54 protein-coding genes and 1 pseudogene (2 of these 55 only partly in view) are annotated in these 55,926 nt (G+C 71.6%); 24 read left to right on the forward strand and 31 right to left on the reverse strand.

The window, feature by feature from the left end; genetic code table 11:
- Positions 1 to 863, reverse strand: partial view of a winged helix-turn-helix domain-containing protein gene (locus Voc01_RS34520; protein WP_203931836.1) — the 5' portion only. 376 nt of this gene lie to the left of the window's left edge; 863 of the gene's 1,239 nt are visible here — the first part of the coding sequence; the start codon lies at positions 861 to 863; its stop codon lies off the left edge, out of view.
- A 10-nt stretch (positions 864 to 873) separates the two neighbouring features.
- Entirely contained in the window at positions 874 to 2,061 is a 1,188-nt protein-coding gene (dinB, locus tag Voc01_RS34525; protein ID WP_239160678.1) for a DNA polymerase IV, read from the reverse strand.
- 209 nt (positions 2,062 to 2,270) lie between these two features.
- Here dinB and Voc01_RS34530 point away from each other — a divergent pair, with 209 nt between their 5' ends.
- Genes Voc01_RS34530 through Voc01_RS34540 form a run of 3 tightly spaced genes read left to right on the forward strand, consistent with a single transcriptional unit; the run spans position 2,271 to position 4,755 of the window.
- Positions 2,271 to 3,278 (forward strand): pectate lyase family protein, encoded by a 1,008-nt coding sequence (locus Voc01_RS34530; protein ID WP_239160679.1) that lies wholly within the window; start codon positions 2,271 to 2,273, stop codon positions 3,276 to 3,278.
- Between the two features lies 1 nt (position 3,279).
- Positions 3,280 to 4,242, forward strand: coding sequence for a pectate lyase family protein (locus tag Voc01_RS34535; protein WP_203931838.1), 963 nt, complete (start codon positions 3,280 to 3,282; stop codon positions 4,240 to 4,242).
- A gap of 30 nt (positions 4,243 to 4,272) precedes the next feature.
- A complete protein-coding gene (locus Voc01_RS34540) occupies positions 4,273 to 4,755 on the forward strand; it encodes a GNAT family N-acetyltransferase (protein WP_203931839.1) in 483 nt (160 codons plus the stop codon).
- Between the two features lie 43 nt (positions 4,756 to 4,798).
- Here the strand turns inward: Voc01_RS34540 and Voc01_RS34545 are convergent, their stop codons facing one another.
- Positions 4,799 to 6,364 carry a pectate lyase family protein gene (locus Voc01_RS34545; protein ID WP_203931840.1) on the reverse strand — a complete coding sequence of 522 codons (1,566 nt, stop codon included), beginning with the start codon at positions 6,362 to 6,364 and terminating at the stop codon, positions 4,799 to 4,801.
- A 209-nt stretch (positions 6,365 to 6,573) separates the two neighbouring features.
- Here Voc01_RS34545 and Voc01_RS34550 point away from each other — a divergent pair, with 209 nt between their 5' ends.
- Positions 6,574 to 7,542 carry a pectate lyase family protein gene (locus tag Voc01_RS34550; protein ID WP_203931841.1) on the forward strand — a complete coding sequence of 323 codons (969 nt, stop codon included), beginning with the start codon at positions 6,574 to 6,576 and terminating at the stop codon, positions 7,540 to 7,542.
- Here the strand turns inward: Voc01_RS34550 and Voc01_RS34555 are convergent.
- Both Voc01_RS34555 and Voc01_RS34560 read right to left on the reverse strand, forming a co-directional pair.
- The gene (locus Voc01_RS34555; RefSeq protein ID WP_203931842.1) at positions 7,498 to 9,321 is read right to left on the reverse strand and encodes a bifunctional sugar phosphate isomerase/epimerase/4-hydroxyphenylpyruvate dioxygenase family protein; all 1,824 of its coding nucleotides are present in this window, start codon (positions 9,319 to 9,321) and stop codon (positions 7,498 to 7,500) included. The genes Voc01_RS34550 and Voc01_RS34555 overlap by 45 nt on opposite strands.
- Positions 9,318 to 9,986, reverse strand: coding sequence for a TetR/AcrR family transcriptional regulator (locus Voc01_RS34560; RefSeq protein ID WP_239160680.1), 669 nt, complete (start codon positions 9,984 to 9,986; stop codon positions 9,318 to 9,320). The genes Voc01_RS34555 and Voc01_RS34560 overlap by 4 nt, the downstream gene beginning before the upstream one ends.
- Positions 9,987 to 10,079: 93 nt before the next feature.
- On the opposite strand from Voc01_RS34560, the gene Voc01_RS34565 reads away from it, so the two are divergent.
- Together Voc01_RS34565 and Voc01_RS34570 are read left to right on the forward strand one after the other, a co-directional pair.
- Positions 10,080 to 10,958, forward strand: a complete 879-nt coding sequence (locus Voc01_RS34565) for a shikimate dehydrogenase (protein WP_203931843.1) — start codon at positions 10,080 to 10,082, stop codon at positions 10,956 to 10,958.
- Entirely contained in the window at positions 10,918 to 12,318 is a 1,401-nt protein-coding gene (locus Voc01_RS34570; RefSeq protein ID WP_203931844.1) for an Nramp family divalent metal transporter, read from the forward strand. Before Voc01_RS34565 ends, Voc01_RS34570 begins: the two co-directional genes overlap by 41 nt.
- Before the next feature lie 419 nt (positions 12,319 to 12,737).
- Here the strand turns inward: Voc01_RS34570 and Voc01_RS34575 are convergent, their stop codons facing one another.
- The 3 genes from Voc01_RS34575 to Voc01_RS34585 are packed head-to-tail and all read right to left on the reverse strand — an operon-like array spanning position 12,738 to position 16,109.
- Positions 12,738 to 14,957, reverse strand: coding sequence for a heavy metal translocating P-type ATPase (locus Voc01_RS34575; RefSeq protein WP_203931845.1), 2,220 nt, complete (start codon positions 14,955 to 14,957; stop codon positions 12,738 to 12,740).
- A gap of 10 nt (positions 14,958 to 14,967) precedes the next feature.
- Positions 14,968 to 15,903: a DUF8832 domain-containing protein gene (locus Voc01_RS34580; RefSeq protein WP_203931846.1), complete on the reverse strand. Its 936-nt coding sequence runs from the start codon at positions 15,901 to 15,903 to the stop codon at positions 14,968 to 14,970.
- A complete protein-coding gene (locus tag Voc01_RS34585) occupies positions 15,900 to 16,109 on the reverse strand; it encodes a heavy-metal-associated domain-containing protein (protein WP_203931847.1) in 210 nt (69 codons plus the stop codon). Before Voc01_RS34585 ends, Voc01_RS34580 begins: the two co-directional genes overlap by 4 nt.
- A gap of 123 nt (positions 16,110 to 16,232) precedes the next feature.
- Between Voc01_RS34585 and Voc01_RS34590 the strand changes: the two genes are divergently transcribed.
- The gene (locus Voc01_RS34590) at positions 16,233 to 16,523 is read left to right on the forward strand and encodes a metal-sensitive transcriptional regulator (RefSeq protein ID WP_203931848.1); all 291 of its coding nucleotides are present in this window, start codon (positions 16,233 to 16,235) and stop codon (positions 16,521 to 16,523) included.
- Here the strand turns inward: Voc01_RS34590 and Voc01_RS34595 are convergent.
- Both Voc01_RS34595 and Voc01_RS34600 read right to left on the reverse strand, forming a co-directional pair.
- Positions 16,507 to 17,511, reverse strand: a complete 1,005-nt coding sequence (locus Voc01_RS34595; protein ID WP_239160681.1) for a lysylphosphatidylglycerol synthase transmembrane domain-containing protein — start codon at positions 17,509 to 17,511, stop codon at positions 16,507 to 16,509. The genes Voc01_RS34590 and Voc01_RS34595 overlap by 17 nt on opposite strands.
- 44 nt (positions 17,512 to 17,555) lie before the next feature.
- Entirely contained in the window at positions 17,556 to 18,335 is a 780-nt protein-coding gene (locus Voc01_RS34600; protein WP_203931850.1) for an endonuclease/exonuclease/phosphatase family protein, read from the reverse strand.
- Between the two features lie 25 nt (positions 18,336 to 18,360).
- On the opposite strand from Voc01_RS34600, the gene Voc01_RS34605 reads away from it, so the two are divergent.
- Positions 18,361 to 19,089 carry a tyrosine-protein phosphatase gene (locus Voc01_RS34605; protein ID WP_203931851.1) on the forward strand — a complete coding sequence of 243 codons (729 nt, stop codon included), beginning with the start codon at positions 18,361 to 18,363 and terminating at the stop codon, positions 19,087 to 19,089.
- An 82-nt stretch (positions 19,090 to 19,171) separates the two neighbouring features.
- The gene (locus Voc01_RS34610) at positions 19,172 to 20,770 is read left to right on the forward strand and encodes a cellulase family glycosylhydrolase (protein WP_203931852.1); all 1,599 of its coding nucleotides are present in this window, start codon (positions 19,172 to 19,174) and stop codon (positions 20,768 to 20,770) included.
- Between the two features lie 54 nt (positions 20,771 to 20,824).
- On the opposite strand, the gene Voc01_RS34615 is transcribed toward Voc01_RS34610, so the two are convergent.
- Positions 20,825 to 21,097, reverse strand: a complete 273-nt coding sequence (locus Voc01_RS34615; RefSeq protein WP_203931853.1) for a hypothetical protein — start codon at positions 21,095 to 21,097, stop codon at positions 20,825 to 20,827.
- A 142-nt stretch (positions 21,098 to 21,239) separates the two neighbouring features.
- Between Voc01_RS34615 and Voc01_RS34620 the strand changes: the two genes are divergently transcribed.
- The 3 genes from Voc01_RS34620 to Voc01_RS34630 all read left to right on the forward strand — a co-directional run bounded on the left by Voc01_RS34620 (position 21,240) and on the right by Voc01_RS34630 (position 26,500).
- Complete coding sequence (locus Voc01_RS34620; protein ID WP_203931854.1) at positions 21,240 to 23,768, forward strand: tetratricopeptide repeat protein; 2,529 nt, start codon at positions 21,240 to 21,242, stop codon at positions 23,766 to 23,768.
- Positions 23,769 to 23,820: 52 nt separating this feature from the next.
- Complete coding sequence (gene lysS, locus Voc01_RS34625; RefSeq protein ID WP_203931855.1) at positions 23,821 to 25,509, forward strand: lysine--tRNA ligase; 1,689 nt, start codon at positions 23,821 to 23,823, stop codon at positions 25,507 to 25,509.
- A gap of 85 nt (positions 25,510 to 25,594) precedes the next feature.
- Entirely contained in the window at positions 25,595 to 26,500 is a 906-nt protein-coding gene (locus Voc01_RS34630) for a hypothetical protein (RefSeq protein ID WP_203931856.1), read from the forward strand.
- Between the two features lie 11 nt (positions 26,501 to 26,511).
- On the opposite strand, the gene Voc01_RS34635 is transcribed toward Voc01_RS34630, so the two are convergent.
- From Voc01_RS34635 to Voc01_RS34660, 6 genes are all read right to left on the reverse strand, one after another.
- Positions 26,512 to 26,895 (reverse strand): PPOX class F420-dependent oxidoreductase, encoded by a 384-nt coding sequence (locus Voc01_RS34635; protein ID WP_203931857.1) that lies wholly within the window; start codon positions 26,893 to 26,895, stop codon positions 26,512 to 26,514.
- 4 nt (positions 26,896 to 26,899) lie between these two features.
- Positions 26,900 to 27,655: a DUF4352 domain-containing protein gene (locus tag Voc01_RS34640; protein ID WP_203931858.1), complete on the reverse strand. Its 756-nt coding sequence runs from the start codon at positions 27,653 to 27,655 to the stop codon at positions 26,900 to 26,902.
- A 120-nt stretch (positions 27,656 to 27,775) separates the two neighbouring features.
- Entirely contained in the window at positions 27,776 to 29,011 is a 1,236-nt protein-coding gene (locus Voc01_RS34645) for a DUF1501 domain-containing protein (RefSeq protein ID WP_203931859.1), read from the reverse strand.
- Positions 29,012 to 29,013: 2 nt separating this feature from the next.
- Positions 29,014 to 30,582 carry a DUF1800 domain-containing protein gene (locus Voc01_RS34650; protein ID WP_203931860.1) on the reverse strand — a complete coding sequence of 523 codons (1,569 nt, stop codon included), beginning with the start codon at positions 30,580 to 30,582 and terminating at the stop codon, positions 29,014 to 29,016.
- A gap of 76 nt (positions 30,583 to 30,658) precedes the next feature.
- Entirely contained in the window at positions 30,659 to 30,904 is a 246-nt protein-coding gene (locus Voc01_RS34655) for a DUF2630 family protein (protein ID WP_203931861.1), read from the reverse strand.
- Between the two features lie 10 nt (positions 30,905 to 30,914).
- The gene (locus Voc01_RS34660) at positions 30,915 to 31,589 is read right to left on the reverse strand and encodes a MarR family winged helix-turn-helix transcriptional regulator (protein WP_239160682.1); all 675 of its coding nucleotides are present in this window, start codon (positions 31,587 to 31,589) and stop codon (positions 30,915 to 30,917) included.
- A gap of 71 nt (positions 31,590 to 31,660) precedes the next feature.
- Between Voc01_RS34660 and Voc01_RS34665 the strand changes: the two genes are divergently transcribed.
- Positions 31,661 to 32,134 carry a hypothetical protein gene (locus Voc01_RS34665; RefSeq protein ID WP_203931862.1) on the forward strand — a complete coding sequence of 158 codons (474 nt, stop codon included), beginning with the start codon at positions 31,661 to 31,663 and terminating at the stop codon, positions 32,132 to 32,134.
- Positions 32,135 to 32,188: 54 nt separating this feature from the next.
- On the opposite strand, the gene acnA is transcribed toward Voc01_RS34665, so the two are convergent.
- The gene (acnA, locus tag Voc01_RS34670) at positions 32,189 to 34,966 is read right to left on the reverse strand and encodes an aconitate hydratase AcnA (RefSeq protein WP_203931863.1); all 2,778 of its coding nucleotides are present in this window, start codon (positions 34,964 to 34,966) and stop codon (positions 32,189 to 32,191) included.
- A 162-nt stretch (positions 34,967 to 35,128) separates the two neighbouring features.
- Between acnA and Voc01_RS34675 the strand changes: the two genes are divergently transcribed.
- The gene (locus Voc01_RS34675; protein WP_203931864.1) at positions 35,129 to 36,343 is read left to right on the forward strand and encodes a hypothetical protein; all 1,215 of its coding nucleotides are present in this window, start codon (positions 35,129 to 35,131) and stop codon (positions 36,341 to 36,343) included.
- Positions 36,344 to 36,362: 19 nt separating this feature from the next.
- On the opposite strand, the gene Voc01_RS34680 is transcribed toward Voc01_RS34675, so the two are convergent.
- Complete coding sequence (locus tag Voc01_RS34680) at positions 36,363 to 36,833, reverse strand: YbaK/EbsC family protein (protein ID WP_239160683.1); 471 nt, start codon at positions 36,831 to 36,833, stop codon at positions 36,363 to 36,365.
- A gap of 1 nt (position 36,834) precedes the next feature.
- Positions 36,835 to 37,137, reverse strand: a complete 303-nt coding sequence (locus Voc01_RS34685) for an ArsR/SmtB family transcription factor (RefSeq protein WP_203931865.1) — start codon at positions 37,135 to 37,137, stop codon at positions 36,835 to 36,837.
- Between the two features lie 98 nt (positions 37,138 to 37,235).
- Here Voc01_RS34685 and Voc01_RS34690 point away from each other — a divergent pair, with 98 nt between their 5' ends.
- Both Voc01_RS34690 and Voc01_RS34695 read left to right on the forward strand, forming a co-directional pair.
- On the forward strand, positions 37,236 to 38,012 hold the full coding sequence (locus tag Voc01_RS34690; RefSeq protein WP_203931866.1) for a metallophosphoesterase family protein: 777 nt from the start codon (positions 37,236 to 37,238) through the stop codon (positions 38,010 to 38,012).
- The gene (locus Voc01_RS34695; RefSeq protein ID WP_203931867.1) at positions 38,009 to 38,338 is read left to right on the forward strand and encodes a hypothetical protein; all 330 of its coding nucleotides are present in this window, start codon (positions 38,009 to 38,011) and stop codon (positions 38,336 to 38,338) included. The genes Voc01_RS34690 and Voc01_RS34695 overlap by 4 nt, the downstream gene beginning before the upstream one ends.
- Here the strand turns inward: Voc01_RS34695 and mug are convergent.
- The 4 genes from mug to Voc01_RS34715 form a co-directional block, all read right to left on the reverse strand.
- A complete protein-coding gene (gene mug, locus Voc01_RS34700; RefSeq protein WP_239160684.1) occupies positions 38,335 to 38,907 on the reverse strand; it encodes a G/U mismatch-specific DNA glycosylase in 573 nt (190 codons plus the stop codon). The two genes, Voc01_RS34695 and mug, sit on opposite strands and share 4 nt — an antisense overlap.
- 2 nt (positions 38,908 to 38,909) lie before the next feature.
- Positions 38,910 to 39,716 carry a class I SAM-dependent methyltransferase gene (locus Voc01_RS34705; protein WP_203931868.1) on the reverse strand — a complete coding sequence of 269 codons (807 nt, stop codon included), beginning with the start codon at positions 39,714 to 39,716 and terminating at the stop codon, positions 38,910 to 38,912.
- 140 nt (positions 39,717 to 39,856) lie between these two features.
- The gene (locus Voc01_RS34710; RefSeq protein WP_203931869.1) at positions 39,857 to 40,339 is read right to left on the reverse strand and encodes a hypothetical protein; all 483 of its coding nucleotides are present in this window, start codon (positions 40,337 to 40,339) and stop codon (positions 39,857 to 39,859) included.
- Between the two features lie 143 nt (positions 40,340 to 40,482).
- Positions 40,483 to 41,922, reverse strand: coding sequence for an aminopeptidase P family protein (locus Voc01_RS34715; protein WP_203931870.1), 1,440 nt, complete (start codon positions 41,920 to 41,922; stop codon positions 40,483 to 40,485).
- On the opposite strand from Voc01_RS34715, the gene Voc01_RS34720 reads away from it, so the two are divergent.
- The gene (locus tag Voc01_RS34720) at positions 41,921 to 42,949 is read left to right on the forward strand and encodes a carbohydrate kinase family protein (RefSeq protein WP_307781601.1); all 1,029 of its coding nucleotides are present in this window, start codon (positions 41,921 to 41,923) and stop codon (positions 42,947 to 42,949) included. The two genes, Voc01_RS34715 and Voc01_RS34720, sit on opposite strands and share 2 nt — an antisense overlap.
- Before the next feature lie 10 nt (positions 42,950 to 42,959).
- On the opposite strand, the gene Voc01_RS34725 is transcribed toward Voc01_RS34720, so the two are convergent.
- Positions 42,960 to 43,763, reverse strand: a complete 804-nt coding sequence (locus Voc01_RS34725; protein WP_203931871.1) for an MBL fold metallo-hydrolase — start codon at positions 43,761 to 43,763, stop codon at positions 42,960 to 42,962.
- Complete coding sequence (locus tag Voc01_RS34730; RefSeq protein ID WP_203931872.1) at positions 43,760 to 44,149, reverse strand: thioesterase family protein; 390 nt, start codon at positions 44,147 to 44,149, stop codon at positions 43,760 to 43,762. Before Voc01_RS34730 ends, Voc01_RS34725 begins: the two co-directional genes overlap by 4 nt.
- 14 nt (positions 44,150 to 44,163) lie before the next feature.
- Between Voc01_RS34730 and Voc01_RS34735 the strand changes: the two genes are divergently transcribed.
- Together Voc01_RS34735 and Voc01_RS53400 are read left to right on the forward strand one after the other, a co-directional pair.
- Positions 44,164 to 44,934 (forward strand): SIR2 family NAD-dependent protein deacylase, encoded by a 771-nt coding sequence (locus tag Voc01_RS34735; protein ID WP_203931873.1) that lies wholly within the window; start codon positions 44,164 to 44,166, stop codon positions 44,932 to 44,934.
- Positions 44,935 to 44,945: 11 nt separating this feature from the next.
- A complete protein-coding gene (locus Voc01_RS53400) occupies positions 44,946 to 46,013 on the forward strand; it encodes a phosphatase PAP2 family protein (protein ID WP_239160685.1) in 1,068 nt (355 codons plus the stop codon).
- 20 nt (positions 46,014 to 46,033) lie between these two features.
- Here the strand turns inward: Voc01_RS53400 and Voc01_RS34740 are convergent.
- From Voc01_RS34740 to Voc01_RS34750, 3 genes and pseudogenes are all read right to left on the reverse strand, one after another.
- Positions 46,034 to 47,191: pseudogene (locus Voc01_RS34740) on the reverse strand (PH domain-containing protein); the annotation flags it as partial.
- A 158-nt stretch (positions 47,192 to 47,349) separates the two neighbouring features.
- Entirely contained in the window at positions 47,350 to 47,862 is a 513-nt protein-coding gene (locus tag Voc01_RS34745) for a PH domain-containing protein (RefSeq protein WP_203931875.1), read from the reverse strand.
- Between the two features lie 9 nt (positions 47,863 to 47,871).
- Entirely contained in the window at positions 47,872 to 48,078 is a 207-nt protein-coding gene (locus Voc01_RS34750; protein ID WP_203931876.1) for a hypothetical protein, read from the reverse strand.
- A gap of 762 nt (positions 48,079 to 48,840) precedes the next feature.
- On the opposite strand from Voc01_RS34750, the gene Voc01_RS34755 reads away from it, so the two are divergent.
- The 5 genes from Voc01_RS34755 to fabI all read left to right on the forward strand — a co-directional run bounded on the left by Voc01_RS34755 (position 48,841) and on the right by fabI (position 53,699).
- Entirely contained in the window at positions 48,841 to 49,920 is a 1,080-nt protein-coding gene (locus Voc01_RS34755) for an AAA family ATPase (protein WP_203931904.1), read from the forward strand.
- A 100-nt stretch (positions 49,921 to 50,020) separates the two neighbouring features.
- Positions 50,021 to 50,899, forward strand: coding sequence for a DUF58 domain-containing protein (locus Voc01_RS34760; RefSeq protein WP_203931905.1), 879 nt, complete (start codon positions 50,021 to 50,023; stop codon positions 50,897 to 50,899).
- Positions 50,896 to 51,846 carry a VWA domain-containing protein gene (locus Voc01_RS34765; RefSeq protein ID WP_203931877.1) on the forward strand — a complete coding sequence of 317 codons (951 nt, stop codon included), beginning with the start codon at positions 50,896 to 50,898 and terminating at the stop codon, positions 51,844 to 51,846. Before Voc01_RS34760 ends, Voc01_RS34765 begins: the two co-directional genes overlap by 4 nt.
- Before the next feature lie 365 nt (positions 51,847 to 52,211).
- Positions 52,212 to 52,916 carry a 3-oxoacyl-ACP reductase FabG gene (gene fabG, locus Voc01_RS34770; protein ID WP_203931878.1) on the forward strand — a complete coding sequence of 235 codons (705 nt, stop codon included), beginning with the start codon at positions 52,212 to 52,214 and terminating at the stop codon, positions 52,914 to 52,916.
- 15 nt (positions 52,917 to 52,931) lie between these two features.
- Positions 52,932 to 53,699, forward strand: a complete 768-nt coding sequence (gene fabI, locus Voc01_RS34775) for an enoyl-ACP reductase FabI (RefSeq protein ID WP_203931879.1) — start codon at positions 52,932 to 52,934, stop codon at positions 53,697 to 53,699.
- Positions 53,700 to 53,719: 20 nt separating this feature from the next.
- Here the strand turns inward: fabI and Voc01_RS34780 are convergent, their stop codons facing one another.
- Both Voc01_RS34780 and Voc01_RS34785 read right to left on the reverse strand, forming a co-directional pair.
- A complete protein-coding gene (locus Voc01_RS34780) occupies positions 53,720 to 54,079 on the reverse strand; it encodes an antitoxin Xre/MbcA/ParS toxin-binding domain-containing protein (protein ID WP_203931880.1) in 360 nt (119 codons plus the stop codon).
- Between the two features lie 41 nt (positions 54,080 to 54,120).
- On the reverse strand, positions 54,121 to 55,926 hold the 3' portion of the coding sequence (locus Voc01_RS34785) for an SIR2 family protein (protein ID WP_203931881.1). It continues 198 nt past the right edge of the window; the window shows 1,806 of its 2,004 coding nt (coding positions 199-2,004); its start codon lies beyond the right edge, outside the window; it ends in the stop codon at positions 54,121 to 54,123.

The raw sequence follows: 55,926 nt of genomic DNA on the forward strand, positions 1-55,926 counted from the left end.
GGCACGCCGGCCGTCGGCACGTAGGCCTGGTCGCGCCAGCCCTCCACGCGCACGGGTTCCAGCGAACCGGCCTCGACCAGTTCGGCGATGCGGGCACGGATCACCGGCGCCCGCACGTGGGTGATCACCGTGGAGACGAAGAAGTAGTAGCCGATCTCCTTGGCGGTCGCCACCCCGAGGGCGGTGGCCGCGTGCAGGACCATCGCCCGCTGCGCCTCCTCCTCGGTAGGGGTCGGCAGGGCCAGGACGTCGGCCGGGATCACGCGTTCGGTGAGGTCGTACTGGCGCTGGCTGTTCTTCCGGCCGGCTGCGGCCAGCCGCCCGCAGTTGAAGAGGCCGTCGAGGGCTGACTTGCCGTCGGACAGGCTGTCCCACAGCACCGTCGACTCCGCGTACCGGCTGAGGTCGCGTTCGCGGCGGGCGGGGTCGGCGAGTTCGGTGAAGGTCAGCGGGCCGCGGTGGTCCACTTCCGATTGGACCGCGTGCAGGTAGCCCGGTCGCTCCCGGTCCAGCCGCTCGACGAGACCCAGCCACCACTTGCTCTTCTCGTACCGGTCCATCTGCCAGCGCACCAGCGGGTGGAACTCGATCGGCAGGATCGACGCCGCGTGTCCGAAGTACTCGAACGCCTCATGGCGTTTGTACATCAGGTCGTCGAGCAGGCGCGTGGGGTACGGGCCGAGCCGCGAGTACAGCGTCAGGTACTGCGCGCGCACGAGCACGGTGACCGCGTCGATCTGCACCGCGCCCAGCCGGCGCACCACGTCCCGTAGATGTCTCGACGTCGGCCTGGCCGGCCGCGCCCTGCCGAAACCCTGCGCGTGCAACGCGATCCTGCGCGCCTGCGGCCCCGAGATGTCCATCCCACGCAGGCTAGTCCGGCAGCAGCGGCACCGCAGGGGCAAGGTCGCGGCCCACCATCGCCGCCCGGGTGACCGCGCGCGAGCCGAACCGGTCACGGACCGCGTCGACCGCGGCGTCGAGGCTCGTGCCGGCGTGGGCGTCGAGGGGCAGGGCCAACTGGACCGCGCTGTCGTCGTCGAGGTTGCTCACCGCGACGCCGACGAGCGTGATGCCGTGCTCCTCGATGAGCGGACGGGCGGCCACCAGGAGGCGGCGGGCAGCGTCGAGCACCGTCGGCGTGTGCGAGGTCGCCTGCACGAGCGTGTGCGACCGCGTGACCCGCGTGCGGTAGTCGTGGAAGCGCAGCCGGATGGTGACCGTGTGCCCCACCCGGTGGGCGGCCCGCATCCGCCGGGTCACCCGGTCGACCAGCGCGGCCAGGATCGCCTCCAGTTCGGCCTGCGAGCGCGGACGTCGTCCGATCGCCGCCTGCGCACCCATCGACCGCCGACGGCGGCCGACCTCGACGCGGCGCGGGTCCTTCCCGGTGGCCAGCGCGTGCAGGTGCCGGCCCGTGTGCGCGCCCAGCATCGAGACCAGCGCCGCCAGCCCCACGTTGGCGACCCGGCCGACCGTGACGATGCCCCGCTCGCGCAGCTTGCCGGCCGTGACCGGCCCGACGCCCCACAGCCGCTCGACCGGCAACGGGTGCAGGAACTCGAGCTCGCCGTCGGGCGGCACGAGGAGCAGCCCGTCGGGCTTCGCGACGCCGCTGGCCACCTTGGCCAGGAACTTGGTGCGGGCCACCCCGACCGTGATGGGCAGACCGACCCGCTCACGCACGTCTCGCCGCAGCTTCTCGGCGATCCCGACGGGCGGCCCGGCGATGCGACGCAGCCCGCCCACGTCGAGGAACGCCTCGTCGATCGACAGGCCCTCGACCATCGGCGTGGTGTCGCGGAACACCTCGAACACCGCCCTGCTGGCCGCGGAGTAGGCCGACATGCGCGGCGGCACCACGACCGCGTGCGGGCACAGGGCCATCGCCTGCCGCCCGCCCATCGCCGTGCGGACCCCGCGCGCCTTCGCCTCGTAGCTGCAGGCGAGCACGACCCCGCCGCCGACGATGACCGGCCGGCCGCGCAGACGCGGATCGTCGCGCTGCTCGACGGACGCATAGAAGGCGTCGAGGTCGGCATGCAGGATCGACGCGTCCACGACGCAGATGATCGCACACCTGTTCTAATTCGTCACGAAGATCTGCAACATTCCTGCACGTCGATGTTTATTGACTTGTCGGACACGCGTTCCTAATGTCCGAGGAAAGGCCTTTCCTCAGGCATTTCACCTCATCGAGCAGCCCATTGAGCAGCCTGGAACCCGCCTGTTCCAGCGCTTCCGCTTGCGTGCCCCCGAGGAGGACACCCGTGAGACGAACCATCGCCGCGTCCGCCGCTCTCGCGCTCGTCGCGGCGGGCCTCGCCCTCCACCCGCCCGCCGCGGCCGCGGCCGACTCCGCGCCGACCGGCTTCGCCGCCGTGAACGCGTTGGGGCAGAACGGAACCACCGGCGGCGCCGGTGGACCGACGGTCACCGTCACCAACGCCACCGACTTCATCGCCGCGATCGTCGCCACCGGGCCGCGCGTCGTGCGGGTACAGGGGACCATCACGCTGCCGACCGGCACCAGCGACGGCATGTACAACGTGTCGTCCGACAAGACCATCATCGGGGTCGGTGCCACGGCCCGGATCCAGGGCGGCGGGCTGACCATCGGCCCGCCCGTGAACGACAACGTGACCTCGCCACCGGCGAACGCGGTCCACAACATCATCATCCGGAACCTGTCGTTCTCCGGCGCGACCGACGACGCCATCAACGTGCAGATGTTCTCGCACCACATCTGGATCGACCACAACGACCTGTGCTGCGGCGACGACGGCCTGGTCGACATCAAGCGCGGCTCCGACTTCGTCACCGTGAGCTGGAACCGCACCCACGACCACGACAAGACGTACCTGCTCGGCCACGACGACGACAACGCCGCCCAGGACGTCGGCCGGCTGCGCGTCACCTACCACCACAACTTCATGGACGGCTCCGACCAACGCAACCCGCGCGTGCGCTTCGGCGAACCAGTACACGTCTACAACAACTACTGCCGCAACGCGAGCTACTGCGTCGCGTCGGCGATGGACGCCGGCCTCGTGGTCGAGAACAACGTCTTCGAGAACGTGAACAACCCCGGCCGCGTCGACTTCAGCGGTGACCTCGGCCGGCTCGTCGCCCGCGGCAACATCCTCATCGACACCAACCACGAGATCGAGACCCGGGGAACGGTCGTCGAGCCGCGGACCTACTACGCCTACACCCTCGACGCGGCGTCCGCCGTGCCGACCATCGTGCCGGCCGGTGCCGGAGTGGGGAAGATCTGACATGGAGCGTAGGACCCTCGGAAAGCTCGCGGCGCTGTCGGCCGTGGCCGGCTCCCCGCTGCTCGCGGCCACGCCGGCCGCCGCCGCCGAGACCAGCCCGCGCGGATTCGCGTCGCTGAACACGTTGGGGCAGAACGGAACCACGGGTGGTGCCGGCGGCCGCACGGTCACCGTGTCGACCACCGACCAGCTGCTCGACGCCATCGACAGCACCGAGCGGCTCGTCATCCAGGTGCAGGGCCGCATCCGGATCGAGAGCAAGAAGGGCGTCCGTCCGAACAAGACGGTCATCGGGCTGCCCGGTGCCGAGATCACCGGCGGCGGCCTGGACTTCTACCGGTCGTACAACGTGATCGTGCGGAACATCCTGTTCACCGACGCCGAGGACGACGCCATCAACGTCGGCCAGAACTCGCACCACATCTGGATCGACCACAACACGTTCCGCGGCGCTGTGGACGGCTCGGTCGACATCGTCCGGGGCGCCGACTACGTCACCGTCAGCTGGAACCACTTCGACCGCTCCGACAAGAGCATGCTGATCAGCCACTCCGACGGCGCCGCCGGCACCGACGTGGGTCACCTGAAGGTGACCATCCACCACAACTTCTTCGACCACAGCCGCCAGCGGCACCCGCGTGTGCGCTTCGGCGAGCCCGTGCACGTCCTCAACAACTACTTCCTCGGCAACGACCTCTACGCGGTGGCGTCGACGGAGAACGCGGGCGTGCTCGTCGAAGGCAACTACTTCGAGGACGTGCCGTACACGGTGTACTCGGCGAGCGGCTACGCCGACAGCGGCCCGGGCCGGGCCGTCGCGCGGAACAACATCTTCGTGCGGTCGGGCACGCCGGAGCTCGCGGGCTCGGTGGTCGAGCCGCGGACCTACTACCCGTACACAGTGGACAGTCCGGCCGGCATCCCGGCGGCGGTCCGCGCCGGCGCCGGCGTCGGCCGTATCTAGTCGGTCCACCACCGGGGGTACCTTCCATCCATGGGAGGTACCCCCGTTCTCGCTGAGCTGACCGACGGTGTCGTGCTGCGCCGGGCGCACGTCGACGACCTGCCGACCCTGGTGCGGCTGCTGGTCGCCGACCAGCTCGGCGCGCGGCGCGACAGCGCCGACGACCTCGCGCCGTACGAGCGGGCCTTCGCGGCCATCGACGCCGACCCGGCACAGCTCCTCGTCGTGGCTGCGACCGGCGACCGGGTCGTCGGCATGTTCCAGCTGACTGTCATCCCCGGCCTCGCGCGTCGCGGCGCGCGCCGGGCCCAGATCGAGGCGGTGCGGGTCGCGGAGGACCTGCGGAGCCGGGGCCTCGGTGCGGCGATGATGCGATGGGCGGTCGACGAGGCACGCCGCCGGGGCTGCGCGCTCGTGCAGCTGACGTCGGACCGCACGCGCCTCGACGCGCACCGCTTCTACGAGCGGCTCGGGTTCGTGCGCTCGCACGAGGGGTTCAAGCTGACGCTGTGAGGAGGGCCGGAACGTTACCGGCCCTCCTCACACGTGAACGAGCTCAGATGTGACCGGTACCGGCACCGGCGAGCACCGAGGCCCGCACAGTGTCGGCGCTCTCGGGGGTGTAGGAGTAGTAGGTCGACGGCTCCTGCACCGTGCCGCCGATCGTGCCCGGCGCGCTCTCACCGATGAACACGTTGCCGCGCGCCACGATCCGGCCGCGCGGGCCGGCGTAGTCGATCGCGTACGCCTCCTCGGTGTTCTCGAAGACGTTGTTCTCGATGACGCAGCCCGCGTTTGCCTGGCACGCCACGCCGATGTCGGTGTTGTAGACGAAGTAGTTGTTGAAGACGTGCACGGGCTCGCCGAAGCGCACGCGCGGGTTGCGCTGCGGGGTCCGGTCGAAGAAGTTGTGGTGGTAGGTCACCTTCAGGTTGCCGGTGTCCTGCGCGCCGTTGCTGTCGTCGTGACCCAGCAGCATGTTCTTGGTGTGGTCGTGGGTGTGGTTCCACGACACGGTGATGTAGCTCGACCCGCGCTTGATGTCGATGAGGCCGTCGTAGCCGTTGGACAGGTCGTTGTGGTCGATCCAGACGTGGTGCGAGAACATCTGCACGTTGATCGCGTCGTCGGGGGTGTTCCGGAAGTTGAGGTTCCGGATGATGACGTTGTGCACCGCGTTCGCGGGCACGCTCGTCACCTCGCTCACGGGCAGGCCCACGTTGAGCCCGCCGCCGGTGAGGCCGGACCCCGCGCCGACACCGACGATGGTCTTGTCGGAGGTGACGTCGTGCATCGGACCAGGCAGCGCGATCATCCCGTTGACCTGGATGATGAGCGCGCCCGGCCGGGCGATCGCGGCGAGGAACGACGACGCGTCGGAGACCGTGACGACCGGGCCGCCGCAGCCACCCGTGGTGCCGTTCTGGCCCCACGCGTTCACCGAGGCGAAGCCGACGATCCGCGGCGGAACCGTACAGTCGACCGGCGGCGGCTCCGAGGTCGGCGGCTGCGAGCTCGGCGGCGTCGCCACCACGGTCTCGGCGGTGACGTCGTCGAACGACGCGCTCGCCGACGTGGCGAGCACGCCGAGCCGGCCGCTGGTGAACGTGCTGTCGGCGCCCGATACCACGAGCGACCCGTTCACGAAGCCGCGCAGGGTGCTGCCCGCGGCCTCCAACCGCAGCGTCGCCCAGGCGTTGGCCGGAACCGACACCGCGCCGGTGGCGATCGTGGTGACGGTTCCGTTGACGCGCTTGAGCAGCCGGCCCTGGGAGCCGTTGACGCTGAAGCCGTAGTAGTTGGTGCTGCTGCTCGCCCGGGCGATGACGCCCACGGCGTTTCCGTTGTACGCCAACGGCTTCACGCGGGCCTGCGCCGCGTAGTCGGTCCACGAGCCCTGGCCGGCGAGCGCGCGGGCGTCGCTGCTGGTGCTCGACTGGCGGAACACGCGGGAGCCGTCGGTGACGACCGACCAGCTGCCGCCGGAGCGGGTCCAGCCGGTGGTGTTGCCGTCTTCGAAGTCGTCGGTGAACAGGGGTGCGGCGCTCGCGGTACCGGTGATGAGGATCGCGGCCGCGGCGGCGGTGACGGCCGCCAGGCCGGCAAGATGTCTTGGTCGCACGGGGGTGCCTCCGGTGCACGGTGGATTGCTGAAATGCCCCGGGAAAGGCCTTTCCTACGCTAGGAGGGCCGATCGAACGGTGTCAACGGCGGGTCGTGTGCAGGTTTGTTGCAGGAATCCCCATGTCGATTGACGTCGATCTGTGGCCGCTCGTAGAGTCCGGACAAGCCCCGGGAAGGCCCCCACCGCCGCACATTCCTGGAGTCTTCATGCGCCATCGCGCCTTCACCGCCGCGATCATCGCCGTGGTCGTATCGATATCCACGCTCGTCGCAGTGAAAGCGGCCGGAGCCGCAGTCGCCACCGCCGACGGGTTCGCCTCGGTCGACGCCCTGGGCCAGAACGGCACCACCGGGGGAGCGGCCGGACCGACCGTCACCGTCACCACCGCCGCCCAGCTCGCGGACTACGCCGGCCGGAACACGCCGTTCACGATCCTGGTGCAGGGTCGGATCACGTTCGACGACATGATCACGGTGGTGGCCAACAAGAGCATCATCGGCGTCGGCTCGACCGCCACGATCGACGGCGGTGGGCTGCAACTGGGGTCCACCACCCGGCCGGGCAACAACGTCATCATCCGCAACCTCACGTTCGTCAACGCGTCGGACGACTCGATCAGCGTCACCAACGCCGCACATCACGTGTGGATCGACCACAACGACCTGTCCAACGGCTACGACGGGCTGCTCGACATCAAGCGGAAGTCGACGTTCGTGACCGTGTCGTGGAACCACTTCCACCACCACAGCAAGTCGACGCTGGTGGGCCACAGCGACAGCTGGACCCAGGACGTCGGCTACCTGAAGGTGACCTACCACCACAACTACTTCGACGGCACCGACCAGCGGCACCCGCGCGTGCGGTTCGGTGACCCCGTGCACGTCTACAACAACTACTACCGGGACAACCCGCTGTACGGGATCGCGTCGACGGAGAACGCCGGCGTTCTGGTGGAGGCCAACTACTTCCGCAACGTCGCCCACCCGATCCACGTCGGTTATGACAGGAGCGGCCCGGGCCGCGTGGTCGAGCGCGGCAACATCTACGAGAACTCCGGCGCACCGCAGACCGCGGGCACGGTCGCCGATCCGCGCCAGTGGTACTCCTACACGCTGGACAACCCGGCCACGTTACCGACGACGGTTCCCGCCGGCGCCGGGGTGGGGAAGATCTAGGCGGTTGTGGCGATGGGCGGCCATCCGTACGGGCGCGTTCGCGTCGCCGAACCCGTCGTAGCCGCCCCGCCGCTGCACCACCTCGAAGAAGACGCGCCCGCCGTGGATGGGCGTGTACAGCTGGAACAGCTCGCCGCCGGAGGCGTCGCGGTCGTAGAGGATGCCGTGGCGCCGAAGGCGGTCGACGAGGTCGTCGGTGAGCGCGAAGCGTGCCGCGAGGTCGTCGTAGTAGTTGTCGGGCACCGGAAGCATCGGAGTGCCGATGGCCGCCGCGGTCGCGAAGATGTCGCGCGTGGCGAACGCGACGTGCTGCGGCTCGGCCACCGCCGGCGCCCACTCGCCACGCCGCAGCAGCGCGACCGTCAAAGCGAGGCGCACGCGGCGCGCCGCGTCGGCGTACGCGCGTGACCGCATGAGCCCGAACGGCGCGGCGTACTCCTCGGTCGTCACCCGGTCGAGCCCGAGCACGCCGCGGTAGAACAGGCCGGCCTCGTCGAAATGGTCGAACGGCTGCGTCAGTCCGACGTGGTCGACGGCGAGCAGCCCCGCACCGTCACCCGCACTGTCCCCTGTGGACAGAAAGTCGTCGCGCCACGCGTCGCCACGCGAGGTGAAGAAGACCGACGTGCCGTCGGGCGCGGCCACCGCCGTGAGGTCGGCCTCGCGCGGCCCGTGCTCGCGCGGCAGCGCCGGCGCCTTCAGCGCCGCGGCGCGCGCGGTCGAGCGTCGGGGATCGTCCGAGGTGACCGCGACAGCGCTCAACGTCGCATGTGGACGGACGACGGCGCTGTTCAGCACGACCCGGCAGCCACCCTCCTCCCACAGCTGTACGGGCTTGGACCGGTGCTGCCCGACCAGCGTGAAACCCAGCCCCGCCAGCGCTTTCGCCAGGTCGGACCCGGCCGGCCCGTCGACGCCGAACTCCGTGAACGCGTAGCCCGCCAGGTCCGGTGCGGCGGGCAGGCGCTCACCGCGTCCCATGAGATCCTCCAACGCCACCAGGGACCGCATCGCGTCGACGGCCGTGCGGTCGGGATCCGCCTGACGGAACACGTCGTTGAACACCTCGAGCGAGAGCGGACCGGTGTACCCGGCGTCGAGCACGCGCCCGACGAACCCGGGCAGGTCGAACGAGCCCTGCCCGGGGAAGAGCCGGTGGTGGCGGCTCCACTGCAGGACATCCATGCGCATGCGGGGTGCGTCGGCCAGCTGCAGGAAGAAGATCCGGCCGGGCGTGATGTCGGCGATGCCGTCGACGGGCGTGGAACGCGACAGGACGTGGAACGAGTCGAGGCACAGCCCGAGCGCGGGATGGTCGGCCTGCCGCACGATCCGCCACGAGTGGTCCCAGGTGGACACGTGCCGTCCCCAGGCGAGCGCCTCGTACGCGATCCGCATCCCGCGGTCGGCGGCACGCGTCGCCAGCAGGCGGAGATGCGACGCGGCAAGCCCGTCGTCGTCGACGGCGTCCGGGGAGACCGACGAGCACACCAGCATCAGGTCGACGCCGAGCCCGGCCATCACGTCGAACTTCCGGGACGCCCGCGCGAGGTTCGCGTCGAGGCGGGCGGGAACCGCCTCGAAGTCGCGGAACGGCTGGTACAGGTCGATGGTCAGGCCGAGGTCGGCGCACCGCGACCGGACCTCGGCCGGCGACCACGGCGACACCACGAGGTCGTTCTCGAACAGCTCGATGCCGTCGAAGCCGGCCGCGGCCGCCGCGGCGAGCTTGTCGTCGAGCGTGCCCGACAGGCACACCGTCGCGATCGACCGTCTCATGTGGACTGCCGGAGGTAGCCGACCACCATCTCGCCGAGCATCGTGCGGTAGCGCTCGCGGGTCGCCGGGTCGAGCAGGTCGCGGTCGAACAACGCGCCGAACGTGTGCCGGTTGGCCACCCGGAAGAAGCAGAACGCGCTGATCATCATGTGGACGTCGAGCGCGTCGACGTCGCCGCGGAACGTCCCGTCGCGTTGCCCGCGGCCCAACGCCTGCGACAGCAGGTCGACCGCCGAGCTGTTGAGGTCGACGAGCCGGGCCACGTGCGACATGTGCTGCGCCTGCTGGGCGTTCTCGACGCCGACGAGCTTGATGAAGGCCGGATGCGCCTCGTGGTGGTCGAAGGTGACCTCGGCGAGCCGCCGGATCGCGGCCACCGGGTCGAGGTGGTCGACGTCGACCGTGCGTTCGGCGGCCCGGATCTCGGCGTAGGCGCGCTCGAGGACGGCGAGGTACAGCTGCTCCTTGCCGCCGAAGTAGTAGTAGATCATCCGCTTGGTGGTGCGGGTGCGGGCCGCGATCTCGTCGACGCGGGCGCCGCTGTAGCCGTTGTCGGCGAACTCCTCGGTGGCCACCTCGAGGATGTCGGCGCGGGTGCGCTCCGCGTCCCGTTGCCGTTCCGGAGCCGAGACGGTCATCGACCCGTCCTTCCGCGTGCGCGCCATCGGACCAGTGTGCCGGGGGAGGGCCTTGACACGCCCGGGCACCCCGACGGATAACTAACGTACCAGTTCGTACATTAACCGGGAGGAGGCCGGATGCGGTGCGGCCTGATCGGCGCGGGCATCGAAACGTCGCTCTCGCCCGCACTGCACGAGCAGGAGGGCCGTAGCCACGGGCTGGACCTGACCTACACCCTCATCGACGCCGACACGGGCCTCGCCGCGCTCCTCGAGCGGGCGGAGGCGGACGGCTTCGTCGGCGTCAACATCACCCACCCGTTCAAGCAGCGTGCCGTCGCGCTCGTCGACGACCTGTCGCCGCAGGCGCGGGAGATCGGCGCCGTCAACACGGTCGTCTTCGACGACGGACGCCGCACCGGGCACAACACCGACGTCCACGGCTTCGCCGAGTCGTTCCGGCTGAACCTCCCCGGCGCCGCCCGCGACCGGGTCGTTCTGCTGGGTGCCGGCGGAGCCGGTGCCGCCTGCGCCTTCGCGCTGCTCGGGCTCGGCGTCGGGCACCTGACCGTGGTCGACCCCGACCCCGACCGGAGGGGCGCCCTCGGCGAGGCGCTCGCCGCCCGGTTCGACGCCGACCGCATCGCCCTGTCGGCACCCGACCGCCTCGACCCGGCCCTGCGGGCCGCCGACGGGCTCGTCAACGCCAGCCCGGTGGGCATGGCGTCCCATCCGGGCCTTCCCCTGCCGGTGGACCTGCTTCACCGGAGCCTGTGGGTCAACGACGTCATCTACATGCCGGTGGACACCGACCTCCTGGTCGCCGCGCGGGCCCGCGGACTGCGGGCCGTCGGCGGCGCGGCGATGTGCGTCTTCCAGGCCGCCGCCGCGTTCGAGCTGTTCACCGGACGCACCCCCGACACCCCCCGCATGCTGCGCCACGCCGAGGCGCTGCTCAGCACCCCTGGAGTTCGTGATGAGCCAACAGACCGTCGATCGTGCCGCCATATCGCGTGACCTGCCGGAGCCGATGCCGTTACGCCGCATGGTCGGCCCGGGCGTGGTCGCCGTCGGCATCGGCATGGCGGCCGGCGAGATCATCCTGTGGCCGTACCTGACCGCGATCGGCGGGCTCGGCCTGCTGTGGCTGGCGATCGCCACGCTGGCCGTGCAGTTCGTCATCAACATGGAGATCGAGCGCTACACGTTGGCCACCGGGCAGACCGTCGTCGCCGGGTTCTCCCGCTGGTGGAAGGGCTGGGGCATCCTCATCTGCCTCGCCGGCGCGTTCCAGTACGTCTGGCCGGGCTGGGCCACCAGCGGATCGGTCACCCTCACCTACCTCGTCGGCGGCGGCGATCCGGTCTGGATCACCGTCGGGGTCCTGGCCGCCCTCGGCCTCCTGCTGACACTTTCCAAGGTCGTCTACCGGACGGTGGAAGTGGCCGAAGCGATCAAGGTCGGGCTGACCCTGTTCTTCCTGGCCGTGGCCGTCATCTTCGTGATCTCGCTGTCGACCTGGGGTGAGGGCGCCTCCGCCGCCGTGACGGAGTTCGGCCGGATCCCGGCCGGCATCACGTTCACGTTGCTGCTCAGCGCGATCGGTGCCGCGGGCGCCGGGGGCGTGCACAACCTGGTGCTGAGCAACTGGATCCGCGACAAGCGTTACGGAATGGGCGCGCACGTGCCGCGGCTCATCTCGCCGATCACCGGCCGCGAGGAGGCGGCCGGCGCCGACCGCTACACGTTCCCGACCGACGAGGCGAACCTGGGCCGCTGGCGGGTGTGGTGGAAGCGGGCCAACGCCGAGCATCTGGCCACGTTCGTGCTGGTGTGCTTCGTGACGATCACGGTCATGTGCCTGCTCGCCTACGAGACCCTGTTCGGCCGCGACGACCTGAAGAACGACCCGTCGTTCCTGCGCATCGAGGCCGGCGTCCTGGCCGCGCAGGTGGGGGACTGGCTGAAGGTGCTGTTCCTGTCGATCGCCACGGTGTCGCTGTGGGCCGCCGCGATGGGCCTGCTCGACGTGATCGGCCGGGTCGCGTCCGACTTCCTGCGCCGCAACTACCTCGCCGGCTCCGCCCGCTGGACCGAGGCCCGCCTGTACCTGGCCGTGGTGTGGACCGAGATCGTGCTCGGGTCGCTGATCCTGCTGGCCGGGTTCACCCAGCCGCTGGGCCTGCTGATCGTCTCCACCTGTGCCGCCTCGGTGGTGACGCTGCTGTACTCGGTCCTGCTGGTGCGCCTGAACACCGCCGACCTGCCGGCCGCCATCCGGCTCGGGGGGTGGCGGCTCGGCGGCATGATCGTCGCGATCGGCTTCTACGGTTTCTTCGCGGTGGCCATGGTGGTGACCCAGCTCCAGCGGCTCTGACAGACGACGCTCGATCCAGTGTGGTCCGCCCCCGCGGGACCGCACTGGATAGAGCGTCGTTGTTCGAGGAACGAACGTGGAGCCCCTCGTCCGGGCGACCCGGCATCGGTGATCAACTTCTCTGGAACGAACGTGAAGTCACGCTGCACTTTTCTTCCAGAGAAGTTGATCATCCCGGAGTATCAGGTCGTTGAATCCGACCGAACCGGACGCCGATGTTCCGGCGAACCGGCTGCGGCGAGCACCGGGGGTAACGCTGCGCGACAGCCGCGTGCGCACCCGCGAGCCGTGGCGCGCGCCGTCGCCGTGGCGTCCGCCGCCGTCGTGGCGCGCGCCGATCTTGCACTTGTGGCCGCCACTATTAGCGGAAATGTCGCGTTTTGGGGGAGGCCACAAGTGCAAGATCGGCGGGGAAGGGGCTAGTGGAAGCGGCGGAGGCGGAGGCTGTTGGTGACCACGAAGACCGACGACAGGGCCATGGCCGCACCGGCGATCATCGGGTTCAGCAGGCCCGCCGCGGCCAACGGGAGGGCGGCCACGTTGTAGGCGAAGGCCCAGAACAGGTTGCCCTTGATCACCCGGAGGGTCCGGCGGGACAGCCGGATGGCGTCGGCGGCCGCGGTCAGGTCGCCGCGCACGAGGGTCAGGTCGCTGGCCTCGATCGCCACGTCGGTGCCGGTGCCCATGGCCAGGCCGAGGTCGGCCTGCGCCAGCGCGGCGGCGTCGTTCACGCCGTCGCCGACCATGGCGACCACGTGGCCCTCGTCCTGCAGGCGCTTGACCGCGTCGACCTTGTCGGCCGGCAGCACCTCGGCGATCACGTCGTCGATGCCCACCTCGGCGGCCACCGCCTCGGCGACCGTGCGGTTGTCGCCGGTGAGTAGCACCGGCTTCAGGCCCAGCCGGCGCAGCTCGGCGACCGCCGCCCGGCTGTCGGGCTTCACCGCGTCGGCGACCGCGAACATCGCCCGCGCCTCGCCGTCCCAGCCGGCCAGCACCGCCGTGCGGCCCGCGGCCGACGCCTCGTCGAACGCCGCCCGCAACGACGGCGACACGGATAGAGCGCGGTCTGTGAGAAGCCCCGGACGGCCGACCACGAGGTCGCGACCCTCCACCGTGCCGGTGACGCCCAGCCCTTCCACGTTGCGGAAGTCGCTCACGGGAGGGAACTCCGAGCCGGCCGCGATGGCCCGGGCCACCGGGTGCTCCGAGGCCGACTCCACCGCGCCCACCAGGCGGCGGGCCAGCGGCTCGTCGTCGGCGAGTACGGAGACAAGCGTCATGCGGCCGGTGGTCACCGTGCCGGTCTTGTCGAGGACGACCGTGTCGACGCGGCGGGTCGACTCCAGCACCTCGGGACCCTTGATCAGCAGGCCGAGCTGGGCGCCGCGGCCGGTGCCCACCAGCAGGGCGGTGGGCGTCGCCAGGCCCAGCGCGCACGGGCAGGCGATGATCAGCACCGCCACGGCGGCGGTGAACGCGGCGGTCATGCCGTCGCCGTCGCCTCCCTCGGCGACAGACCAGCTGCTGCCAGCGCCTACCCAGTAGCCGAGGGTCGCCACGGCCAGCGCGATCACGATCGGCACGAACACGCCCGCGACCCGGTCGGCCAGCCGCTGCACCTCGGCCTTGCCCGCCTGCGCCTGCTCGACCAGCCGGGCCATCTGGGCCAGCTGCGTGTCGGCGCCGACCCGCGTCGCCCGGACCACCAGCCGGCCGCCGGCGTTCACCGTCGCGCCGACGACCGAGGAGCCGACCGACACCTCGACCGGCACCGACTCGCCCGTGACCAGGCTGGTGTCGACCGCCGAGGAGCCCTCGTCGACCACCCCGTCGGTGGCGACCTTCTCGCCGGGTCGCACCACGAACCGGTCACCGACCCGGAGCTGGTCGATCGGAAGGCGGTGCTCACGCCCGTCCCGCAGCACCGAGACCTCGCGGGCGCCGAGCTCCAGCAGTGCGCGCAACGCCGACCCCGCGCGGCGCTTGGCCCGCGCCTCGAAGTACCGGCCGGCCAGGATGAACATCGTGACGCCCGCGGCGACCTCGAGGTAGATCGCGTCGGTGCCGGCGCCGCGTTCGACCGCCAGCCGGAACGGGTGGGTCATGCCGGGCATGCCGGCGTCGCCGAGGAACAGCGCCCACAGCGACCAGCCGAACGCGGCGAGCGTGCCCAGCGACACCAGCGTGTCCATCGTGGCCGCGCCGTGCCGCAGGTTCACCGCGGCCGCGCGGTGGAAAGGCCAGCCGCCGTACACGATCACGGGCGCGGCGAGCGTCAGCGACGCCCACTGCCAGTAGTCGAACTGCCAGGCCGGCACCATGGCCAGCACGATCACCGGCACGGTCAGCGCGATGGTGATCCAGAGCCGGACCTCCAGCGCGTCGCGGGGTTGCGCTTCTTTCCGGGACCGCGTGAGCGCGGCCGTATAACCGGTCTTCTCCACCGTGGCGATGAGGTCGTCGGTGCTGACCCCGGTGCCGTCGACCGTGACGGTCGCCTTCTCGGTGGCGTAGTTGACGCTGGCCGTGACCCCGTCGAGCTTGTTGAGCTTCTTCTCGATGCGGGAGGCGCAGGAGGCACAGGTCATGCCACCGATCTCGAGCTCGATGCTGGTGGCCGCGCGCGGGAGCGCCATGACGTCCTCCTTACCCGTGGGTGTGCGGTGTGTCGTCGTGCCCCGGCGCCGTTGGCGCCTTCGGAAGCTCGACCTTTCCGGCGAGCGCGGTGAACTCCGCGGTGCGGACCTTTCCAGCGTGCTGGAAGTCGAGGTAGAGGCGATAGGCCCCGGCGCTGGGGACCTCGGTGTGGAACGTGATGTCGGGGCCGGCCTGTGGCGACTCCTCCGGGTGCACGTGCAGGTAGGCGAGGTCGCCGTCGCGTAGGGCCACCAGGTGGCCGAACGCGCCCAGGTAGGGCTGCAGGTCGGTGACCGGCCGGCCGTCCTTCGTCACGGTGAGCGTCAGCTTGCTCGACGATCCGGGTGCCAGGTCGCCCGTCAGCTCGACCGTGTAGCCGTCGACCGTGGCGGTACGCGCCGCCGGCGGCAGCGGCCGCGCCCGGTACTCACCGGCGACCGGGACGTCGACGCCGAGGGTGAGGCCCTCGTCGCGGCCGGCCGGCTGGAAGTCGGCGAACACCCGGTACTGGCCGGGGTCGGCGAGCGTCAGCGGCATCGACCAGACGCCGTCGGGCGAGCGGGTCGGGTGCACGTGCTGGAAGCCGGAGAGGTCGCGCCGCACCACGATGAGGTGCAGGTCCTTCTCGTGGGTCGGGGTGAAGGCGGTGACGGTCGCGCCGTCGGGGCCCTCGATCCGGAAGCGGAACTCGGCGGCGGAGGCGGCGGGCAGGCCGGCCGTCTCCGGCACCAGGCGGTAGCCGGCTTCGCTGACCTGGAGCCCACCGGGAACCTTCGCCCCGGCACCTTCGTCGTGGCCGCCCGTGTCGGCGTGTCCACCGCTGTCCGCGTGGCTGGCCGGTGGCGGCTCCTCGCTGGGGCCGGCCAGGCGGCCGGCGCCGACGGCGCCGGTGAACGCCACCACGAGGCCGACGCCGTAGAGGCCGAGCTTCGTCGCGGTTCTCACGTCACCACCTCGTAGTCACCGGCCTCGTCGACGGCCTCGCGCACCGCCTGCGGGTCGAGCGGCTGGTCGCTGGTGACCGTCGCGGTGCCGGCGCCCAGGTCGACCCGCACGTCGCGGACCCCGGCGAGCTGGCCCAGCTCCTCGCTCACCGCGCTGACGCAGTGGCCGCAGGTCATGCCCTTGATCGTGTAGGTCGTCGTGGTCATCGGTGCTCCTTGGACTTGGAGATTACCCCCGTGGGGTACCTGCGAACACCACCGTAGCATACCCCCAGGGGGTACTCCAGTGATATGGCGTTCAATACCCCCCGGGGGTTGTACCATGGGCGCATGACCGCACCTACCCGTGGCTACACGTCGACCAAGGACCAGCTGCAGGCGCGGCTGCGTCGCATCGAGGGCCAGGTGCGCGGCATCGAACGCATGGTCGACGAGGACCGGTACTGCATCGACGTCCTCACCCAGATCTCGGCGATCCAGGCCGCGCTCGACAAGGTGGCCCTCGGCCTGCTCGACGGCCACGCCCGGCATTGCATGCACGAGGGTGCCGCCGAGGGCCGGGCCGACGAGATGGCCACCGAGATGATGGCCGCGGTCGGCCGGCTCATGAAACGGGGTTGAGCTCCCGGGTGCGCCGGCGCATCAGGAGCCAGATGATCCAGCCGGCGCCGACGATGAAGCCGAGGCTGATGAGGCGGTACAGCACCACCGCGGCGATCGCCGTGTGCCCCGGCAGCCCACCGGCCACCAGGCCCAGGATCAGCGCGCTGTCGATCACGCCGAGGCCGCCCGGCACCACCGGGACGCTGGCCGCGGCCATGCCCGCGCAGTAGGCCACCAGCAGCTGCGTGGTGGTGATCTCCTCCGCGCCGACGGCCAGGCAGCACATCCACAGGCACACCGCGTCGAGCAGCCAGTTCGCCACGGCGTAGGTCACCGCGACGGTGGCGTGTGCCGGCCCGAGCCGCACCGCGCGCAGCTGGTCGAGGAAGCCGGTGATCCGCTCGACGCCGTGCTCCCGGGGCCGCCGGCGCACCTTGTTGACGCCCGCCAGCCCGCCCCGCGTGATCCGGTGCAGGGTCTCGGGGTTGCGGGCGATGCGGGTCACCCCGACCGTGATGAGCACGACGGCCGTGAGCAGACCGGCGAGCGTCGGCCAGGCGGGCGTGCCGCCGGCGGCGATGCCGGCGGCGGCGCTGATCAGCGCGAGCGCGGTGGCCGAGAGGATGCCGCTGAGCGCGATGCACCACGACGCGACGCCCGACGACGCCCCGAACCGCCGCATCTGCCGGTAGTTGAACGTGGTGGAGAACGCCGGACCGCCCGGCAACGTGACGCTCAGCGAGTGCGCCGCGTACGCGAGCTGGATGTGCCGGATGAGCGGCACGTGGATGCCGGCGCTGCGGAGCAGCCGCCGCTGCATGCGCGCGTAGGCCCGCATCGACGCGATGGCGGCGAGCACCGCCACCAGCACGGGACCGGGATGCGGCGAGCGCAGCTGCGACAGGGCCTCGACGAGGTCGTTCCACGCCCAGACCGCCTCGGCCACGATGATCGTGACGACCACCGCGATGACGGCGAGCCGCCACCGAGGCGTCGTGCTCCGCACTTCGACCATGTTCCCCCCGGATTCATGATCATACGTCCGCGGTGTCAGCCCGGTGTCAGCGTCGCCCGCAGGCCGAGGTGGTCGGAGACGTAGGCGGCGCCGGTGGGGAACGGGTGCTTCCCGGTGAGGATGAGCGCCGGGTCGGTCGCGGTGACCGACGGGGTGGTGAGGATGAAGTCGATCCGGTGACCGGGGACGCCGGGGCCGATGAACTCCTCGGCCCGGAACGTGGGGGTCGGGTCGCAGGCGTTCGCGTCGACCAGCCCGGTGGCGGCGAGGAAGTCGTCCAGGTAGGTGCTGCCGGCGGCGATGTTGAAGTCGCCGCACGCGACGACCGGGCCGTCCAGCCGGCCCACGACGCGGGCCAGGTGGTTCAGCTGCTGGCGGTGCATCGGGCCGTGGCGGTTGCCGGCCGACCAGTCGCCCTCCCAGTTCGGCATCGGATGGGTGTTGACGATCCACAGCTCGTCGAGCCGCGTGACCAGCGAGCCCTTGAACAGCGACTTGGCCTGGACGACCCGCGACATGCCCGCTGCCGGCGCGGGGAACCGGTGGTACCGCGCCCGCCCCAACGGCCGGCGCGACATCGTGACGAGGCCGCCCGCCGGTCCCATCACACCGCGCCCGCACCGCACGTGGCGGAACGACGGCATCGCGGGCCGCAGCTGCCGCAGGTGCCAGCGGGTCAGGACCTCCTGGAAGCAGACCACGTCGATGTCGGAGGTCTCGAAGAACTCCGCGATGGCCCGGTACCGGGCCGGCAGGTCCTTCGCCCGCAGCGGCAGGCCGAGCGTGTTCAGCGAGGCGAGCGTTAGCTGATCCATCGGCGGCGATCGTACAGTCGGCGGCGTGGCTGAGCGCTCGATCACCTTCGGTAACGTCTTCAACTTCCGCGATCTCGGCGGCTACCGCGGCGACGGCGGCCGCACCGTCCGGTGGGGCCGCCTCTTCCGCGCCGACGACCTGTGCCGCCTCGACGACGCGGACCTCTCCCGCCTCGGCGACCTCGGCATAAGAACGGTGGTCGACCTGCGTCGGCCCCGGGAGGTCGAGCGGATGGGACGCGTGGCGGAGGGCACCTACGCGTGGGTGAACGCCCACGTCGTGCACACCGAGTGGCAGTGGACCGAGTTCCCCGACCCGCAGTCGCGCGTCGACTGGCTGGCCGAGCGGTACGCCGACATGGTCGAGCGGGGCGGCCCGGCCATCGGCGAGGCGCTGCGCCTGGTGGCCGACCCCGACGCGGCGCCCCTGGTGTTCCACTGCATCTCCGGCAAGGACCGCACCGGCCTGGTGGCCGCGTTCACGCTGCACCTGCTCGGGGTGAGCGACGACGACGTCGCCGACGACTACGCCCTGAGCGAGCCGGCCGAGGAGGCGAACCTCAACTGGTACGCCGCCCGCGACCCGGAGCACACGCTGCGCCGCCTGGACGGCGTGGCGGTCGTGCCGCGCGAGGCGATGCTGGCGGTGTTCGACAACCTGCGGGCCAGGCACGGTTCGGTGCGTGACTACCTGCGCTCGGTCGGCGTCACCGACGGGCACGTCGAGTCGATGCGGGAGCACCTTCTGGCGTAACTTTCGGGCGTGGGAGCGCTTCCATGGGGTGCAGACATCGACCTAGACTGATGCCTTCACTGCCACCCCCTGGAGGTTCGTCGTGAGACGACGACTGGGTGCCGCGTGCGCCCTCGCCTTACTCCTCTCCGTGTTCGTCATCGCCGATCCGGCCAAGGCCGCCACCGGGATCCGGATCAGCAACGGTCGCCTCGTCGAGGCCAACGGCACCGAGCTGGTGCTGCGCGGGATCAACCACGCGCACGTCTGGTACCAGCAGCAGACCAGCTCGTTCGCCAACATCAAGGCCACCGGCGCCAACTCGGTGCGGGTCGTGCTCGGCAGCGGCCAGCGGGGCTGGGGCACCAGCCCGGCCAGCGACGTCGCCAACGTCGTGGCGCTGTGCAAGCAGAACAAGCTCATCTGCGTGCTCGAGGTGCACGACACCACCGGCTACGGCGAGCAGAGCGGCGCCGCGACGCTGGCGCAGGCCGTCGACTACTGGGTCAGCGTGCAGAGCGCGCTGACCGGCCAGGAGAACTACGTCATCCTGAACATCGGCAACGAGCCGTTCGGCAACCAGGGCTACGCGGCCTGGACCACCGACACCGCCAACGCCATCCGCCGCCTGCGCACGGCCGGCTTCCAGCACACGATCATGGTCGACGCGCCGAACTGGGGCCAGGACTGGACGTTCACCATGCGCGACAACGCGCCCACGGTGAAGGCCGCCGACACCACCGGCAACACGATCTTCAGCATCCACATGTACGGCGTGTTCGACACGGCCGCCGAGGTGCAGGCGTACCTGTCCTCGTTCACCAGCCGCGGCCTGCCGATCGTGGTCGGCGAGTTCGGCGACAACCACTCCGACGGCAACCCCGACGAAGACGCGATCATGGCCTACGCCCAGGCCAACCGCATCGGGTACATGGGCTGGTCGTGGAGCGGCAACGGCGGCGGCGTCGAATACCTCGACATGGTGCAGAACTTCAACCCGGCCAGCCGCTCGGCCTGGGGCAACCGGTTCATCTCCGGCGCCAACGGCATCGCGGCGACCTCCCGCCAGGCCACCATCTACGGCGGCACCGAGCCGGACTACGACGGGCCGACCACGCCCGGCACCCCGACGGCGAGCAACCTCACCTCGACCGGCGTGAACCTCGCCTGGGCCGCGTCGACCGACAACGTCGGCGTCACCGGGTACACCGTCGTGCGGGTACAGGGCAGCACCGAGACCACCGTCGCCAGCACGACGACCAACTCTGCCGTCCTCACCGGGCTCACGCCCTCGACCGCGTACACGTTCGCCGTCCGCGCGCGCGACGCGGCGGGCTACGTGTCGGCCCGGTCGGGCACCGTCAGCGTCACCACGCCGGCCGGTGGCGGCAACGGCGACAACGGCTGCACCGCCACCTACCGCATCGCCAACAGCTGGAACAGCAACTTCAACGGCGAGGTGATCGTCACCAACGGCGCCACGGCCAGCACCGGCTGGACGGTCACCTGGACCTACGCCAACGGACAGGCCATCACCCAGATCTGGAACGGCCAGCGGACCACCAGCGGCGCCAACGTCACCGTCCGCAACGTCAACTACAACGGGAACCTCGCCCCGAACGGCACCGCCATGTTCGGGTTCCTGGCCACCTGGAACAACACGACCAACTCGGTACCGACGCTCACCTGCACGCGAACCTGACCTCCCGGTCACGACGCCGGCCGCCCAGCCACCGGGCGGCCGGCGCCGTGCGTCTCAGGCGCGGAGCTCCGCGGTCCAGGCCTTGCCGATCTGCTGCCAGCGCCCGATGGACGCCGACCCGAACCGGCGGGCGAGCAGGCCTTCCGCGAGGATCTGGACCCGCCGCATCTCGCTGGCGGTCGTCGCCTGCCCCACGAGACCCACGAATACCTGGCGGCCGGACGAGGTCACCTCGAGCCGCCACAGGACACCGAGCGTTCGCAGGGTCGCCCGCAGTTTCTCGGTGTCCCGTGGCGGCTCTTCCGGTTCGGCGGGTGGGTTCCGCAAGCTGGCCACCCCCGTGCTTTCCATAGCCAGATCGTCGGGTCCCGCCGGGTTTCACTATCTGTGGCCGACTGGTCGACGCACATCGATCCCGACCGAATCCGAACGGGATAACCTGAACGTCCCCGACCCCCCGGAGTGACGCATGCCCAGTGAGCCGCCCGACCCCGGGCAGGCACGCACCATCGACGGCCTGGTGGAACGGTTACGTCAGCTGAAGGTGTTCGCGGGAGACCCCTCGTTCGAGACCGTCAAGGACCGGGTCAACGGGGCCTGGACCGCCGCCGGCCGGCCGGCCGGCGAGCTCGCCGGCAAGACCACGGTGGTCGACTGCTTCCGGCTGGGCCGGCGCCGGCTCAACATCGATCTCGTCACGGCGGTGGTCGAGGCGCTGCACCCCGATCCGGGCTATGTGGCGCAGTGGCGGCAGGCGCTGCGGGTGGTGGCCGGTTCGGGACAGGCCGCGTCGCAGGTTCGCGTGCAGGAGAACCTGCCCTCGCACGAGGACGGGTTCACGGGGCGCGACAGCGAACAGGAGACGCTGCGGGCGGCGCTGAGCGGGGCGGCGGACCCGGTCGCCGTCATCGCCGGCATGGCGGGCGTCGGGAAGACACGGCTCGCCGTCCAGCTCGGTCGGCTGCTCGGACCGTTCGACCGGGTGCTGTTCGTCGACCTGCGCGGCTTCCACCCCGACCAGCCACCGGCCGAGCCGGCCGCGGTGCTCGACGGGTTCCTCCGTCTCCTCGGGCTGCCCGGCCAGCGGATGCCGCACGACCTGGCGGCCCGCTCCGCCGCGTACCGCGAGCGGCTCACCGGCCAGCGCACGCTCGTGGTGCTCGACAACGCCGCCGACGAGAAGCAGGTGCTGCCGCTGCTGCCGGGCAGCGCCGACGCGGTCACGCTGGTCACCAGCCGGCGGACGCTCACCGGGCTGCGCACCGCGGCCCACGTGATCCTCGGCGTGTTCAGCCCGGACGAGGCGCACCGGGTGCTGCGCGGGGCCGCGCCCGACGGGCCGGTCGGCGCCGACCCGAACGCGGCCACCCGGATCGCCGAACGCTGTGGCCACCTGCCGCTGGCGCTGGGGCTCATCGCCGGTCACATCCGGGCCAAGCCCGGGTGGACGCTCACCGACCACGCCGACCGGCTCGACGAGCGGCACCAGTTGCGGCGCATCGACACCGGCGTCGAGCTGGCGTTCGACCTGTCCTACCGGCACCTGCCCCCGAACGCGCAGCGGTTGCTGCGCCTGCTCGCCCTGCACCCCGGCCAGCAGCCCGACCTGCACGCCGCGGCCGCCCTGGCCGGCACCGACCTCGCCGGCGCGGCGAACCTGGTGGGCGTGCTGCGCCACAACCACCTGCTGCTCACCAGCGCGCCGGGCCGGTACGCGCTGCACGACCTCGTACGCTCCTACGCCGCCGGCCGGGCCAGCGACGAGGACCCGCCACCCGACCGCCGGGCGGCCCTGACCCGCTTGTTCGACTACTACCTCGCCGCCGCGGCGGCGGCGCTCGACGTCATGCTGCCCGGCGACAAGGACGCGCGCCCGAGGATCGCGCCGCCGTCGACCCCGGTGCCGCGGTTCGACGCGGCCGACGCCGGCAGGCGCTGGCTCGACGCCGAACGTCCGACCCTGGTGGCCATGGCCGTGCACGCCGCCGACCACGGCTGGCCCGACTACGCCTCCCTGTTCTCGCGGCAGCTGTTCCGGTACCTGCTCGGCTCGTCGAACTCCGACGCGCTGGTCGTGCACGGCCACGCCCGCGACGCGGCCCGCCGGTCCGGCGACCGGCTGGCCGAGGCGGCCGCGCTCCGCCACTACGCCGTCAGCCTCTCCCAGCACGGCCTGTTCGAACAGGCCAGCGAGAACCTGGAGGCGGCGCTCGCGCTGTTCGAGGCCGCGGGCGACATCGACGGGCAGGCCCGCGTGCTGGGCAACCTCGGGCTGATGGAGGAGCGGCTGGGCCGACCGTCGGCGATCGAGCGGCACAAGCAGGCGCTGACGCTGTTCCAGGACCTCGGTGACCGGGGCAACGAGGCCCGGTCGCTGCTCACGATCGGGCTCACCGAGGAGCGCATGGGCATGTGGCCGGCCGCGCTCGAGCGCTACACGCGGGCCCTGGAGGTGTTCCGGGCCGAGGGCGACGGGCACGGCATCGCGGCGGCGCTACGTGATCTCGGGGGCATCGAGGTGAAGCTCGGCCGGTTCGACGAGGCCGAGGAGCATCTCGCCGGTGCGCTCTCGGGGTTCCGCGACCTCGGCATGAAGGACGCCGTGGCCTGGACGCTGGACTGGATCGGCGGTCTCGACGCGGCCCGTGGCCGGCACGACGAGGCGGTCAAGACGTTCGAGCAGTCACTGCAGATGCACCGGGAGCTGAGCGACCGGCACGGGCAGGCCTGGGCGCTGAACGCGATGGGCGAGGTGATGCTCGCGGCCGGGCAGCCCGCCGACGCGGTGCGCCTCCACACCGAGGCGCACGACCTGGCCGTCGAGATGAAGGCGAGCGACGAGCTGGCCCGGGCCGACGCCGGCCTCGGCCGCGCGCATCACGCGTTGGGCGACACGGCCGAGGCCCGGAAGAGACTGGAGCGGGCGCTCGACATCTTCACCGAGCTGAGCATGCCCGACGCCGACGGGGTGCGGGCAACCCTCCGCGAACTCGGTTGAGCTCCGCTATACCGTTGTGTCATCCCAACGGTATTCACGGAGGTAGACGATCATGGCCGAGGCCGACTGGGTCTCCCGTTTCGCCGACGAGGTCATCGCCGAAGCGGAGCGGCGTGCCCCGGGCAAGCCGATCGTCTGCGCGTCGGGGCTGAGCCCGTCGGGCCCGATCCACCTGGGCAACCTGCGCGAGGTGATGACCCCGCACCTGGTCGCCGACGAGATCCGCCGCCGCGGCGTGGCCTGTGAGCACCTGATCTCCTGGGACGACTACGACCGCCTCAGGCGGGTGCCGGTCGGCATCGACCAGTCGTGGACCGAGCACATCGGCAAGCCGCTCAGCTCGGTGCCCGCCCCGCCCGGCAGCGAGTACCTGAACTGGGCCGAGCACTTCAAGGCGCCGCTCATCACGGCGCTGGCCGAGCTCGGCATCGAGTACCGCCCGATCAGCCAGACCGAGATGTACACGTCCGGCGCCTACCGCGACCAGATCCTGCTGGCGATGCGCGAGCGGGCCACGATCGACGGGATCCTTGGCCAGTACCGCACGAAGAAGAAGGCCGCCCTCAAGACCGACGACGAGGACGAGGCGGCCGCCGCCGAGGGCTCCGGAGCCGCCGACGAGGAGGACGGCTCGGTCGCGGCCGGCTACTTCCCGTACAAGCCGTACTGCCCGGAGTGCAACACCGACGCCACCACCGTCACCGGTTACCACGACGAGTCCACGGTGCTGTCGTTCACCTGCGCGTGCGGGCACGCGCACACGGTCCCGTTGAGCGAATACAACCACGGCAAGCTGGTGTGGAAGGTCGACTGGCCGATGCGGTGGGCCTACGAGGGCGTGGTGTTCGAGCCCTCGGGCGTCGACCACACCTCGCCGGGGTCGTCGTTCGTGGTCGGGTCGCAGATCATCCGCGCGGTGTTCGGCGCCGAGCCGCCGATCGGGCCGATGTACGCGTTCGTCGGGGTCAGCGGCATGGCGAAGATGAGCAGCTCCAAGGGCGGCGTGCCGATCCCGGCCGACGCGCTGCGCATCATGGAGGCGCCGCTGCTGCGCTGGCTGTACGCGCGGCGCCGGCCCAACCAGTCCTTCAAGGTGGCCTTCGACCAGGAGATCCAGCGTCTCTACGACGAGTGGGACTCGCTGGAGCGCAAGATCCCGGCGGGCACCGCGGCGCCGGCCGACGTCACGTCGCACGCCCGCGCCGTCGAGACGGCCGCGGGCCGTCTGCCGCTCACGTCCCGGGTGGTGCCGTACCGCACGCTCGCGTCGGTGGTCGATGTCACGACGGGAGACGCCGAGCAGACGCTGCGGATCCTGCGCGACCTCGACCCGGCCGACCCGGTGACGAGCCTCGACGAGGTGCGCCCCCGCCTGGACCGCGCACAGCACTGGGTCGTGACCCAGGTGCCGGCCGACCAGCGGACGCAGGTGCGGGCCGAGCCCGATGTGGCGCTGCTCACATCGCTGGGACCGGAGGAGCGCGAGTCGCTGCGACTGCTGCTCGACGGTCTCGACACGCACTGGTCGCTCGACGGGCTCACCACGCTGGTCTACGGGGTGCCGAAGACGCGGCTCGGCCTGCCCCTCGACACGAAGCCGACGCCCGAGCTGAAGGTGGCGCAGCGCACGTTCTTCGCGCTGCTGTACAAGCTGCTGGTGAGCCGCGACACGGGCCCACGGCTGCCGACGCTGCTGCTGGCGGTGGGTGCCGACCGGGTCCGCAAGTTGCTGAGTGCGTAGAAATTCACCCGATAAGGCGATCCGGTGACGATCGGCGATCGGACGCTGTCCCCACGTACGGGCGCGGATACCGGACACTGGGGTCATGGCGATAGCGACCACGACGCAATTCGGTCAAACCGCCGAGTACCTGTCGCAGGCGCGGCGACTGCTGCGCCAGCGCGAGTACCGGCGGGCCATTGAACTGATCGACCGGCACCTGCTCGACACGACGAACACCCCGGTGCCCATGGAGGACCTGCGCACCTACGCCTATGAGCTGCTCGGCAAGCGCGGGGCGTCGGCGACCCGGCGGGCGCCGGTCAACCTGCGCCGGGGCGTCCCGGTGAGCCTGCGGCGGCCGGTGGCGGTCGACCTGCACCGGCTCACCCGGTCACAGCTGGAGCGGATCCTGACGTGGCTGCTCTCCGGCGAGATCCGGGCCGCCGACGAGGCGCTGCGCGCCGACGAGTACGCCGACGCGGTCGCCGCCTGCGAGGCCGCCGAGCGGATCGACAACCGGTCGACGCACGTGGCGATGGTGCACGCCCGGGCGCGGTACGAGCTGGCGGTGCTGGCGCTCAACGGCCAGGCGGCCGACCTCGACGACGTGGCGAAGCAGCTGCAGAAGGCCGGCTGGCTGGTGATGCGGGCGGCACACGACCCCACGGTCCGCGACGCGCACAAGAAGCTGTCGGTCGCGATCGACGACGTCACCGCGATCGTCGAGCGCCGGCGTGCCCGCACCGCCCGGGCCGACGCGGTGTCGGGCGTGGTGCAGCGGTTCAACCGCCTGGTGCAGCACTACGACGACAAGGACCAGTTGATCAGCCACGTGCAGCTGGGCAACGCCCGCGCGTCGCTGGCCCAGATCCGCGCCGACGTCGACCGGCTGCTGCGGGTGAACGCCCCCGACTCGCCCGCGGGCATGATCCTGGTCGACCTCCGCGGCCAGTGCGCCCGGTACAAGGAGCACCTGGAGCGGGTCGGCCGCCGGATCAGGGCCGACTAGAGGCCCAGCTTCTAGAGACCCAGCATCCGGTTGATCGTCAGCTCGATCACGACGCGCTCCGGGTTCGGCTGCGGCTGGCGGTAGCGGCGGGCGTACCGCTCGACGGCGTCGGCCACGGACTCCTCGTCGTCCAGCACCACCGCCGTGCCCTCGACGGTGCTCCACCGCCGGCCGTCGACCTGGCAGATCGCGGCCCGACCGCTGGCGCGCACATTGCGCACCTTCACGGAGCCGCGGCGCGTGATCACCCGCGCGATGCCGGCCGGCGCGTCGAGCGTGGCGCCGACGGCCACCACGTGTGGCGAGCCGTCGGCGCGCAGCGTCGTCAACGTGCAGAGGTGCCGTTCGGTCCAGAAGGCGCGCAGCGCCGCGTACCCATCACCGGAGAGATCCACGCGATCAGGCTAGGTCCACGAAGACCTCGTCGCCCTTGTTCTGCTCGGTGAACCGCATCCGGACGGGCGACAGGCTGGTCTCCATGTCGTAGCAGCCGGTGGTCGTCCACGACTCGCCGGCCTTGAACTGGTGGAACGCCTCCAGGCTGGTGGCCTTCTCGCACGAGATCGACGACGTGATGTAGTCGCGGTCGTCGACGTACAGCTGGGCGTAGGCCAGCGACCAGTCCATCGCCGAGCTGCCCTTGTTGACGACGGTCATCTGCACGAGGCAGAGCTGGCCGCGCCGCGACGTGTAGCCCTCGAGCGTCTTGGAGCCGCAGTTCGGCTTCGCCGTGATGGTGAACTCGAGGTTCGTGATCCTCACCGGGGTGCCGACCTTGCCGCCGGCCGCCGGCGTCGTCTGCGGCGGGAGGGCCGGCGGCGCGTCACCGGCGCCGGTGGTGTTCCGGGCTCCGTCGCCGCCGGGGGTGCGGTCGGCCGTGGCGCCGCTGGAGCCGCCTCCGCTCGAACCGCCGGACAGGAAGTAGGCGCCGAGCCCGAGCGGACCCGCACAGACGATCGCGAGGATCAGCAGCACGGCGCCGCCCACCCCGAGCCCGATCCACAACCCGGTGTTCGACCCCCGCCGCGGTGGTGGCGGCGCACCGGGATGGCCGGGCGGCCCGTATCCCGGCGGCGGCGGACCGTATCCGGGCGGCGGCGGACCGTATCCCGGTGGCGGCGGACCGTACCCCGGCGGCGGGGGGTGGCCCGTCACCTGCTGACCGGGAAGTGGTGGAAGGTCGGGATACGGATCGTGTTGTTGCCAGTTCGACATGTGGTCCCCCGTATGGTGGCCGCCCTCGCGGCTCCCAGGGACCCTAGTCGATGGGCCCGGTCAGGTGCGTGCCACCGCCAGGCCCGACGTGCCCGCGGTCACGTTGGGGAAGACCTGGGCCAGCGATCCGACGCCGCACCGCTTCTGCAGCACCTCGCCGATCACGGAGCGGAAGTCGGTCGTGGCGGCGAGGTCGCCGGCCACCAGCTTCGCGGGTGCCAGCCCCGGCCACGTCCCGTAGACCCTGCCGCCGCGGACGCCGCCGCCCAGCACGAACATCGAGTTGCCGTGACCGTGGTCGACGCCGCGGGAGCCGTTCTCGGCGACCCGGCGGCCGAACTCGCTCAGCGTCACCAGCGTGACGTTCTTCAGCCCGTCGGCGCCGAGGTCCGTCGCGAACGCGGCCAGCGCCGCCGCGAACTCACCGAGGTGCGTGTGCATGCGCTGACCGGTCTCCGCGGTGCCGAGGCCCTCGTGCATGTCCCAGTCGCCGAAGTCGACGCACGCCGCCCGCATGCCGACGTTCGCCTTGACCAGCCGGGCGACGTCGCGCAGGGCCGTCGCCAGCGGGGTCGTCGGGTACACCGCGCCGTTCGCGGGGGTGTAGGCGGGCAGGGCCGCGACCGTCGCCACGGCGCTCGTCGCCGCAAGGGCCGGCGTGGCGAGCGCCGCCGGTGCGTTCTGGTAGAGGGCACGCAGGGTCGCGTTCATCGGGACCGTCGCGGAGTCGCCCGCGATCGCGAACCCGTCGAGCGACGCGATGCCCAGGTCGGGGGACGGGCCGGAGAGCGCACGGGTCACCTTGGTGCTGCCGATCGACACGCCCGTCCACGGGTTGGTCGGGTTGGTGAGGCCGAGCATGCGGTCGAGCCAGCCGGTGCGGATCGAGGTGCCGGCGGCGGCCCGCTCCATCTCCTCCATCGCGGCGAAGTGCGAGCGTGACGGGTTCGGCTGGCCGACCGCGGTCACGGCGGCGAGCTGGCCGCCCTGCCACAGCGGCAGCAGCGGGGCCAGGGCCGGGTGCAGGCCGAACATGGCGTCGCCGCCGATCAGCTTCGCCTTGGGGACGCCGATCGTCGGGCGGGCCTTGTAGTAGTCGGGGTCGCCGTGCGGAACGACGGCCGACAGCCCGTCGAAGCCGCCACGCAGCGACAGCACGACGAGGGTGTCTCCGGCGGTGGTCCCGTCGGCGGCGAACGCGTACCGGGTGGACACGCCCTCGGCGACGACCGTCGCCGCGGCCGCGGCGACGCCGGCCTTCAGGAGGGTGCGACGGTCGAGCTCACAGCAGTTCATCGTTACCTCACCTGGAACATCGGGGCGTCCAGCACCAGGGCCACCAGGTGCGGGAACTTGCCGGTCACGGCCTGGTCCTTCGCCTTCAAGGGGTCAATCGGCTTCTTCCCGAAGAACTGGGTGAGCGCGGCGGTGTGCTCCGGTTTCGGTGCGGTTCCGATGAGGCTCTTCACGACGGTCTCGACGAGCGCGCCGTACGTGGCCGGAAGCGCGCCCGGCACGAGCTGGGTGAGCAGCGGCGTCTTGCGGGTCAGCTGCTTCGGGTACCAGCCGGCGGCCAGGTTGAGGTGCGCGTTCCACCGCACCACGAACCCGGACGGCGACGCCCACGCCGCGGCGACGTCCGGGTAGCCGTTCGGCGGCTCCCAGCGCATCGGGCCGTGGCCGGTCTTCTCCAGGATCTGGTAGAGCGCGCGGATCCCGTCGGTGCCGGTCGCGTCGGGGCCGAGCCCGAGGATCCGGACGCTGCTGACGATGTCCTCCATCGGCGTCTTCGCCTTGGCGTTGGCGGCGGTGGCGAACTCGGCGCTGGTGAACAGCGCCCTGAGGACGGGCGCGATCGCCGTCTTGTTGTCGAGGTAGACCTTGGCCAGCGTGGCGACGAGGGTCGCCGGCGGCTCGTCGGCGACGAACCTGACGCACAGCTTGGTGGCGATACGCTCGGCGGTCTTCGGGTGCATGGCGAGGTGGTCGAGGAACGCGGCGCTCGCCTTCTCGCCCTCGGCGGCGGTGGCGTTGGCGTGGCTCCAGCCGAGGATGCTGACGGCCCCGGTGGCGTGCTTCGCGGCGTCGTACCGGTAGAGACCGGTGGTGGCGTCGACGGTGCGGCCGGTCAGCAGCAGGGCGGCCTGCTTGACGTCCGCTTCCGAGTAGACCAGGCCGACCGTGTGCAGTTCCATCAGCTCGCGGCCGTAGTTCTCGTTCGGCTTGTCCTTGGTCGACGAGCGGTTGTCGAGGTAGCTGAGCATCGCCGGGTGGGCGGCGCTGGCCTTCAGCATGTCGGCGAAGCGTCCGAGGGCGTGCGCGCGGATGACGGTGCGGTCGTAGTCGGGACGGCTGTCCCACACGTCGCTCGACGGGCAGGTGACGTTGAGGTGGTTCGACCAGAAGTCGACCATCACCTCGAAGAGCTGGCGGCGGCTCCAGCAGGCCCGGGCCACCGCGGCGGTGCCGAGCTGCTGCATGGCGTCCCAGGCGCCCTTCCTGATGCCGTTGCGTACGGCGGTGATCCCGAGGCTGACCAGCGGGAAGCGCGCGACGACCGCGTCGCAGGCGGCGTCGTCGATGCTGGTGGGCTTGAGCTGGCGGTCGAGCCAGGCGGTGACGCCGAGGGAGCGCAGCTCCGCCTCGGAGTCCGCGGTGCGGCCGTAGGTGGCGCGACGGAGGAGGTGCAGCGGGTCGACGGTGCCCTGAGCCGTCAGCGCGCCCTGCGCGGTGGGCACGTTCTGAACGGGGCTCGGCGCGGCCTGCGCCGCGGCAGGCGCCGCTACCGTCTCGACGAGGGCGACACCGGCGCCGGCGACCGCCGCCGTGGCAAGGACACGACGCCGACCGAGAACGTTCTTCCGCATGCCTCCGACGTCGGTGCGGGACCCGCCGGCCTGAGCGCGGTTACCACCCCTCCACCGCGTTGCACCGGTTCAGCACCTACTGGATATAGCCCTCGACCTCGGAGGCCGGCCGCTCCTCGACCGCGTCCGGGTCGGTGCCGTTGGCGCGGGCGGCACGGCGGCGGCGCAGCAGGTCCCAGAGCCGGTCGAGCTCGACCTCGGCCTCGGTGAGCCGGCTGCGCTCGTCGTCGGGGGAGAGCGCGCCGCTCTGCACCTGCGCGCGCAGCGAGTGCTCCTCGTCGACGAGCTCGTGGATGCGGGCCAGAATCGCCTTGTCGTCCATGTGCGCCACCCTAGTCACTCAGCAGGCGGGTCTGGTCGCGCAGGATCGCGATCGTCCGCTGCAGGTAGTCGAGGATCGCCGCGGACTCCTTGGCGTCGTAGCGGCCGACGAGCGCGTTCATCGCCGCGCTCAGCCGGGCGAACGCCTCGCCGACGCCGGGCGCGGGGCTCGGCACCGCGGTGATCACGATGCGGCGCCGGTCGCCGGGGTCGGCCGAGCGCGTCACGTGGCCGCCCCGCTCCAGCCGGTCGACCAGGCCGGTCACCGCCCCCGGGCTGAGCCCGGTGAGCTGCGCGAGCGTGCCGGCCGTCATGGGTCCCCGGCCACCGATGATGCCGAGGGCCCGCTGGTCGGCGGCGCTGAGCCCCAGCCGGTGACCGATCGCCTCGTGGAACAGGATCACGGCGGTGCTGAGCTCCGCACCGAGGGCCGCCCCGTCGACCGGCCCGTGCGGCGGCGCCGGCGGAACCCGCGCCGCATGCGGGACCTGCGCCGCATGCGGGACCGGTGGGGCCGGCGCCATCGGCGGGGCCGGTGCCGGGTGGGCGGCGGGAATGTCCGGGGCCACCGGGAGGGGCGGCTCGTCGGGCAGGTCGGGGGCCACGGGCCGGGCGTCGACGAGCGGCACGGCGGGCTCAGCGGGGGCGCTCCCGTAGAGGGGCTCGGGCGCGTAGGGCTCCGTCACGGTGAGCCTTTCTTTCGGCAAGCCGAATATTTCAGTAGACTAAAACAATGCGGACCCAACTTGGTACGTCCATGGATACTCTGCGCTGGGCGCTGGCGTTCCATGCCAGGCATCTGCTGGTGATCTCGGCGCTGATGGTCGTGCCGTCGGTACAGCGGTTCGTGATCATGAGCTGGGAGCTTCCCGGTCCGGTTTCGACCCTGTCGGAGATCGTGGTGATGGCGGCCCGGATCGCGTTGGTGCTCTACGTGGTCGGCAAGGTCGGCCCGGCGCCGCACGCGTGGGCGTCCACGAAGGCCTTTCTGCACGAACGGTGGCCGAGCCTGCTGCTCACGCTGGCGCTGCTGGCGGTGGCCTTCGCGTTCTTCGACCTCACGCTGGAGCGGCTCGTGCCGCTGGCGCTCCCGGAGCCGGCGCACGACGCGTACCGGTCGGTGCTGTTCGCCGTGAAGAACCTGACGGTCATCCCGTTCACGGTGATCTGGATGGTGTCGATCGTGCGCACGTGCGTCCAGTACGACTGTGCGGCCGCGGCCTCACGCTGAGGCCGCGACCGCACGCACGACGCTGGGACGCCCGGAGTCTGGGACGCCCGGAGTTCAGGACGCGAGCATCCGCCGGAGCACGTACTGCAGGATGCCGCCGTGGCGGTAGTAGTCGGCCTCGCCTGGGGTGTCGATACGGACGACGGCGTCGAACTCCTTGTCGCCGGCCTTCACGGCGACCGTGCGGGGCGTCTGGCCGTCGTTGAGCGCCTCGATGCCGGTGATCGTGTAGGTCTCCGTGCCGTCGAGGCCCAGCGACTCGGCGGTCTCGCCGGTCGGGAACTGCAGCGGCAGCACGCCCATGCCGATCAGGTTCGAGCGGTGGATGCGCTCGAAGCTCTCCGCGATCACCGCGCGCACCCCGAGCAGCGCCGTGCCCTTGGCGGCCCAGTCGCGCGACGAGCCCGAGCCGTACTCCTTGCCGGCGAGGATCACCAGCGGCGTCCCGGCTTCGAGGTACGCCGCCGACGCGTCGTAGATCGTGGTCTGCTCACCCGTGAGGTGGTTCACCGTGAAGCCGCCCTCGACGCCCGGCACGAGCTTGTTGCGCAGCCGGATGTTGGCGAACGTGCCGCGGATCATCACCTCGTGGTTGCCGCGGCGCGAGCCGTACGAGTTGAAGTCGCGCTTCTCGACGCCGTGCTCGCTCAGGTACTTCCCGGCCGGCGAGTCGGCCTTGATCGATCCGGCGGGGGAGATGTGGTCGGTGGTCACCGAGTCACCGAGGACGGCGAGCGCGCGGGCGCCCTCGATGTCGGTGACCGGCGCCGGGTCGGTCTCCATGCCCTCGAAGTACGGGGGCTTGCGCACGTACGTGGAGTCTTCCGCCCACTCGAAGGTCTGGCCCTCCGGCGTCGGCAGGCCCTGCCAGCGCTCGTCGCCGGCGAACACGTCGGCGTAGTCACGCTGGAACATCTCGCTGGCGATCGCGCTGGCGACGACCTCTTCGATCTCCTGGCCGGTGGGCCAGATGTCCTTGAGGAACACCGGCCTGCCGTTGGAGTCCGTGCCCAGCGGGTCGTTGACGAGGTCGATGTCCATCGTGCCGGCCAGCGCGTAGGCGACCACGAGCGGCGGCGACGCCAGGTAGTTCATCTTGACGTCGGGGTTGATGCGGCCCTCGAAGTTGCGGTTGCCGGAGAGCACACTCACCACCGACAGGTCGTTCTCCTGCACCGCCGCGCTGATCTCCTCCGGCAGCGGGCCGGAGTTGCCGATGCAGGTGGTGCAGCCGTAGCCGACCAGGTGGAAGCCGAGCTTCTCCAGGTACGGGGTGAGGCCGGCGCGCTCGTAGTAGTCCATGACCACCTTGGAGCCGGGCGCCAGCGTCGTCTTCACCCACGGCTTGCGGTTGAGGCCCTTGTCGACCGCGTTGCGGGCGAGCAGCGCCGCGCCGACCATCACGTGCGGGTTCGACGTGTTGGTGCAGCTGGTGATCGCGGCGATCACCACGGCACCGTGGTCGAGCTCGTAGTTGTCGACCTTGATCGGGTTCGACGGGCGTCCACTGGCGTTCGCCGCCGCCGAGATGAGCTCGTGGGGCTTGTCGGCCGGGTCGTCGTGGTCGTTGGCGGGCGGGTCGCTGGCCGGGAAGCTCTCGCGGCTGGCCTCGTCGGCGGTGCCGTTCTCGCTCTGCACGTAGTCGGTGAGCGACGTGCGGAACATCGGCTTCGCGCTGTGCAGCGGCACGCGGTCCTGCGGGCGCTTCGGCCCGGCGAGGGACGGCTCCACCGTGGACAGGTCGAGCTCGAGCTGCTCGGAGTACGCGGGCTCGCGGTCGGGGTCGTGCCAGAGGCCCTGCTCCTTGGCGTAGGCCTCGACCAGTGCGGTCTGTTCCTCGCTGCGGCCGGTGAGCTTCAGGTACCTGATGGTCTCGTCGTCGATCGGGAAGACCGCGATCGTGGACCCGTACTCCGGGCTCATGTTGCCGATCGTGGCCCGGTTCGCCAGCGGTACCGCGCCGACCCCCGGCCCGTAGAACTCCACGAACTTGCCCACGACGCCGTGCTTGCGCAGGATCTCGGTGATCGTGAGCACCAGGTCGGTGGCGGTGGCGCCCTCGGGCAGCGAGCCGTTCAGCTTGAACCCGACCACGCGCGGGATCAGCATCGACACCGGCTGGCCCAGCATCGCGGCCTCGGCCTCGATGCCGCCGACGCCCCAGCCCACCACGCCCAGGCCGTTGACCATCGTGGTGTGCGAGTCGGTGCCGACCACCGTGTCGGGGTAGGCCTGGCCGTTGCGGTCGAAGATCACGCGGGCCAGGTACTCGATGTTCACCTGGTGCACGATGCCGGTGCCCGGCGGCACCACCTTGAACTCGTTGAACGCGCCCTGGCCCCACCGCAGGAACTGGTACCGCTCGCGGTTGCGCTGGTACTCCAGCTCAACGTTGCGCACGAACGCGTCTTCGCGGCCGAACAGGTCGGCGACCACCGAGTGGTCGATCACCAGCTCGGCCGGCGCCAGCGGGTTCACCTTGCTCACGTCGCCGCCGAGGTCCCGCACGGCCTCGCGCATCGTGGCCAGGTCGACCACGCACGGCACTCCGGTGAAGTCCTGCATCAGCACCCGGGCGGGCGTGAACTGGATCTCGACGCTCGGGTCGGCCGTCGGGTCCCAGTCAGCCAGGGCCCGGATGTGCCCTTCGGTGATGTTCGCGCCGTCTTCGGTGCGCAGCAGGTTCTCGAGCAGGATCTTGAGGCTGTAGGGCAGGCGCTCCTGCCCGCTTACCTTGCTCAGCCGGAAGATCTCGTAGCTCGCGTCACCGACGCGCAGTTCGCTCCTGGCACCGAACGTGTCGAGGCTCGCCACGGTGTACTCCTCAGTCATCAAGGGTTCCGCCAAAGTCTCCCGCAGCCGGGGCAGCGCCGCAGCGCGCGGTCGATACTGTCTAGCAAACCGTACGTCCGTCTTGCTAAGCCAGGCTACCCTAAGTTCCGGCCTCTGGTAGCGTTCGGCCTTTGCCGCGTTCCAGGCCGGGAGGGCGCACACATGAGCCGATCGCGCGGCCCCGTCGCGGGGCTCGACATCGTGACCCTTGCCCGCGGGTACCCGCCGGTGCTGGGCGCGATGCTCCTGGTCGATGGCGTCCTGACCCTCATCCTGGGCGGCGACGCGACGGTCAGCCTCGGTGAGGTGGTCGCCTACCTGGTGCTTCCGCCGCTGGCGATGTTCCTGCTCACGCAGCTCACCGGCGGCCGCCGGCCGAGCGCGGTGACCCTGGGTGTCGGCGTCGCCGGCGCCGCGGTGCTGGTGGCGGCGCTGTTCCTGCTGGGTGGCGTGGACCTGGTCACGCTGCCGGGGTGGGTGCTGGTCCTGCTCGGCCTGGCGCTTCTGGGCGTGGCCGTCGTTCTCATGAGACGGGCCGCGCCGGCCCGGGAGGAGCCGCCGGTCCCGCCGCTGTTGAACCGGGACGAGCGGGCGAGCTTCTCCGACTTCTCTGACGACCCCGTCTCCGGTGGGTCGCACTCCGGCTCGCACCCGGCGTCGACCTTTGCCGAGTACGGCGCGGGGCCGGGCGGCCCTGACCGTCCCGCGGAGTCCGAGTGGCCACCACGCCGCGACGACGAGCAGTCCCGGACCTACTCCGGCACCCGTGCCGCCGACGACACCGTGGCCGGCCTGCCCCGGGTCCCCGCCGACCCGGCCCCCGGACCGTCCGAGCCCGACTGGCCTCCCCGCCGCGACCCCGTGGGCACCCGCCCGAGCTGGGACGACCGCGACGACGCCCGGGCGGACTGGTCGGCCGGCAACGGCGCCGGCTGGTCCGCCGGTAACGGCGCCGGTGGCGGTGCCGGTGGCGGTGCCGACTGGTCTGCCGGCAACGGTCCTGGCGGCGGTGCCGACTGGTCCACCGGTCACGGTGGCGGTGGTGCCGACTGGTCCACCGGCGGTGGTGCCGGGTCGGGGTCGGCGTGGTCCGACGGGCCCGCCGACCGGGAGTGGCCGCCGTCGTCCGGTCGGGACTGGCCGCCCCGGCGTGACCCCGAGCCCAGCCCGGCCGCCGGCCCGCGCTCCTGGTTCGAAACCGACGAGACCCCGTCCTCCGAGGCGGGGCCCGCCGAAGCCGGGTCTTCCGAAGCGGGGCCTGCCGAAGCGGGCCCTGCCGGGTCGAGCTGGCAGCCGGGTCCGCCCGACAGCGAGTGGCCTCCGGCCGACCGCACCTACCGGTCCGGTGGGCGCCGGTCCCGTCATCCGGATCAGTAGGACACCGGTAGGAGACCCGTCAGGTGATCGGGTGGACCTTGGGGTCGGCGAGGCGCACGTAGTCGGCCGTGTTCAGGGCCAGCGAGCGGTCCAGGCGGGCCGCGTTGAAGTAGATCTCCGGGTGCGCGAGCAGCCCGGGGTCGACGACCAGCTCGAGGTCCGGGTGGAAGCTGAACGGCAGGATCGTGCCGCTCACGCTGCCCGCCAGCTCCTCGGCGCGGTCGGTCGACGCGAAGGCGACGTACGTCCCGCCGGCCAGGGCCTTCACCGCGGCCAGGTCCACGCGGGTGTCTCCCGGCACGACGGCGAGGTAGTAGCGGCTGGTCTTCTTGCCGAGCTTCACCATCACCACGATGCATTTCGCCGCGCTGGCGACCGGGTTGCCGCGGTACCCGCTGACGACCTCGGTGCGTCCCTCGGGTTCGTGGTCGATCACCCGGTAGCGGGCGCCCCCACCGTCCAATGTGGACATCAGCCGTTCGTACGACATGTCACCACCCATCCTGGAGCATGCGCTTGACCTCGGCGATGCGGGCCTCGTCGCGTTGGTAGAAGGTCCACTGCCTGACCCGCTTCGACCGGAGCAGGCCGCTGGCCGTGAGCAGCCGCAGATGCTCGCTCGCCGTGGGCGCACTGACCCCGAGCTTGTCGGCGATGAACACCGAGCACACGCCGTCGGTGACCAGGTCGCCGTCGCGCTGCGGCGGGAAGTGCGCCACCGGGTCGGCGAGCCATTCGAGGACGGCCAGGCGCTTGTCGTTCGCCAGGGCCTTGAGGACACCCACATCCAGCACTGAGGGAGTTTGCCAATTGGCTAACTGGGATGTCAAGGCGTCGAACTTTCAGCCCGGGGCGGACGGACTTGCGCCCTTCGGTGGCCGGCCGCCAAGGTATGCGGGTGCGCATCGCGGTGTTGTCGGACATTCATGGGGTGCTGCCCGCACTCGAGGCCGTGCTCGCCGAACCGGCCGTCCGGTCGGCGGACCGGATCGTGCTGACCGGCGACCACGCGGCGGGTCCCATGCCGGTGGAGACGCTCGACGCGCTGGCCGACCTCGGAGACAGGGCGGTGTGGGTGCTCGGCAACGCCGACCGCGAGCTGGTGCAGTTGTGCGACGGCGGCGAGACGACCATTCCCGACCCGGTCGCGCCGTGGGCGGCCGCGCAGCTGCGCCCCGACCAGGTGGCCCGCCTCGACTCGCTGCCGCTGACGGTCACCCTCGACCTGGGGCGGTTCGGCCGCACCGTGTTCTGCCACGCGACCCCGCGCGACGACGAGGAGGTCGTGCTCGTCGACAGCCGGCCGGAGCGGTGGGCGGAGGTCTACTCCACAGTGGACGATTCGGTGTCCACTGTGGTCTGTGGGCACACCCACATGCCGTTCGTGCGGCTGGTCGACCGCCGCCTGGTGGTCAACCCGGGCAGCGTCGGCATGCCGTACGGCGGTGCCGGTGGTCACTGGGCCCTGCTCGACACGACCGACGGCGCCGTCACCCTGCGCGTGACCCCGTTCGATCTCGACGAGGCCTGCCGCCGACTGGTCGCCGGGTCGACGTACCCGAGGGTCGCCGAGTTCGCCGACTACTACGTCCGGTCCAAGGCGTCGGACTTCGACGCGATCCGCGTCTTCGGCCCGCGCGACGGCCGTCCCGTCGGAGGTGGAGCATGACCGATGACCTCGCGGCCGCGCTGCGGCAGTTCGCCGCCCGCATCGCCGCGCTCGATCCGCCGGGGTCGGCCGCCGTCGTGGAGGTCACGGTGGGTGGCACACCCGTTGAGCTGACCGGGTCAGCGGCGCGTGCCCTATGCGAGGCCCTCCTGTCGTACCACGACCCCCGCGACCGGGGCGCCTGTGACCACTGCGGGAGCCGACGCCTCGACGACAACTTCCTCTGTGCGGACTGCCGCCAGCCGAGCGGCGTGTTCGGCCAGCTGATCCGGGAGCGGGCGGCCCGGTACGACGGGCCCCCACCGGCGGTCGGGGGCCAGCCCTAGGCGGTGGGTCCTCGGCCGTCTGTCTTCGGCCGTTCCTCCGTCGCTTCGCGGAGTGCGGCGAACTCGGTGGCCAACGCGGGCAGGGTGTAGTGCGCGTTGAGCCCGCTCGGGTTGGGCAGCACCCAGATCCTGGTGGTGCCGATCGCGTGCTCCTGCGGTCCCATTGCCGCTTTCGGCCTTTCGAAGGCGGCCCGGTACGCGGTGACTCCGAGGACCGCGAGCCACCGCGGTGCGAACCGGACGACCTTCCCGGCCAGGGCGACGCCTCCGGCGAGCAGCTCGGTGCGGCTGAGCTCGCTCGCGCGGGCGCTGCCCCGGTCGACGACGTTGGTGATGCCGAGCCCGTGGTCGAGCAGTGCGGCCTGTTCGTCGGGGCGGAACTGGCGCGGTGTGAAGCCGCCGCGGTGCAGCGCCGGCCAGAACCGGTTTCCGGGACGCGCGAAGTGGTGCCCGCTCCACGCCGACCACAGCCCCGGGTTGATGCCGCAGAACAGCACGGTGAGGCCGGGCGCGACGACGTCGGGGATGGTGCGGTCGGCCGCCGCGAGCAGCTCGTTCGGGGTGGGCACGGTCAGGCGGGCCGGTCGGCGATGAGGGTGTAGAGCAGCGGGACCGGGTAGTCGCCGAACCTGAGCTGGAAACGCCCGTCGTCGCCGGGGCGCGCCCCGTTGCCGTTGGCGTCGAGGGGCGAGTCGAGGTGTTCGACGAGCTTCCGGATGCGCAGGCCGGCGCCGGCCGCGGCGGTGACCACCTCCCCGAGTGAGTGGGCGTACTGGACGTTGGTCGTGCTCACCTCCACCGCGTAGGACCAGCTCGACTCGAAGCGGTGCGGACCGTCGTCGGCGTACGGAAACTGGAACGTGAGCGGGTCGGTGCCGCCGACCATCCCGGACAGCGGATGGCCGTCGATCAGCAGCAGGCTGCCCCCGGGACGCAACGTGCCGGCGACCGACCGCATCCAGGCGTCGATGTCGGCGATCCAGGTGAGGATGCCGATCGTGGCGTAGGCGAGGTCGAACCGTTCGCGCAGGCCGGCCGGCAGGTCGGTGACGTCGGCCTCGACCAGGTCGAGGTGCACCTTGCACAGTCCCGCCAGGTCACGGGCCTTGGCCAACGCCGTCGGCGAGAAGTCGACACCGGTGACGCGGGCCCCCCGCCGGGCCAACGTGATCCCGTCGAAAGCCAGGTGGCACTGCACGTGCAGAACGTCCCGTCCCGCCACCTCCCCGACCGCCTCGGTGACACCCGCCCACTCGAGGTCGGTGAGCGAGTCGCGGCCGGCGATCAGACTCGCGGAGTCGTAGTACGAGTCCTGCCCGTGGACGTTCGCCCAGGCATTCCAGTTGGCGAGGTTGATATCCCGGTCGCTCGGTGGCACCCGCTAACGGTAGTGGCCGCTACGCGCGTCGGCACGTTGATAAGTCGGTCATTGCCTCATTCCGGGTCGGCCGGCCGATTGATGCAGGTCAAGGCGTTGGTGGCGCTTGTCTCGTCATGCGGGGGTTGCGGTGCCCCGGGTCAGTGCGGCTCGGCTGGTTCGGCGCGGTTCAGTGCGGTGGACAGCAACCACGGCAGCCCACCCGTGACCCGCCACCGCGCCGGATCGTGCTGACGCAGCACGACCACGACATCTCCACGCTGGCCGACGACCCAGTCGTCCCCGGAGTACGCCCGGTCTCCGGCGTGCGACAACGGCCGCCCGCGCCGCCGGTACGCCCGGAGCGCCGCCCGCCCCGCCCGGCCGGCGAGCACGCTGGCCTGCAACAGCCGCTCGCCACCCCGCAGCGGGTGGTAGGCGGTCTCCGAACGCCCCGGCCGTGGCCGGGTCCGGGAAACCGGTACCCCTTCGACGCTGACCCCGATGGCCCGCGACACCTCGAAGTCCGACAACAGCTCGGAGGGAACCCGACCGGCGCCGGCCGCACCCGGCGCGGCGCCCCCGGCGACCGCGACCACGGCAGCGGCAGCAGCGACCACGGCGACGAAGAGGACGGCGACCATAACTGCGACGGCGGTGTTCACACTGCTGCCCTCAAGCAATCAATCAGCGAACGGGTACGCAGATACTCGCCGCAATCGATGCCTGAGGGTCGTGATACGTCAGCCATCCGACGCCGTCCCCGCTTGCGGTTGGCGGATCGCGCCTATCCGGGCAAACGGAACCCGGCCTCACGTTGAACGCCGAGCCAGGCCTCGACGTCGTCTGCCGTCCGCGGCAGACCGGCCGACAGGTTCTCGGCCCCGGTCGCGGTGACCAGCACGTCGTCTTCGATCCGGACGCCGATGCCACGGAGCTCCTCGGGCACCAGCTCGTCTTCGGGTTGGAAGTACAGACCCGGCTCCACCGTGAGGACGTAGTTCTCGCCCAGCGTTCCCTCGCGGTAGTTCTCCTTACGGGCGGCCGCGCAGTCGTGTACGTCCAGGCCCAGCATGTGGCCGAACCCGTGCAGCGACCAGCGGCGGTACAGGATCGACTCCTTGTCCATCGCCTCATCGACACTCACGGGTAGCACGCCGAGGTCGTGCAGACCCTCGGCCAGAACCCGCATGCACGCCTGGTGCACGTCGTCGAACTTCACCCCGGGCCGGATGGTGGCGATTCCGGCCTCCTGCGAGCGGTACACGATCTCGTAGACCTGCCGCTGCAGCGGCGTGAAGGTGCCGGAGACCGGCAGAACCCGGGTGACATCGGCGGTGTACAGGTCGCGGCCCTCGACACCCATGTCCATGAGAAGCAGCTCACCCGGAGCGGTGCGACCGTCGTTCGCGGTCCAGTGCAGGATCGTCGCGTGTGGCCCGCCACCGACGATCGGGTTGTATCCGGAGTCGTTGCCATCGTGCCGGGCCCGCAGGCTGAAGACTCCCTCCAGCAGCCGTTCCGGTACGGCCCGGTCGGCGGGAAGGACCCGCGCGACGTCCTCGAAACCCAGCACGGTGGCCCCGATGGCGGCGCGGAGCGCCGCGAGCTCCCACTCGTCCTTGACCAGCCGCGCTTCGGACAGTGCCGTGGCCAGCTCCCGGTCACGCCCGCCGTCGCCGACCGGACGCACAGCCGCGTCGACAGCCGCGTCGAGGCCACGGAGGACCCGTGTGCGGCCGGGCGCGCATCCGTCGAGCAGCTCCGGCAGCGCGGCCAGGTCGCGGGTGGTGAGGTCGAGCTCGGTGCCCTTCTCCGCGAGGGTGTGGCGCCGGCCCACCCAGAGTTCGCCGTGCGCCCGGTCGCGGAAGAAGCTGTCGTCGTCGCGGGACGACCTGGGACGCGCGTAGAGCACCGCCTCGCCGTCGGGTTGGATCACGAGAACGGAGTCGGGGTCGTGGTCGCCGGTGAGCCACACGTGGTCGCTGCCCGGCCGGAACCGGAACGCGGTGTCGTTGGCGCGGGTCCGTTCCCCGCCGCTCGGCACCACCAACGTCTCACCCGGGAACATGGCCGCGAGTGCCGACCGCCGCTTCGCGTGGTGTACGGCCTCCGGCCGCTGGGCGAGCCCGGACAGCGGGGTCTCCGCCGCCCAGCCGGTGCGCATGAACTCCACGTACCGGTCGGGAAATTCGGGGTCGTGCCCCTGGGTGCCGTCGTCGTTCATGGCACTAGAACCTACCCTTTCCGGACGCCGGGCCGGGCTGGACGACGGACTGGTCGAGCCGAACGCCGAACTGCGGAAGAATCCGGGGATGGGCTATGCGGCTGTGCTGGGTGAAGCGTTGATCGACCTCCTGGAAACCGACCTGCCCGACGGTGGGCCGGGCTACCGGCCGGCTGTCGGCGGAGCTCCCTTCAACGTCGCCGTGGGGGTCGCGCGCCTCGGTGGCGACGCCGAGTTCATCGGGTCGATCTCGACCGACCGGCTCGGTGAGCGGTTGCACGGGTTCCTGGTGAGCAACGGGGTCGGCACGGGTGGCGCGAAGCGGGTCGGCGTCCCCACCACGCTGGCGCTCACCAGCTTCGCCGGTGCGGAGCCCGACTTCGCCTTCTACGGCGACTCCCACGGCATGCTCTCGCCCGACGACCTCGACCCAGCCGTGCTCGCGGAGGCCGCCGTCACCTACACGGGCTCCATCGCGATGCTGCGCCCGCCGACGTTGGCCGCGGCCCGGGCGGCCTGGCAGGTGCCGGGGGCGCGCAAGGTGTTCGACCCGAACGCCCGCCCGCGCCTGCTGACGGACGTGGCCGGGTACCGCGCGGTCGTCGAGGAGTTCGCCGCCGGTGCCGACCTCGTGAAGCTGAGCTCCGCCGATGCCACGGTGCTCTGGGACGCCGACGAGCGCACCGTCGCGGCGCGGCTGGCCGGTCTCGGGGCGGAGACGGTCGTGGTCACCCGCGGCGCGGCCGGTGCCCTGCTCCGGCACGAGGGGTCGGAGCAGGAGATTCCGGCACCACGGGTGGTGGCCGTCGACGCCACCGGCGCGGGTGACTCGGTGATGGCGGCGCTGATCCATGGGCTGCTGCTCACCGGGCGTGACGCCCGGCCCGACTGGCCGGCGCTGGTCCGCTACGCCCTCGCCGTCGGCGCGCTGACCGTCGAGGGTCGTGGCGGCGCGACCGCTCTACCCACGGGCGAGCGGGTCAGGGCTCGTTTCCCGGACGCCGTACCGGGCGCCGCGGCGCCCTGAACCCCGGACGTCAGAGGATCGCGTCGTCCAGTTCGGCGTAGCCACGGGCAACGGCCACCGCGGCCGTCTCGAACTCGAAGGTGCACCTGCGCACGACCTCGTCGGCCGGCGCACCGTCGGCGTGGGCTTCGCGGATGAGCCACGACAGCGCCGCCAGTTCCTCGTGCTGGCCGCGCACGAACGCCGCGTCGCAGACCGCGCCGTGGCCCGGCACCACCACCCGCGGTTCCAGCGCGAGCAGTTCGGCGACCGCCTCCGGCCACTCGAGGGGATACGCGTCCTCGAACTGGGGCGGCCCGCTCTCCTCGACCAGGTCACCGGCCACGAGGAGCCCGACGTCCGGCACATGGGCCACCACGTCCCCGGCGGTGTGGCCGCGGCCCGGGTGACGCAGCAGCACGGTGCGTCCGCCGAGATCGAGGGTCTGCTCGTGCACCACGTGCCGGTCGGGCGGCCGCACCGGGGTGGTGTTCAGGTCGTCGAGCCCGGGATGCGTGGGCGCCCATTCGCGCCAGAGCGCGACCGGGTCGGCGGTGGACAGGAACGCGATCGTCTCCGGATGGGCGTACACGGGTGCGTCCGCGAACACGGCGTTGCCGAAGCAGTGGTCGAAGTGGTGATGCGTGTTGAGCACGGCGAGCGGTCGGTCGGTCAGGGCCGCGACGGCGGCCGCCAGCTCCCGGGCCTGCCGGGTGGTGGCGAGCGTGTCGACGAGCAGCGCGCGCTCGTCACCCAGCACGAGCGTGACGTTGACGTCGAGAACCGGGTAACGCAGCACGAAGACCCGGTCGGCGACCTCGGTGAACCGGGTCACGGCTCGGTGCCGAACGCCGTCGCCAGGAACCTGCTCCGGTCGACGAGAACCCGCTCGACGCGGGCCTCGGCGACGACGGCGTCCCCCTCGCTGACGGTCACATCGAACGTGAGCCGACGGCCGTCGACCTTCGCCAGTTTCGCGGTGGCCAGCACCGTGCGGCCGATCGGTGTCGGGGCACGGTGCGACAGTTCGACCCGGGTGCCGACCGTCGTCGTGCCCGACTCGAGGCGGCGCGCCAACGCCCGCACGGTGGCCGCTTCGGCGAGCGCCAGCACGCGCGGGGTCGCGAGCACCGGAACGTCGCCCGAGCCGACGGTCTGCGCGGTGTCGGCGTCCGTGACGGTCAGTTCGAGCTGCGCCGAGGCACCCACCCAGGACTCCATGGTGGAATCGTGCCATGCTCCCGACCGAGCTTCTGACAGGGCTGAGTGCCGCCCGCAGCGTCACCGTGCTGACCGGCGCCGGCATCTCCACCGACTCCGGCATCCCCGACTTCCGGGGGCCGCAGGGAGTGTGGACGAAGGACCCGAACGCGGCTGCCATGTTCACGATCGACAACTACGTGGCCGATCCCGAGGTGCGTCGGCGGGCGTGGCGCAGCCGCCGGGAGCACTCGGCGTGGACGGCGGAGCCGAACGCAGGTCACCGGGCGCTGGTCGACCTCGAACGGGCGGGCCGGTTGCGCTCGATCGTCACCCAGAACATCGACGGGCTGCACCAGAAGGCGGGGTCCGACCCCGACAAGGTGATCGAGATCCACGGGACGATCTGGCACGTCGTCTGCCTGACCTGCGGCAACCGCACCACGATGGCCGAGACGCTGGCCCGTGTCGACGAGGGCGAGGACGACCCCTCCTGCGAGCTGTGCGGCGGCATCCTGAAGTCGGCCACGATCTCCTTCGGGCAGTCGCTGGAGCCGGAGGTGCTGCGTGCCTCGGTGCGGGCCGCGCAGGACTGCGACCTGCTGCTGACGGTCGGCACCTCGCTCACCGTCCACCCGGCCGCCGGCCTGGTGGATCTCGCGCTGGCGGCGGGGGCCCGCGTCATCGTGGTCAATGCCCAACCCACCCCGTACGACACGCTGGCCGACGCCGTGATCAGAGAGCCCATCAGCCAGTCGTTGCCCGTGCTGGTGGAGGCTGTCAAGGATGGCGCACGCGGTCGTTAACCTTGGTGGCGATGACCGCCACCGCACAGGTTCCACCGGAGCAGACGGATTCCGCTGGCGATACCGCCCGGATCCGACGGAAGCGGACGATCGCGGTCGCACTCTGGTGTGTCGGGTTCGTCGCGTGGTGGGTGCTGCTCGGGCTCCCGCTGACGGACCCGATCCTCGCCTTCGTCTGGCTGTGGCTCGCGACGATCGCCGTCCGCATCGACCAGCCGCGGCGGGTGCACCTCCGGTTCGCCCGCGACTGGCTGCCCATCGTGGCCCTGCTGGTGGTGTACAACCTCTCGCGTGGCCTGGCCGACCAGGGCCGCACGCCGCACGCCTTCGAGCTGATCGAGGCCGACCGGTTCATGTTCGGCGGCCACGTGCCGACGGTGTGGCTCCAGCAGCACCTGTACGACCCGGACTCGATCCGGTGGTACGACGTCATCGCCAGCTGGGTGTACTTCTCGCACTTCGTCGCGGCGTTGGGTGTCGCGGTGGTGCTCTGGCTGCGGCGTCGTGAGCTGTGGGCGTCGTTCATGCGGCGGTGGTTCGCGCTGTCGGCGCTGGGGTTGATCACCTACTTCGCCTATCCCGCGGCGCCGCCCTGGTGGGCCGCGAAGTTCGGCCTGCTGCCCGAGGTGGTCCGCATCTCGACGCGCGGTTGGCAGGCGATCGGTCTGCACGGCGCGGGCAACATCCTGAACGCCGGTCAGTGGGCGGCCAACCCGGTGGCGGCGATGCCCTCGCTGCACACGGCGTTCGCCCTGTTCGTGGTGGTGTTCTTCTTCGGGCGGGTCCGCCGGCGGTGGTGGCCGGTGCTGCTGACGTATCCGGTCGCGATGACGTTCACGCTGGTCTACACCGGCGAGCACTACGTCATCGACGTCCTCGTGGGCTGGGTGTACGTGGGGCTGGCGTTCCTGCTCTGCTCGCTGGCGGAGCGCTGGTGGCGGTCGAGGTCGTCGTCGCGGCGCTCGTCGGCCGGCGCCGGGTCGTCGCCAATCGAAGATCCTTCGGTGGACCGGGGGGAAGCGCGCTCGGACGACCTGGCCGACCGCGAGGACTCCGCGAGGTCACCGGCCCAGCCGTAGGCCTCGACGGCGTCCCGGTCGCGGCCGACCGTACGCAGGCTGCCCGCGGTGTCGACGTGGACGTTCGCCAGCCCGAGCCGGCGCTGCACGGGTCCCTGCACCACCCGCACACTCTGCACGCGGGCGAGCTTCGCGATCACCAGCCGGTCGGTGAGCCAGCCGTCGCGTGCCGCGACCACTGTCGAGGTGCGCCCGAACGAGCGTTTGCGCCGGGCCAGCGGCGACACCAGCCGGGCCCGGCCGGGGACGGGGCGCAGGGGCAGGTCGTCGATGTCCACGCCGTCGAGAACGCGGGCGATCACCCGCCGGGTCGTCGCCCAGTCGGCCACCGGTAGCAGCACGCTGCCCCGGACGCCCTGCTCCGCGGCGTCACCGCCGTAGCCGGCCACGTCGAGCTTCGCGCGCACCCACCCGAACGGACGCCAGAGCAGGGGACGGGTCACCGCGACGGCCTGCACCCGCAGGGGTGGCACCGTCTGGCTGCGGGTGTCGACGAGGCCGTGGCGCAACCGCAGTCCCGAGCCGTCGACGGAGATCCGGAAGTTCCACTGCGCGAAGATCCGCCGCAGCGGCGGCAGGACCACGCCGAAGAGGCCGGTGGCGGCGCTCGCGACGCCGATCACGCTCCACGCGGGCGGGTCGTTGATCATCGAGGCGCCGGTGACGAGCAGCGCGACCGGTACGAACAGCACCGGCGGGCTGAGCACGTTCGCCAGCAGGACGTGTCCGTTGTCGACCGTGTGGATCGGCGTCTCGGGGGGCTCGTCGGCCACCCGTTCGGTCGCGGTTGCGTCGGTGTCGCCGGTCGACCGGACGAGCAGCCGCCGGCGCAGGTCGGTGGCTTCGGCGACCGTCAGGAACGCCAGTGGCGCCTCGGTCTTCGCCGCACCGATGACCTCCAGGCGCAGCTCCGCCACGCCGGTGAGCCGTGCGAGCAGCGGCCGGTTCAGGTCGATCGCCTGGACCCGTTCGAGCGGGATCGACCGGGTCCGCCGCCAGATCAGCCCTTCGTAGACCCGCAGCTCGCGGCCGACGACCTCGAAGCCGGTCACCAGCCAGCTGACCACCGACAGAAAGAAGGTCGCCACGAGGATTCCGGACACGACGACCAGCCACCGCAGGAAGCCGAGCTGCGAGAAGCCCTGCCACGAGATCGCGGCGACGGCCACCGCGAGCATCTTGGCGCCCTTGAGCAGCGGAGTGAGCGGATGCAGCCGCCGCCGGGCCAGGTCGGCGCCGTTGCCACGGGTCGCCGCGGCGTCGCCGGTGGACGCGGCGGGGTTCCGCGGCGGGCCGTCGGAGGGCTCGTTCGCCGGTGGTGGGGTGGCGGGTCCGGTCACAGGCCCTCGGCCCGGGTTTCGCCCAGCGCGGCCAGCCGGTCTCGCAGGCGGGAGGCTTCCGCGGCCGCCAGGCCCGGAATGCGGGCGTCGGAGGCGGCGGCCGCGGTGTGCAGCGTCACCGTGGCCAGGCCGAACAGGCGTTCCAGCGGGCCGGCGCTGACGTCGACGAACTGCATCCGGGCGTACGGGACGATCGACAGGTGGCGCACGAGGAGACCGTGGCGTACCAGCAGGTCGTCGTCGCGTTCGGCGTAGCCCCAGCTGCGTACGGAACGGACGACCACGGTGGCCCGCATCGCGCCCAGAACGAGGATCGCGGCCGCCGCCGCGAGGAAGGGCCAGGTGTCGAAGAACGTCCAGAGAACGACGGGGACGGCGGTCAGCAGCAGCACGGCTCCGGCCAGCCGGATCTCCTCGACCGCGATCAGCCGGTCGGAGACCGGCCGCCAGTCGACCGTCAGCGGCCAGGGCTGCAGGGGATCGAGGGGAGGCGACTCGACGTCGGTCACCGGCCAAGCCTATGCGGACGGAACGGGTTCGACCTCGCGCAGGAAATCGCGGGCCCGAAGGAAGTCGCCGAGGCTGGTCAGGTGGGTGTCGCAGGCCAGCCAGGTCTTGCGGCGCTCGGGCGGGTGCAGCTTGGGGTTGTTCCACCTGAGGGCATGGACGGCCGGGGCCCGGCAGCCTCGGGCGGAGCAGATCAGCGGCTCCTCGGAATCCAGCACCTGTGAATACTGCCAGGTCGACGAAAGGAGCGCCGGCCGGCAGTGCGACAGCGGGGAACACCTGGCAGCAAACAGAGAATCCAGAAACAGAGAATCCAGAAACAGAAATCCAGAAACAGAAATCCAGGTCGCTGTCGCGGACCTGGATTGTTGAGCGCCGGGCGGCCACGGGGGAAGCCGCCCGGCGACGCTTCAAATCGTACCCTCACGGCACCGGTCCGTGTCTACCCGCGCCCGGTGTCCGTTCGGGCGGAACTCTGCGAACCGAAAGGTGGTCGGGTCTTTGGCGGGGCAGATCGGCGCGCATGGGCCGGGCGTGCCACTCTTGTGGGGACCTGCGTACCTGTCGACCGTGGAGGACCGGTGGCTCAACCGACCACGCCCGCCAGCCCGGACCAGCCGGGGCACGAGCAGAACCGCCCGACATCGGGTGGTCCGGCTGCGTCCCGTCCGGCGTCCGACCGTCCGGAGCAGCACGGGTCGGCCACGCCCACCTGGTCGGCCGCCGAGCCGCACCCGGCCGCCGATGCCGCGGCGGGTGCGGGAGCCGCGCCGGTGTCCGGCGGTCCGGCAGCGCCGGCGTCAGGTGTTCCGGGTGGACAGGCCTCCGGCATTCCGGCTTCGGGGGTTCCGGCCGGTGGTCAGGCGTCCGGCATTCCGGCCGGTCACGGTCCGGGCCACGGTCAGATCCACGGTCAGATCCACGGTCCGGGCCACGGTCCGGGCCACGGGGCCGGCCCCAACGGGAGTCATGCACCCACTCTGACCAAGACGACCACCCCGGCGCAGGATGCCGGCATCCTCGAGCGGGCGCTATTCGAGGTCAAGAAGGTCATCGTCGGGCAGGACCGGATGATCGAGCGGATGTTCGTCTCGCTGCTCGCTCGGGGGCACTGCCTGCTGGAAGGGGTGCCCGGCGTCGCCAAGACGTTGGCGGTGGAGACCCTCGCCCGCGTGGTCGGCGGGACGTTCGCCCGCATCCAGTTCACGCCCGACCTGGTGCCGGCCGACATCGTCGGCACGCGGATCTACCGGCAGGGTAGCGAGAAGTTCGACGTCGAGCTCGGGCCGGTCTTCGTCAACTTCCTGCTCGCCGACGAGGTGAACCGGGCACCGGCCAAGGTGCAGTCGGCGCTGCTGGAGGTCATGGCCGAACGGCAGGTGTCGATCGGGGGCGAGACGTACCCGGTGCCGCGCCCGTTCCTGGTGATGGCGACCCAGAACCCGATCGAACAGGAAGGCGTGTACCCGCTGCCGGAAGCGCAACGGGACCGCTTCCTGATGAAGATCCTGGTGGGCTACCCCACCGACGCGGAGGAGCGGGAGATCGTCTACCGGGTGGGCGTCAAGACCCCGGAGCCGGCCACCGTGCTGACCGTCGACGACCTGATGGCCCTGCAGGCCAAGGCCGACGACGTGTTCGTGCACAACGCGCTCGTCGACTACGCCGTCCGGCTGGTGCTCGCCACGCGCGCCCCCGCCGAGCACGGAGTGCCCGACGTCGCGCCGCTCATCCAGTACGGGGCCAGCCCACGCGCGTCCCTCGGCATCGTGCGCGCGACGCGCGCGCTGGCCCTGCTGCGCGGCCGCGACTACGCCCTGCCCCAGGACGTGCAGCACATCGCGCCCGACATCCTGCGGCACCGGCTCGTGCTGTCCTACGACGCGCTGGCCGACGACATCCCCGCCGAACACATCGTCGACCGGGTTCTCCAGGCGGTTCCGGCGCCCACCGTGGCACCACGCCAGAACTCGGTGCCGGTGGGCGCGGGAATGCCCGGCCGGCCCGGACCGCACCCGACCCAGCAGATGGGCGGGCCCGCCTGGCCGGGCCGCATGTGAGTCGGGTCCGACGGTGAAGCTGTTCAACCGGAAGGCCCCACGGCAGGAGCCGGAACCCGAGACCCACGGCGCCGTCGGGCTCGACTCCGGACGGGCCGAGCTGGTGCTCAACCGGCTGCAGCTGCTCATCACCCGCAAGCTCGACGGGCTGCTGCAGGGCGACTACCTCGGCCTGCTCCCGGGTCCGGGCACCGAGGCGGGGGAGTCGCGCGAGTACCGGCCCGGCGACGACGTGCGCCGCATGGACTGGCCGGTCACGGCCCGCACCACGATGCCGCACGTGCGGCAGACCACCGCCGACCGCGAGCTCGAGACCTGGATGGCGATCGACGTCAGCGCCAGCCTCGACTTCGGCACGGCGAAGTACCTCAAGCGCGACCTGGCGCTCGCCGCCGCCGCGGCGGTCACCCACCTCACGGTGCGCGGCGGCAACCGGATCGGCGCGGTGGTCGGCACCTCCGCCGCGATCACCCGCATGCCCGCCCGGCCCGGGCGGAAGGACGCGCAGGGACTGCTGCGCAGCATCGCCCGCATCGAACCGCGGGCCGGCCGGGCCAGCCTCGGCGAGCTGGTCGACGCGCTCAACCGTCCCCCGCGCCGGCGCGGGCAGGCCGTCGTCATCTCCGACTTCATGACCCCGGTCGACGAGTGGGCGCGGCCGCTGCGCAAGCTCGGCGTGCGGCACGACCTGCTGGTCGTCGAGATCGTCGACCCGCGGGAGCTGGAGCTGCCCGATGTGGGCGTCATGGTCTTCGCCGACCCCGAGACCGGCCGCGTGCACGAGGTACAGACCGCCGACCCCGTGCTGCGGGCGAAGTACGCACACGCCGCGGCGACCCAGCGGGCCGAGATAGCCTCGGCGGTACGCGCCGCCGGCGCCGCGCACCTACGTCTACGCACCGACTCCGACTGGCTGATCGACATCGTGCGGTTCGTCGCCGCCCAGCGGCACGCACGCACGAGGGGGACCGCTCGATGATCCGATTCCTGGAACCCTGGTGGTTGCTCGCCATCGTGCCCGTGCTGGTGATCGCCGGCGCGTACGTGTGGCGGCAGCTGCACAAGCGGCAGTACGCGATGAAGTTCACCAACGTCGACCTGCTGCGGCACCTGGTCCCGCGGGGACTGGGCGCGAAGCGCCACTTCGCCGCCGGCGCGTTCCTGGCGAGCCTCGCCGTGCTGGCGATGGGCATGGCCCGGCCGTCGGTCGACACGAAGGAACCGCTGGAGCGGGCCACCGTGATGCTCGCGATCGACGTGTCGCTGTCGATGCAGGCCGCCGACGTGGCGCCCACCCGCATCGACGCCGCGAAGCAGGCGGCCAAGGACTTCGTCCGGCAGCTGCCGGAGGGCTACAACCTCGGGCTGGTCACGTTCGCCAAGGCCGCGAACGTGAAGGTCTCGCCGATGAAGGACCGCGCGCCGGTGCTCGCCGAGATCGACGCGCTCCAGCTCGCCGAGGCCACCGCGACCGGCGAGGCCGTGTACGCCTGCCTCGACGCGATCCGGGGCGTGCCCACCGACGGCGCGAACGAGCTGCCGCCGGCGCGCATCGTGCTGCTGTCCGACGGTTACCGCACCTACGGGCGGTCGATCGAGGAGGCGGCGGCGAGTGCGTCGGCCGCGAACATCCCCGTGTCGACGATCGCGTTCGGCACCGACGAGGGCGTCGTGCGGATCAACAACCAGACGCAGCGGGTGCCGGTCGACCGGCAGTCCCTGCAGCGGCTGGCCGAGAGCACCAAGGGCCTGTTCTACGAGGCGGCGACGGCCGAGGAGCTGAAGCAGGTCTACAAGGACATGGGCAGCTCGATCGGGTACCGCACGAAGCCGCGCGAGGTCACGCAGTGGTACGTGGGCGCGGCGCTGCTGTTCGCCCTGGCCGCCGCCGGGCTCAGCCTGCTGTGGACCAGCAGGCTTCCGTAACGGCCCGGAAGCGCTCAGGAGACCAGGAAGAACAGGTAGCAGACCCAGACAGCGCCCAGCGCGAATCCGAGTGGTGCGAGGTAACGGGTCATGACGAACTCCTCGTGGCGTGGTGAAGCGAAACGGAACGCACACGTGAAGTCGTGACCGGGCAGTCGCAGGCCCGAAAGGGGAGCGGCGACAGTTCTACGAGGATGGGGCCCGGCCACGACTGGGAGGATCGCTATCTCGCACAGCGATCACCTCCAAGAGTCGTAGCGGGCACAGGGGCCTGAAAGCCTCGGACATCCTAGCCCCACCAACCGGTGAAGTCACATCGCCGGGCCATTGCTAAGGTTCCGGCGGCAGACACCCGAGGAGGCGTTGTGGCGCGCACAGTACTGGTCACCGGCGGTAACCGGGGCATCGGCCTCGCGATCGCCAACGCGTTCGCCGCGCAGGGTGACCGGGTCGCGGTCACCCACCGGGGGACCAAGGCGCCCGGCGACCTGTTCGGGGTCGAGTGCGACATCACCGACGCCGCCGCGGTCGACGCGGCGTTCGGCACCGTCGAGAAGGAGCTGGGACCGGTCGAGGTGCTGGTCGCGAACGCCGGCATCACCGACGACACGCTGCTGCTGCGGATGAACGAGGAGCAGTTCACGCGGGTCCTCGACACGAACCTCACCGGTGCCTACCGCGTCGCCAAGCGGGCCGCGAGCAAGATGCTCCGCGCCCGCTGGGGCCGGATGATCTTCATTTCGTCGGTGGTGGGCCTGTCCGGCGGCGCCGGTCAGGTGAACTACGCGGCGAGCAAGGCGGGCCTGGTCGGTGTCGCCCGCTCGATCGCCCGGGAGCTGGGCAGCCGCAACATCACGGCGAACGTCGTCGCGCCGGGGTTCGTGGCCACCGACATGACCGACGTGCTGAGCGAGGACCGCAAGAAGGAGATCCTCGGCAACATCCCGCTGGGACGGATGGCCACCGCCGACGAGATCGCGGGTACGGTCACCTGGCTCGCTGGTGACGCGGCCGCCTACGTCACCGGAGCGGTCATCCCGGTCGACGGCGGCCTGGGCATGGGTCACTGAGGAAGGACGTCACACATGGGCTTTCTCGAGGGCAAGCGACTGCTCGTCACCGGGGTCATCACCGACCAGTCGATCGCGTTCTCCGTGGCCAAGCTGGCGCAGGAGAACGGCGCGAAGGTGCTCCTGACCGGCTTCGGCCGGCTGTCGCTGGTCGAGCGCATCGCGAAGCGGCTGCCCGACCCGCCGCCGGTGATCGAGCTCGACGTCACCAACCAGGAGCACCTCGACGGCCTGGCCGACAAGGTCCGCGAGCACGGCCTCGACGGGCTCGACGGGGTCGTCCACTCGATCGGGTTCGCGCCCGGGAGCGCCCTCGGCGGCAACTTCCTCGAGACACCCTGGGACGACGTGGCGACCGCCGTGCACGTGTCGACCTACTCCTACAAGGCGCTCGCCACCGCCTGCCTCCCGCTCATGGACCGGGGCAGCTCGATCGTCGGCCTCACCTTCGACGCCACGGTGGCCTGGCCGGTCTACGACTGGATGGGCGTCGCCAAGGCCGGCCTGGAGTCCTGCAACCGGTACCTCGCCCGCTACCTCGGCCCGAAGGGCATCCGCGCCAACCTCGTGTCGGCCGGTCCGCTGCGCACGATGGCGGCCAAGTCGATCCCCGGGTTCAAGGAGTTCGAGGACCCATGGGTCGAGAAGGCCCCGCTGGGCTGGGACCTCACCGACCAGGAGCCGGCGGCGAAGACCGTGCTCGCGCTGCTGTCGGACTGGTTCCCCGCCACCACCGGCGAGATCGTCCACGCCGACGGCGGCTTCCACGCCCTGGGCGCGTAAGGCGCGCGCCGCGCGCAGGCTCAGGTCGGCAGCTCGGCCGCCTCGATCACGGGCACCACGCCGCGCCACGTCGTCGCCACCCGCAACGCCGAGGCCGGCGGTTGCCCGTCGAGGTCGGCGTTCGGGCGCCGCAGCCAGGCCCGCGCGTGCTCGGTGTCCTTGAACTGCGAGAGGACCGCGTGAGCGGCGCGAAGTCGAAGCTCGCCGGCCCGGGTGGCCAGGGCCTCGCCCATCCGCCAGGTGCGCAGGTCACTGACCGAGCCGGCACCGAGCAGGTACGCCACCAGGTCGGTGCCCAGGGCGGCCACGCACTCGTCGCGCACCGCGGTGAGGGCGGGCTGCTCCGTCGTCGCGGCCCCGGGTTCCCCCAACAGCGTCATGCCTCCGAGCGTACGTCCGCGGCGCGACAAGCGACAGAAACCTATGCCGGCTCGTGCAGGAACAGCGTCGACACCTCCCGGGCGATCGCGGTCAGCGCCCGGTCGCGCAGGCGGGGGTCGCGGATCGCGGCGGTGGCCTGGTCCCACGTCTCCAGCGGCCGGTCGCCGACCATCGGCAGCGGCTCGCCGCGCAGGTCGGCCGCCAGCAGCATGGCGTTGTGCACCAGCCAGTGCAGGTAGTGGCCCTCCGCGTCCCAGCCGGGGTGCTCGCAGGTGCGGTCGAGCCGGTCGCGGACCTCGACGAAGCTGCTCGCCGTGAACAGGTCGGCGTCGTGACCGACGTGCGACAGCCGCGGGCTGTACAGGTGCCGCACCGGCTCCGGCCACACGGCCTGCCACAGCTTCCACATCAGCGTCTCCTCGTCGCCGCCGAGGGTCACGACGGTCTCGGGAGGCTGGGTGAGCAGGAGGTGGTGCAGGTGCGCCCAGATCGCCGGCGGGCTCAGCAGCCGGTCCGCCCGGGTGGTGCCGAGCCGCGCGGCGATCGAGTCGGCGCCGGTGGAGTCGGGGATCGCCCGGATCGCGCGGAGCACGTCGTACAGGTTGTGGACGCGGTAGTACTCGTGCTCGACCGCCCAGGTGTTCGTGGGCCGTAGCAGTTGCTCCGGGTCCGACAGGCGGTCCGCGACGCGTCCCGGCTCATGGAACTCCGACAGCGCGACCACGAGCGGCGGCCGGGCGCCCACGATCAGCCCGAACCACCGGCGGATGTCGCCGACCAGGTTCTCGCGGAAGGCCGTCGCGTGCGCCGGAGGGTTGAGGTCGTCGACGCAGAGCACCACCCGCATGCCCGACGCCGACAGGCTCGCCGCCACCAGCGCCTGCACCGTGTGGATCAGGTTCGTCTGGCGCAGCTGGACCGGCCAGTAGAGCAGCTCCGGCGTCATGGTGCGGTGCGCGCCCTCCAGCCGCCAGCCGAACCCGCGGTCGAGCTCCCGCAGCAGCTCACCGGCCGAGCGCTGCGCGCCGATCAGTTCCTCGAGCATCGGCTGCCGCACGCGGTGGCCGCCCGGCGCCGCCCGCGGAGGGGCGGCGAACACCGCCGGCGCCGGTGCGCTGTCCATCGCCCGGAGCAGCGCCGGGAACAGCCGGTTGCTGTCGACGCCCTCGTAGTAGACGACGGGCTTGCCGCCACCGAGCGGGCCGGGCCCGTAGGGCTGCGCGTCGACGCGCAGCCCGTGCTCGGCCCACAGCACGTCGACGCTGCGGTCGGCGGCGAGGCCGCGGAGCGCGTCGGTCACGGCGTCGTCCCAGCCGCCGTAGCCGACCAGGCACACCGTCTCCTCCCGCAAGTGCTCGGCCAGCGACGTGGTGAGCAGCGGCCGGTCGGCGGTCAGCTCGCGGGGGTCGTGCAGCGCCGACCGGTCGTCGGTGGCGGTCAACGGCCGCCAGAAGCCGTTGAGGTGCACCACCGTGATGCCGTCGACGCGCGGGTCGGGGATCATCGCGTCCCGGTTGATCGCGACGCTGCGGGCCAGCCCGCCGGCCCGGCGGATCGCGATCTCGATGAGCGGGTCGAAGTTCGTGGTGAACACCCGGAAGTTGAACCGGCCGGGGCCGCGGGCGAGCAGCGCGCCCAGCGCCGCGAGGCCGGGCGGGAGCGTCCACGCGCGCAGGTCGTTCTCGAGCTGGACGGCGCGCTGGAAGCTCAGCCGCTCCCACTGTGTGGGCTCCTGGTCGTGGGCGTTCAGCACGGCGTGCTGCATCACCACGTCGAACTCCTGCGCCGACACCCAGTCGGCGAACGCGCGCCGGTAGGCGATGTACACCTCCACCGGCTTCCTGGC

This window comes from Virgisporangium ochraceum, from assembly GCF_016863655.1.
In the GTDB taxonomy this organism is placed as follows: Bacteria; Actinomycetota; Actinomycetes; order Mycobacteriales; family Micromonosporaceae; genus Virgisporangium; species Virgisporangium ochraceum.

Bases quoted from the DNA above. Each gene is read 5' to 3' on its own strand.
- Voc01_RS34570 (WP_203931844.1), top strand. From the start codon at position 10,918: ATGAGCCAACAGACCGTCGATCGTGCCGCCATATCGCGTGACCTGCCG.
- Voc01_RS34560 (WP_239160680.1), bottom strand. From the start codon at position 9,986: ATGGCGCGCACGCGGAAGGACGGGTCGATGACCGTCTCGGCTCCGGAA.
- Voc01_RS34535 (WP_203931838.1), top strand. From the start codon at position 3,280: ATGGAGCGTAGGACCCTCGGAAAGCTCGCGGCGCTGTCGGCCGTGGCC.
- Voc01_RS34710 (WP_203931869.1), bottom strand. From the start codon at position 40,339: ATGGTCGCCGTCCTCTTCGTCGCCGTGGTCGCTGCTGCCGCTGCCGTG.
- Voc01_RS34665 (WP_203931862.1), top strand. From the start codon at position 31,661: ATGGATACTCTGCGCTGGGCGCTGGCGTTCCATGCCAGGCATCTGCTG.
- Voc01_RS34765 (WP_203931877.1), top strand. From the start codon at position 50,896: ATGATCCGATTCCTGGAACCCTGGTGGTTGCTCGCCATCGTGCCCGTG.
- fabI (WP_203931879.1), top strand. From the start codon at position 52,932: ATGGGCTTTCTCGAGGGCAAGCGACTGCTCGTCACCGGGGTCATCACC.
- Voc01_RS34590 (WP_203931848.1), top strand. From the start codon at position 16,233: ATGACCGCACCTACCCGTGGCTACACGTCGACCAAGGACCAGCTGCAG.
- Voc01_RS34720 (WP_307781601.1), top strand. From the start codon at position 41,921: ATGGCACTAGAACCTACCCTTTCCGGACGCCGGGCCGGGCTGGACGAC.
- Voc01_RS34600 (WP_203931850.1), bottom strand. From the start codon at position 18,335: ATGGATCAGCTAACGCTCGCCTCGCTGAACACGCTCGGCCTGCCGCTG.
- Voc01_RS34655 (WP_203931861.1), bottom strand. From the start codon at position 30,904: ATGGACGACAAGGCGATTCTGGCCCGCATCCACGAGCTCGTCGACGAG.
- Voc01_RS34695 (WP_203931867.1), top strand. From the start codon at position 38,009: ATGACCGATGACCTCGCGGCCGCGCTGCGGCAGTTCGCCGCCCGCATC.
- Voc01_RS34575 (WP_203931845.1), bottom strand. From the start codon at position 14,957: ATGGCGCTCCCGCGCGCGGCCACCAGCATCGAGCTCGAGATCGGTGGC.
- Voc01_RS34680 (WP_239160683.1), bottom strand. From the start codon at position 36,833: ATGTCGTACGAACGGCTGATGTCCACATTGGACGGTGGGGGCGCCCGC.
- Voc01_RS53400 (WP_239160685.1), top strand. From the start codon at position 44,946: ATGACCGCCACCGCACAGGTTCCACCGGAGCAGACGGATTCCGCTGGC.
- Voc01_RS34645 (WP_203931859.1), bottom strand. From the start codon at position 29,011: ATGAACTGCTGTGAGCTCGACCGTCGCACCCTCCTGAAGGCCGGCGTC.
- Voc01_RS34675 (WP_203931864.1), top strand. From the start codon at position 35,129: ATGAGCCGATCGCGCGGCCCCGTCGCGGGGCTCGACATCGTGACCCTT.
- Voc01_RS34565 (WP_203931843.1), top strand. From the start codon at position 10,080: ATGCGGTGCGGCCTGATCGGCGCGGGCATCGAAACGTCGCTCTCGCCC.
- Voc01_RS34550 (WP_203931841.1), top strand. From the start codon at position 6,574: ATGCGCCATCGCGCCTTCACCGCCGCGATCATCGCCGTGGTCGTATCG.
- Voc01_RS34715 (WP_203931870.1), bottom strand. From the start codon at position 41,922: ATGAACGACGACGGCACCCAGGGGCACGACCCCGAATTTCCCGACCGG.
- Voc01_RS34730 (WP_203931872.1), bottom strand. From the start codon at position 44,149: ATGGAGTCCTGGGTGGGTGCCTCGGCGCAGCTCGAACTGACCGTCACG.
- Voc01_RS34555 (WP_203931842.1), bottom strand. From the start codon at position 9,321: ATGAGACGGTCGATCGCGACGGTGTGCCTGTCGGGCACGCTCGACGAC.
- Voc01_RS34620 (WP_203931854.1), top strand. From the start codon at position 21,240: ATGCCCAGTGAGCCGCCCGACCCCGGGCAGGCACGCACCATCGACGGC.
- Voc01_RS34540 (WP_203931839.1), top strand. From the start codon at position 4,273: ATGGGAGGTACCCCCGTTCTCGCTGAGCTGACCGACGGTGTCGTGCTG.
- Voc01_RS34735 (WP_203931873.1), top strand. From the start codon at position 44,164: ATGCTCCCGACCGAGCTTCTGACAGGGCTGAGTGCCGCCCGCAGCGTC.
- Voc01_RS34650 (WP_203931860.1), bottom strand. From the start codon at position 30,582: ATGCGGAAGAACGTTCTCGGTCGGCGTCGTGTCCTTGCCACGGCGGCG.
- Voc01_RS34780 (WP_203931880.1), bottom strand. From the start codon at position 54,079: ATGACGCTGTTGGGGGAACCCGGGGCCGCGACGACGGAGCAGCCCGCC.
- Voc01_RS34585 (WP_203931847.1), bottom strand. From the start codon at position 16,109: ATGACCACGACGACCTACACGATCAAGGGCATGACCTGCGGCCACTGC.
- Voc01_RS34630 (WP_203931856.1), top strand. From the start codon at position 25,595: ATGGCGATAGCGACCACGACGCAATTCGGTCAAACCGCCGAGTACCTG.
- Voc01_RS34690 (WP_203931866.1), top strand. From the start codon at position 37,236: ATGCGGGTGCGCATCGCGGTGTTGTCGGACATTCATGGGGTGCTGCCC.
- acnA (WP_203931863.1), bottom strand. From the start codon at position 34,966: ATGACTGAGGAGTACACCGTGGCGAGCCTCGACACGTTCGGTGCCAGG.
- lysS (WP_203931855.1), top strand. From the start codon at position 23,821: ATGGCCGAGGCCGACTGGGTCTCCCGTTTCGCCGACGAGGTCATCGCC.